Below are 57,671 nucleotides of genomic sequence, written 5' to 3'. Positions count from 1 at the left end.
GTACATATCTCGATTTTCCATGAAGCGTGTAAAAATATTGGTGGTATGCCGCTGAGTATCGCACGGCAGTTTCTAACCAAATTGGCAAAAATCATTCAGGAAGATGGCGAGATTGGTTTGTTGGATGCCTTGCTGCTTGAACGTATTAAGTTTGAATTGAACTTGCTGCCTTTACATACACCTGCAGCGTTACACGAAGTTAAACCGCAAATTGTACGTTTAATCGATGCTTTATTGCATGTGCAGCAAATTAATAGTGTTAATCAGTTAGATGTACGTGAACGTATTTTAGAACGTGTTTTAACTGCAGATGAATTGATTGATTATGAAGAAATTTCAGATGAACCGATTGATTTATCAGAAATTTTAAATGATATGGCAGGTTTGCTGCTGCGTGATCGACTGATGGTGTTAGGCATTGCTGAAATTTGTTTGTGGAATGACCGTATTATCACCCAAGATGAATTGGATGTTTTGGAGTTGCTCTATTGGCGTTTAGGTTTTAAAACCGAAGAAATTGTCGAGCAAATGCAAAAACAAAACAGTTTGATGATTGTGTGACACTGATTGACTAGGTGTGTTTAAAGCAGATTTTGAAAAAATACGAATAGGTCAGATTGGGTGAAAGAAAGCACAGCATTGTGCAGCCTTTCTAGGTAGAATAGGTGCTATCTTGCATGTTGTTCTGTGATAAATACGTGCAGCGAAAAATTAGATAGGTGATGATAAACATGATGGGGCATCAGCGTGACATTTTAGCCAGTTTGGGAATCGATATTTGGGTTTCCAGAATGGCTGTGTCTCAAACTTTGCCACAATCATCGGTTTGGCGCGACCAAGCTGCACCTGAAATACACAGCGAAATTATTGTTCCTGCTGCAGTACCTCAACAATTAAAACAACAACAGTCGATTATTCACGAAAAGCCTAAGCAAGAACCATCTCCGCAACATACGACAGTTGAAGCGGCCGCGCCAGAAGTTGTTCCTGAAGCGCGTGTCATGCTGCAAATTGAAGCATTTAGTATTGAAGCTTTGCAGTTGCCACATTGTGTCATTTTGGTAGAAAGCACTACCTTGAGTCAGGAACAGCAACAATTGTGGCGTAATATTCAACATGCGCTACAGGCCGAATATCACGTATTGCAATGGCCTTTTGCTTTAGAAGTATTACAAGACGGCATCGGGGTAGAAAATTATGTGCAAGGTTTTGTTGATGTCTTGAGCACAGATAAAAACATGCTGATTTTAGGTCAATTACCACATTTTAAATCTGAACAATGTTTGCATTTAGCCAGCTTGCAAGAGATGTTAGATCAACCGCTGTTGAAAAAAAGTCTGTGGGATGCGATACAAATCACATCGTTACAGCCTAAAGCCTAAGTCAATTCAGATATTTAAAACTCTACATATACAAGCAATTGTAGACACGAAACAGGGATAATCATGCGTAAAAAAGTGGTAGTGTTTAGTCAAATTGATGCAGAAATTTTAAGTAAGCTAGAGCAAGATTATCAGGTGGTGCAGGTCAGCCCGAAGTTGGGTGACGTGAATCAACAGTTGCTTGAGCATGTGCAAGATGCGGATGGCATGATTGGTGCAGGGCGCTTGCTTAATCAAAGCAACTTGCATACTGCGACTAAACTCAAAGTGATTTCGAGTGTAAGTGTCGGTTACGACAACTATGATGTAGATTATTTAACTCAACAAAAGATTAGTCTTTGCCATACACCGCATGTCTTGACTGAAACCACAGCGGATTTAGCCTTTACCTTGCTAATGAGTGCCGCACGGCAAGTCCCGTATTTAGATCGATGGACCAAACAAGGGCAGTGGAAACGTACCGTAGGTGCAGCGCAGTTTGGACGGGATATTTATGGTAAAACTATCGGTATTGTAGGTTTGGGGCATATTGGTGCTGCTATCGCACGTCGAGCATTTCATGGTTTTAATATGAAGGTGGTGTACCACAATCGTCGTGAAAAAATGGAAGTGGCGCAGGCATTCAATGCGGAATATTTAAGTCTGGATGAATTGCTGCAACAGTCTGATTTTGTGGTACTGGCAGTCGATTTAAATGCAGACTCTAAAGCCTTAATTGGTCAGCGTGAACTTGATTTAATGCAGTCACATGCAATTTTGGTCAATATTTCGCGTGGTTCAGTCATTGATGAGCAGGCACTTATTCAGACCTTACAAGCAGGCAAAATTTTTGCCGCGGCTTTGGATGTCTATGACAAAGAACCACTGCAAGAATCGCCATTATTTGAGTTAGATAATGTCGTGACTTTGCCACATATTGGTTCGGCAACCGCAGCAACTCGAAAAAAAATGGCAAATTTGGCCTATAAAAATTTGGTTGATGCGTTGGAAAGGCGTTGTCCGCAATATGTGGTCAATCCTGCATGCTATACGCTTTAAAGTTAAAGATGATTTGGTAAAAATTGATAACACATCATTGCAAATGCGTTCATTTTTCAATGTTATAGTGAATCATTATGCAAGATATGTATTTGAGATCATCCATTGAAACGTCTATTACTGATTTGCGGTTTGAGTTTTGCCAGTATTGCGACAACCCAAAGTGCCAATTTAACCACCACACCACAATTTAATGTGCCTGAAATAGGTAGTGGTGTGGGATTAATTGATCAGCAAAAAGAACGCAGTATTGGTGAAAAAGTCTATCGGGAAGTGCAGCGTAAAATGCCTGTCACGCAAAACCCGTGGTTGGAAGATCAATTAATCAATACATTTTCGCATCTACTCAGCCAAACTCAGTTGGGGCAACCCATTGGGCTACTCATTATCAATGATCCACAAATTAATGCTTTTGCTGTGCCAGGCGGTTTATTTGCGCTAAACACAGGTCTCATTAATTCTGCCCGCAATATGGATGAAGTTGCGGGTGTGATGGCGCATGAAATTGCCCATGTGTCGCAACGTCATTACAGCCGATCCCAAGAGGCATTTAAAGGACAGGGTTTGTTGGCACTGGCTGGGGTTGTGGTTGGTGCATTGGTTGCCTCACAAGCCGATGGTGATGCAGGCGCAGCGGTGATGATGGGTTCTCAAGCCGCTTTAATGGATCAGCAATTGACTTATAGCCGTAATCAGGAACGTGAAGCAGACCGTATTGGCATGCAATATATGTATAGCGCAGGCTATAACCCACAAAGCATGGCAGACTTTTTTGAGGTGATGCACCGTACTACGAGTCGAGTGAGCTTCTTACCTGACTTTTGGTTTACCCATCCCTTAACCACAGAGCGGATGAGTGAGGCGCGTTTACGTGCCAATCAATTGCCACCAGTGCCAACCTCGCTGCGTGATGAAGACTTTGAGATTTTAAAGTTATATAGTTTGGTGGTTTCGCAGCAGGCGACAGAACAGCAGCTTAAAGCATTTGCAACCCGTAACCATTTTGCGGCGAATTTGGCTTTGGCTTATTTTTATAGCCAGCAAGGCGATTTTGTTTTGGCGCAACAAAGTATAGATCAGGCCAAAAGTCACAATCGTTTACATAATTTATTGACACTTATTCAAACTGACATTTATTTAGGGCAAAATAAAATTGATTTAGCGCTCAAAACAATTGGTTCACCTGCGCGAATTATGCCTGAAAATCGTGCGCTGAATTATAAATGGGCCGAGGTTTTGATTCGTCAAAATCAAACTACGCAAGCAGAAAGTATTTTGAAGGATTTCTTGCAAAAAAATCCACGTGATTTATCGGCATGGAATTTAATGCAGCAAGCGGCAAATGTAGACCGAAGCTCTGCATTACGCACGGTAAATGTGTTACGGTATCGTGCAGAAGTACAGTATTGGTCAGGTTGGGAAGAAGAGGCAATTAAATCATTACTGCACGCGCAGCGTTTAGCCAAAGACAATCAGGCGATGTCGGCAAATATAAAAAACCGTGTGACTGAAATGCAAAGAGAACGACAGTTAAAAATATAAGTCGGGCGTACATACGGTGGCATAACAATAAAGAAAAGGAGTTTAAGAATGATTGAGGGACAATGTTTATGTGGTGCGGTGTATTACCGTTACCATGCCGAAATTGAAAAAACAATATTATGTTTTTGCCAGCATTGCCGTCGTGCGCAAGGCGGTATTATGGGATGGAATAGTCCAGTGGCACGCGAACATTTTGAAGTGGTGCGTGGCTTAAAATATCTAAAAGAATATTTTCATAGTCCCAATAAAGCACGGGTATTTTGTCAGGAGTGTGGCAGCCCGATTTATTCTTATCGGCTAGATTTACCCGATATTATTCGCTTACGCTTAGGGACAGTGACTCAAGGCAAAGTTCCCGAACCATGTGAGCAAGCATTTGCGCAATACAAACCCAACTTTTTGGCAATTGAGTCGTGTGAATAGTTATTCACCGAATATACAATGCTAAAATAGAACTTGAGTTGAAACGACCCTGACTTGAAAATGAAAAAATATATTTATTTATGCCTTACTTTGGGGATGACCTTGCAAAATGTCTATGCTGCGAGTGCAGAGCAGTATGTGTTGGCTGTTGAAGAAATTAATGCGCAATATAAACAAGATACCCGACAGTTTTTACGAGGCTTAAACCCACAACAGCAGGGTTTTAATCCGCAGCAACAGCAGCAGTTTTGCGGCATTGTTAGTCGTTATGTTGATCGTTTATATCAGGCAGCAGATGAAAACCGTGCCTATTTGGATCGTCGTTATCAGAATATTAATAAACAGGACGTGATTCAGCAGGTCAGCACATCTAAAGAAATGCAATTACTGAAAAAATATCAAGTGAACTGCGATTTAAAGTAAAAAGTTAAAGCAGAAGTGTCTAAGGGTGAATAGATAATCTATCTCATCCTAGGTTTAGCATTTTACTTAATAGCATTAGATAGAAAGATTAAAGCGGGCTTAATCTGACATTTAAATCAGTGTTCGGAGAAGCACAAATTTGGGGTGAGCTAATTAGCTTAATTTGGCTTTAATTTTGGCAGATACTTGAGCAGGATCGGCGCGCCCGGCTATGAGCGGACGCAGAGAGTTCATCACCTTACCCATATCTTTCATGCTAGTAGCTTGTTGCGCTTCAATGGTTTGCGCAATCATGGAATCAAGTTCTTCCTCAGTCATAGCTTCTGGTAGAAACTGAGATAACACCTCAATTTCGGCTTGTTCCTTACTAGCTAAATCTTCTCGGCCAGCGCCTTCAAAGGCTTTAACCGATTCTTTACGTTGTTTAATTTGCTTTTCAATGACCGCAAGAACCTGAGCATCGTCAAGCTCTTTGCGCTCATCGACTTCGATTTGCTTAATTGCCGCCTGTAGACTACGAATTACCGTTAACTTATGCATTTCTTTGGCGCGCATTGTCGCTTTCAAAACGTCAGTAATTTGGTTTTTCAAAGTCGTCATCATTTAATCCAGACAGGCAATCACAAATTAATTAGTAAAGGCGAGTAGTACGTACTGATTCACGCGCCAATTTCTTTTGGTAGCGTTTAACAGCAGCAGCTTTTTTGCGCTTACGTTCTTGAGTTGGTTTTTCGTAGAATTCACGCTTACGTACGTCAGCTAAAACACCTGCTTTTTCGCAAGAACGTTTGAAACGACGGATAGCTACGTCTACTGGTTCGCCTTCTTTCAATTTAACTTGTGGCATGAAGAATCCTCATTAAGTTATGGATAAGATCTGGGCGAAATTGCCCACGATCACAAGTGAAGGTCAGTATTTTACTCATTTACATCTCATATCACAAGTCTATAATAGGTTTCGCAATAGAATTGATACAGGTTATAGGCAATTTAATGATCGTTTTAGGCTTAGAAACATCTTGTGATGAAACAGGACTTGCACTGTATGACAGCGAGTTAGGTTTGCGCGGGCAAGTACTGTATAGCCAAATTAAATTGCATGCAGAGTATGGTGGTGTGGTACCCGAACTGGCTTCACGTGACCATGTGCGCAAACTTATTCCTTTAATCAATCAATTGCTTGAGCAGAGCCAAGTCAAAAAATCTGAAATTGATGCAGTGGCTTATACCCGTGGGCCGGGGCTAATGGGCGCACTCATGACAGGCGCATTATTTGGACGAACTTTAGCTTTTGCCTTAAATAAACCTGCAATTGGGGTGCATCACATGGAAGGGCACATGCTTGCACCATTATTGTCTGCGACACCGCCAGAATTTCCGTTTGTCGCTTTATTGGTTTCGGGTGGACATACACAGCTCATGGCAGCTTATGGCATTGGCCAATATGAATTGTTAGGCGAGTCGATTGATGATGCTGCAGGCGAGGCTTTTGACAAAGTTGCCAAAATGATGGGTTTACCGTATCCGGGTGGGCCAAATATCGCCAAACTAGCTGAACAAGGCGATGCCAAAGCTTTTGAATTTCCACGTCCAATGTTGCACCAAGGCTTAGAATTTTCATTTAGCGGTTTAAAAACTGCGGTTTCAGTACAAATGAAAAAGTTAGGTGATGAAAACCGTGATGCCGATATTGCGGCAAGTTTCCAAGAAGCGATTGTTGATACTTTGGTGAAAAAATCGGTAAAAGCTTTAAAACAAACAGGTTTAAAACGCTTGGTGATCGCGGGTGGGGTGAGTGCAAATACTCGGTTACGTGAGCGTTTAGAAGCAGATTTAGCTAAAATTCGTGCAACGGTTTATTATGCAGAACCTGCATTGTGCACCGACAATGGTGCAATGATTGCTTTTGCGGGCTATCAGCGTTTAAAAGCAGGGCAGCAAGATGGTTTATCGGTTACGACTACACCACGTTGGCCAATGACGGAGCTTACCAATCCAACTGCGGGTTAAGTTGTTCGTAGCATAAAATCAATCAGAGGCAATAATCTGCCTCTGACTTTATATGCTAAATTTTTACATTAATATTAGAAACGAATACTTAAGACTTAGCGAACTGCGTCCATTAAACCTTTGGTAAGATCTTTCATCATGCCTTGCATCACAGCATTCCCTGCATTTGTACAGTTTTCTAATTTTTTACCTTCTAGTGATTTACCTTGATTGGCCATTTCTTCGCACTTCTGCAAAACTTTTTTAGCTTCATCTAAGTTCTCGGCATAATACTCTTGCGTTTTCACTTGTGTACATGCTGTAAGCGTTGTAATTAAACTTACTGTAATTAACAAATTTTTAAATTTAAACATTATTTTTTAACCGTTGTTTGTTTTAAAGAGATTGCATCTTAAGCGAATAATGGGTTCATAAAATAATACAATGGACTAAAGTTGATCTTATTAAGTAAAATTAAATAATTGCAATATAAATATTTTTAATTTTTTTGAAGTTTTATAGTCATATTCTATCCCAAACTTTATTTCACGTATTGGTTTCAAATAGAACTGCTTTATTTTTTTTGTGCACTCATCCTACAATTTATAGAAATCCATAAAGTAGCTGACAGCAGTATTTAAATCTGTGAATCCTGTCCAATTGTTGTGTTTTCAACTTTAAACTATGATTTTTGGTAGATATTTAATATAAAACTAATTGAGATAAACATGCGATTTAAAAATACATTTTGCATTATTTGTGTGATGGGGATGATGGTATTGACCGCTTGCGAGGGCGCTGAGTCAATACAGCAAAATATAAATAGTACAGAAAATCAGCCGAGTTCAGTGACAGCCCAACAGGTCGAAGTACCGACTCGTTTGACTACTGTAGCAACTCATCCTTCGGCTATCACACCTGAAGCGACAGTACCGCAAGAAGTATATGTAGGAGAGCCGACTGTGGCAGAAATGCAGGCGCATGGCGAAGAATTTTATAAAGACACATTGGCACGGATTGCTGCAGAACAAGGTCAGTAGTCGCTCAGTCATTTAGCGCGTTTAAATAGAGTGGGTTGCTGACTATCTTCTATATGCAAACAACCCATTAAAATATTTAAAGTGCTTTAAGTTGCTGCGAGCCAATCCAGTGTTTAGAAAATTGATAGGCAGCACGCCCTGAACGCTGTCCACGTGCCTGACACCATCTTAATGCTTCTGCACGTACTTCGGCAGTCATTGGCATTTCGGCTTTGTGTAAATAATGCTCCACAATTTCTAAATATAGATTTTGATCCATTGGATAAAACGACAGCCATAGACCAAAGCGATCAGACAGTGAAATTTTCTCTTCAATTGCTTCTTGAGGATGCAACTCAGTATATTGCGGTACATCTACACGAGTGACAGGTGTATTTTCATGCATAAATTCAGGTAATAGATGACGTCTGTTACTGGTTGCATAAATAATAAAATTACTGGAACCTGATTGTAATGAACCATCTAAAACACTTTTTAAACTACGATAATTTTCATCTTCTGCGTTAAAAGCTAGATCATCACAGTAGACAATAAATTTTTCAGGACGATGCTGAATGATTTTTTGAATTTCTGGCAATTCAGACAAATCATCGCGTTCAATTTCAATTAAACGTAATCCTTGATTGGCATACTCGGTCAATAGGGCACGTACAATAGATGATTTTCCCGTACCGCGTGAGCCTGTAAGTAACACATCATTGGCAGGTAAGCCATTTAAAAACTGCAAGGTGTTTTGAATGACTTTTTCTTTTTGCTTTTCGATGCCTTTTAAATCATCTAAATCAATTTTTCTTGGTTGTTGAATCGCTATCAATTGTCGATCTTGCCATTTGAATGCGATGGCGGAAAAGTCGGTTTCTTGTTTTAAAGCAGGTAAACTTTGCTGTAGTTGTTGGAGTACATGAGAAAGTGATAATAAGATGTTGTCGGGTAAATCTAGGTTTGCCATGATAATTCAGCTTAAAAAATGCAGATCAGATTGCTACACTTTAAGACTAGCGCAATTGACCTAGATTTGACAATCAAAGTGTGAATCGAGTCATTGACGCGTATTACAATTTTTTAGATATTGTTGTGTATAGTAGGCATAGGCAAGCGTAGTGCTGCGAATAAACCAACGGATTGAGGAATGCTATGTTATTTAAAGATTTCACCGAAGATGTTAATCCGCATCAAGCCTATCGCATAAAAAAACTCAAGCGCCAAATTCAAAATGCCGAATCGTATGAAGAATGGAAAAGTATTGCCATTCGTATAGATGAAGAAACTGGTGCGCAAGAATGGAAATATGACAACAGTTCGCCATATTTTGATGCGGAAATTATCTCGCATCGTTTAAATTTATTACGCCGTTATCGCACCACCGAACGCAGTCACGATTTAATTTATATTTTGCGTGAAGGTTTAACTTTTGACATCGCCAATATTGCCCATCCGATGTTGTTTACTGCAACCTATGTGGGTACTAAAAAAATTATTGAAGATTATGTGGATGAAGTCAGTAAAAGTTTGGCTTTTGTCGCTTCAGATGAATGTCAGGCTTTAACCAAAGTAGAAAAAATAGAGTTTTTTCAGCAATGCCAAACTGCATACGGACAACCTGCCTTGATGTTCTCTGGTGGGGCAACGCTAGGTTTGTTTCATACTGGTGTTTGTAAGGCCTTACTTGAACAGGATTTAATGCCTAAAGTGCTGTCGGGTTCGAGCGCGGGTGCAATAATGACTGCAATGCTAGGCATCGCAAAACCTGAAGAAGTACAGCATATTTTGGGTGGTGAGTCATTTTTCCACGAAGCATTTCAGTTTAGACAAATGCGCGAAATTCTTAAAGGCAATGGTGGAATTGCCGATGTGCATTATTTAAAAAAATTCCTGATCAAAAACTTGGGCGATACCACGTTTGAAGAAGCTTTTCAAAAATCAGGTTTGCATATTAATGTGGCGGTTGCGCCTTATGATGCATCGCAAGACTCACGCATTATGAACAGCTTCACTGCGCCAGATTTGTTGGTTTGGAGTGCGGTGTTGGCCTCGTGTGCTGTGCCAATTTTATTTCCACCAGTACGTTTAACCAACAAGCGTTATGATGGCGAACACACTCCATATATGGGTAAAACCCGTTGGGTGGATGGCAGTGTGCGTAGCGATTTCCCACAGGAAAAAATGGCACGTTTGTATAATATTAACTACACCATCGCCAGTCAGGTCAATCCACATGTAGTGCCTTTTATGCAGGATGATATTAAGCGTTATCGTAAAGATATGCTGAGTTGGCCAGAACGGATTATTCGTCGTCAGGGCAAAGTCATTAGTCGTGGGGTAATGGATTTTGTACGTGAGCGCGCAGGAGCTGTACCGCCAGTGCGTCGTTTGCTAGATCATGGCTATGGCATTGTCGATCAACGCTATTATGGTGATGTGAATATTGTAGGAAGCTATAACCTGCGTCATTACAGCTATATGTTGCAAAACCCGAAACCACATTTATTTAAAATTTTACAGCGTGAAGGCGAGCGTGCGACTTGGCCGAAAATTTCATCGATTGAAACGCATGCACGTGTCGGTAAAACTTTGCAACATTGCTTAGAATTATTAAATGCACCTCAAATAGAGGTATCCACCGAAGTCGCAGCAGAAATGCGCACTGGCGCAAGTGTTGTTTAATGTTTTAAATTTGGATGTTCAACAGCTAGATACTGCGCAGTTCGAGTTGCGCAGTAAAGCGCAAAGTTTGCAACATGGTCGGCATATTTATCGTTTTGAACATCAAGGGCAGTTTTATTGGCTGAAAGCCCAACAACAGGGAGTTTATGCGACAGTAGAGCAGGGCTTTGCACAAGAATGGAACTTTTATAAACAGTACGCGCAATCATCACATTTATCTTTTTTATTGCCATGTGAATTGATGGATGCTGCACCCATTCATATTCAGCCGCAGGGTAATTCACATGACATTTCATCGCATTATTCACAGGTCTATTCACGTGCTTTAATTCTGTCTGAGGCGCAAGCTATTTTTGCGATGGGTAATCTACCTGAATATACAGAAGCGATTAAACACATATTTTTGCGTGTCTTTGAAGCAGTGGATGCATTGCATCAATTGGGTTGGATTCATGCCGACTTAAAAGCTGAACATATTGTGCAGTTAGATGGGCAAATCAAACTGTTAGATTTTGAGCAAGCACAGCAAGTTGCAGATATTCAATGTCAGGGGATGACCGCCACACCACGTTATATGGCGCCAGAATTATTTCACGGACAGCCTAAAACTGCACAAAGTGATATTTATGCGTTAGGCATTATTTTTTATGAGTGGTTAACGCAACAACGCTTACAGGCAAAGAGTTACCACGATTGGGCATATTTGCACTGTCAAAGATTGCATATTCAACTTCCCATACATCTACAAGCATTTTTACCACTGCTGAATCACATGTTGGCAAAGTCTTATTCGCAGCGTGCAACGAGTATTGCAGAGTTGAAATTATGGCTTAGTGGCTGAATATGCTTAAGAAAAAATCAAAAAATAGTTTTTTGTTTTTTATTTAAACAGTCATTGTGCTTTTTTATAAAAAAGGCTTGTCATCAGGAAGTGATCTCTATAATATACACAGCCATCGGGGACGTGGCGAAATTGGTAGACGCACTGGATTTAGGTTCCAGCGCCGCGAGGTGTGAGAGTTCGAGTCTCTCCGTCCCCACCACTTAAATATCAAGTCAGCTTGATTTTAAGTTACAGAGGATTGGTGTAATGGTAGCATGACGGTCTCCAAAACCGTTCGTCAAGGTTCGAATCCTTGATCCTCTGCCAAATTAAAATCCAACAACTCAGTTGGTACCCGATGTTGGGGACGTGGCGAAATTGGTAGACGCACTGGATTTAGGTTCCAGCGCCGCGAGGTGTGAGAGTTCGAGTCTCTCCGTCCCCACCATACATTAAAGAGCAAGGCAATGACCTTGCTTTTTTATTGCCTGTTATTTTAGCTTTAAATCATTGCATCTCTTTGACAAGGCTTAGATGTATTTTAAGATTTAAAGTTCAGTATAAAAAAAAGCCCATAAACAGGTTATGGGCAAGATCATCTTTAAGTGTTGATGAAATACGATTTGAATTTTTATTTTTGCATCCTATCAAGTTCAACCGTTATCGCATACTTATCTATATTGTATAAGTACTTATGCTTTTAAATGGTCTTCAAATTCCTCGCCTAATTTCATTGCTAAAGCATTACCAGAAAGCTCGCAAGTGACCAAACCATATTCTTTTTGAAAGCTAAATGTGAAACCGTGACCATCCGCCAAATTTTTGACTGAATAACCTAATTTTTCTAACCAAATACGAAACGCAATTAAATTTTTTGCTTTAACAACTTTTTTCACGAGAGAACTCCTATCCATTTATTTAATTATTAATAGGGATATTTCTTGAATTTTTAAAGGGCAGAAATGTATTTCTTTGACATTTTTTTCACTGATTTTTAGAAATCTAAAGTCCTTTTAAGCAATTAGAATATTTTAAAAGAATTATTTATTTGTAAATTATTGATATTTATTATTTTAACTGAGGTGGCGTAATTAATTTTAAGGTCTTAGATATATTGCCAAAAGATGACTTAGAAATATTTTGTTAATGATTTTTAGTTTTAGGCTGTATTTATTTTCAGCATTAACACATAAAGATTATCCATTTTTTATGCCAAGCTTTAATTTAATGCAATGGATATTAGTATGGAGCATGTCGGTACCTAATAGACATTAGCTTATACTATGGTTGAGTTTGAAGATTTGGGAAATAGACATGACCGCACAAACAATTCAACAGCAGGTGGAGTGCATGGTGAAGCAGATGCAAAATCAAGGACTAGAGCCTGTTGCTGTGATGCTCGGGCATGAAGATTGGTTACTGTTTTCCTCACAATCCAAAGTGGATTATACGCCTTTTGGCAGCGCACGCCGTTATCAGCCTGCATTGTCCAATTTGCTGTTGGTGCGGGTCGATGAAATGAATGCTGTACGTGTGGTGACGCAAACTCAATTAGATGAGTTTGCTGCCAGTAATCAGATTTTATAATCCGAGAGAAATATCAGATGCTTTATGATCAAAGCATCAATTTAAAAGTTGTCTTTGAGTTCACGTAATTTCTGAAATTCTTCGACACTTTCGGCTCTTAAAAATGGATTGGTTTCTAGTTCTAGTTCGATGCTGCTTGGCAAAGTGGGTTTATTAAGCATGCGTAAACTTTCAATTTGTTGATAACGCTCTTGAATGGCAGCATTGTCGGGTTCTACATGCAGTGCAAATTGTGCATTCGCCAATGTATATTCATGGGTGCAATATACTCGGGTACGCGGAGGCAGCGCTGCCAAGCGGTTTAAAGATTGATACATTTGCAAATATGTACCTTCAAAAACACGCCCACAGCCCATCGCAAATAAAGTGTCGCCACAGAACAATACATCCAACGCATCTATAAAATACACAATATGCCCCAAGGTATGTCCCGGAACGGCAATAACATCGACCTGTAAATCATGAAAATTGATATGGTCTTGGTTTTGTAAAGGATGCGTGATAAACGGAATTTTGCTCAATTCTTCACGTGGCCCATAAACAGGTAAATTACGTTCTGCAATGAGTTCAGGCACACCGCCAATATGGTCTTGATGCCAATGCGTCAACCAAATTTGCGCGATCTCTAAACCATGATTTTGGCAAAAATCTTCAACAGGTTTGGCATCGGTTGGGTCGATCACCACCACTTGTTTGTTAGCACAATGTTCAAGCAACCAAATATAGTTTTGTGATGGTTTTTGCGCATCAATAAGATGGACTTGGTAGTGCATGCTCAATTCCTGAAACTTAATCGCTTGTGGCTATTACAGCATGCTTTTGCGGGCGTGTAAAAGTGTATCCCCAAGTGTCTGAGTATCGCTTTGCTATGTGACCACTTGATGATGAACAAGAGATGTAAAGATAAAATAGAAATAAAAATCAAATCCATAAAAAATGCCGTGATCAACACGGCATTTTAAAACAGAGATTCGGTTTGATCTTAGCGGATTTTTGCCAAGAAACGACCTAAACGTGTCATTGCTTCACGTAATTCATTTTCTGCAGGCAAGAACACGACACGGAAATGATCAGGCGTTGGCCAGTTAAAACCTGTACCTTGAACCAATAAAACTTTTTCTGCTTTGAGTAAATCGAGCATTAACTTTTCGTCATCTTCAATTGGATAGACGTTTGGATCAAGTTTCGGGAAGCAATACATTGCACCCTCAGGTTTGACACAAGACACGCCAGGAATGTCGTTCAGCATTTCCCATGCAATGTTACGTTGTTCGTATAAACGACCACCCGGACGAATCAAGTCATTGATAGACTGATAACCACCCAATGCTGTTTGAATCGCGTACTGCGCCTGATGGTTGGCACACAAGCGCATAGACGCCAACATGTCTAAACCTTCAATGTAGTCTGCAGCGCGTGATTTATCGCCTGTAATCGCCATCCAGCCTGAACGGAAGCCCGCAATGCGATACGATTTAGACAAGCCATTAAATGAGATACAGAGTTGATCACCCGCTAAAGCTGCAACCGCAACATGCTCAATGCCGTCATAAATAATTTTGTCGTAAATCTCATCGGCAAATAAAATTAAGTCATATTTTTTTGCCAATGCTACAATTTGTTCCAACACATGACGTGGATAAACCGCACCCGTTGGGTTATTCGGGTTAATAATGACAATACCGCGCGTATTTGGCGTGATTTTGCTTTCCATATCGGCAATGTCTGGATACCAAAAGTTTTCTTCATCACATTTGTAGTGAATAGCAGTACCGCCCGATAAATTCACTGCCGCAGTCCAAAGCGGGTAGTCAGGCATTGGTACCAGCATTTCATCGCCATCGTCCAACAAGCCTTGCATCGCCATAACAATCAGTTCAGACACGCCGTTGCCTATATACACATCATTGACATGCATATCGAAAATGCCTTTTTGCTGATAGTACTGACAAATCGCTTTACGCGCAGGGAAAATCCCTTTGGAGTCGGTATAACCAATCGCATTAGGCAAATTCAATGCGACATCATTAATAATTTCCTGTGGCGCTTCAAAACCGAATGGGGCAGGGTTGCCAATATTCAGTTTAATAATTTTATGACCGGCCTCTTCCATTTCATTGGCCGCTCGTAACACAGGTCCGCGAATGTCGTAGCATACATGCTCAAGTTTTGATGATTTCTTTATTTCGCGCGGAGTCGTGTTACCTAGTACGGACATAGTTCCATCCAATGATTAGAAGATAAATAAATTATAGATTACTGAAATATCACAATCTATGCTGAAATTTAGCTAGATATTTTGCAAGGTCTAGCGTAAAAATGGAAGTACTGAAGCATGACACTGAATGTCAAAGATTTAAAGGAGTTAGTGATGGGAAAACTCAATAAAACAGACCGAGAATGGCAAAGAGAGTTATCACCAGAGGAATTTCGGATTACACGTCAAAAAGGCACGGAGCCTGCTTTTACGGGGAGATATTGGAATACTAAACAAGAGGGGATTTATACCTGTCGTTGTTGCGGTACAGCGCTATTCTCATCTGAAACAAAATATGACAGCGGTAGCGGTTGGCCAAGTTTCTATCGTCCAATCCAGCCTGGGGTGATTGAAGAACATCAGGATGGTTCGCATGGCATGCAGCGTACTGAGATTGTTTGTCATCATTGTGACGCACATTTAGGGCATGTTTTTGATGATGGTCCACAGCCAACAGGATTGCGCTATTGTGTCAATTCGGCTTCTTTAGAACTCAAAACAAAAGAAAAAAATGATGAGGGAAATTATCCATGACCAACATTTATCAGTTTGAAGCTGAGTTGTTAGATGGACAAAATAAAGCCTTTAGCGATTATGAAGGGAAGGTTTTGTTGATTGTAAATACAGCCAGCAAGTGTGGTTTTACGCCTCAATTTGCGGGTTTGGAAAAGTTATACCAACAATATAAAGACCAAGGTCTGGAAGTTTTGGGCTTTCCGTGCAATCAGTTTGGTGGGCAAGATCCAGGTTCCAATGAGCAAATTGGGAGCTTCTGCCAAAAAAACTATGGTGTCAGTTTTCCAATGTTTAGCAAAATTGATGTGAAAGGGCCTGAAGCACATGCGATTTTCCGTTACCTGACCAATAACAGTAAAGGTATTTTGGGCAACGGAATTAAATGGAATTTCACCAAGTTTTTAATTGGCAAAGATGGCAAGGTGTTGAACCGTTTTGCTCCGACCACAAAACCTGAAGATTTGCAGGCGGAAATTGAAAAGGCTTTACGATAAAGGCTTGCGCTTGTGCAAGTAAGATAATTAAGGCGATCAGATGATCGCCTTAAATTTAGTTGAAATCATTAACTTATAAAATCGCTTTAAGACGTTGAATTACTTGTTCACATTGTGCCAAATCTGCAACCAAAGCCAAGCGAACATGGTTTTCACCTGGGTTACCTTGTGCGGTTTCACGAGATAAATATCGCCCTGGTAGCACTTTAATATGGGTTTTTTCCATCAACATTTTGGCAAAGTTTTCATCATGATCGACTTTGAGCCAGTAATAAAAACCTGCATCTGGTTTTTTTAATGGCAGTAAATGCCCAAGTTCCATTTGAAATAATTCAAACTTGGCGCGATATTGTTGACGATTATCTTCAACGTGCTGTTCATCATCCCAAGCTGCAATAGATGCCAATTGATGTTGAACAGGCATTGCCGCACCATGATAGGTACGATATTGCAAATAAGGTTTTAATAAGTTGGCATCGCCCGCAACAAAGCCTGAACGCATGCCGGGTAAGTTTGAGCGTTTAGACAAAGAATGGAATACGATGCAGTTTTTGTAGTCATCGCGTCCAAGTTCGGCACAGACTTCCAGTAAACCTGTAGGAGCTTGGTCAAACCATAATTCCGAATAACATTCATCAGATGCAATGACAAAATTATATTGATCTGACAAAGCTATTAGCTTTTTAAATTGTTCTTTTGAAAGGACAGCACCCGTTGGATTTCCTGGTGTGCAGACAAATAATAAAGCGGTTTTTTCCCAGACTTCTGCAGGTACGGCATCAAAATCACCCAAGTAATTATTGTCTTCGGTGCAATTGATGAAATAAGGTTGGGCACCTGCCAATAAAGTTGCCCCTTCATAAATTTGATAAAACGGATTGGGCATCACTACATAGGGTGCATCTTCACGTCGAATCAATGCTTGTACGAAGGAAAAAATCGCTTCACGTGTACCTGAAACGGGGAGAACTTGAGTGTCTGGGTTAACTTGTTTTAAATGAAAGCGTTGTGTCAGCCAATGGGCAATGCTGTGACGTAATTCAGGCAGACCTTTGCTGTTCGGATAAGTCGATAAATGCTGAAAATTATCAATAATGGCTTGTTTGACAAATTCAGGTGCAGGATGTTTAGGTTCGCCAATAGACAGTGGAATTAACGGTAAATTTGTAGGTTGTACGTCCTGAAATAGTTTGTTTAACTTTTCAAAAGGGTAAGGAAGTAATAAGGACAAACTTGAGTTCATGGATGTTCCGTAAATTGAAGTTAATGTTGACCACAGACCTGATTAGAGGCCTCATCTAAAGCAGCTTTGAGCTGGATGGCAAAGGTATCTGCTTCAGACTTTGTCATTGGGTTGCCATCTTTTTTGGTGACGAAGAAAATATCTTCGGCACGTTCGCCCAGGGTGGCAATTTTGGCGGAGTGAATATCTAAGCCTTGCATCATAAACAAGCCGCCAATTTTGGCGAGTAACCCGGGATGATCTAGTGTGGCAATTTCGACCATGTTTTGATTCAGCGCTGCATTGAAAGTCACTTCTACTGTATTTTCAATGTCAAAATGACGTAATTGACGCGGAATGCGGCGTTGCATCAGACCCGGATATTTATCTGACTGGCTCAAGGCATTCACTAAAGCCTCAATCACCATTTCTTCACGTTCAGGGTCTGTTAAGAGTGTGCCAAAACGGTCTAAGACCACGTAAGTATCCAAACTAAAGGCTTTGGTCGCAGTAATAATTCGTGCATCCTGAACGTCAAGGTTCATGCGGTCTAAAATAGCGACAGTTGTGGCAAATAGGTTGGGTTGGTCTTGCGTGTAAATAAAGATTTGTACTGCGTCTTGTGCTGATTTTCGGTGCGCGCGCATGAGCACTAATGGTGCAGGATTATCGCCATGCTCCAAAATCGCGCGGGTATGCCATGCAATTTCATCGGCAGATTCTTTAATAAAGTATTCATCGCCCAGTTCTTGCCAGACTTTTTCAACAGCACTGAGTTCAAAATCTTTAACCAGTAACTCGCTTGCCGCAAATTTGGTGTCTTCAATCAGCATTTGATAATCGACGGGACGCCCAAGTCCTGAGCGAATGACATCACGCGCTTGCGTATAAAGTTGGCGCATTAAGGATGCACGCCATGAGTTCCAGAGTGTTGGATTAGTCGCATTAATATCAGCAACCGTTAAGGTATAGAGATAATCTAAATGCTCCATATCTCCCATTTTTTCGGCAAATTCCTTGACCACATCGGGGTCAGAAATATCTTTTTTCTGTGCTGTGACTGACATCAACAAGTGATTTTTGACTAACCATGCCACAAGGTTACATTCACGTTCAGTAAATCCGTGTTTACGGCAAAACTCAATCGCATCTACCGCACCAAGTTCACTGTGATCACCACGACGACCTTTAGCAATATCATGGAAAATCGCAGCCAAATAAATAATGTCACGACGGGCTAAACGCTGAAATACCGAACTGACCACAGGAAAATCTTTCGCGAATTCAGGTTCTTTGAAGCGGCTTAAATTGCGGAGTAATAGTAAAATGTGCGCATCGACTGTATAAATATGGAATAAGTCGTATTGCATTAAACCTGTAATTTGACCAAAAGCGGGGATGTAATTGCCCAATACACCTAAGCGTTTCATAGTCACCAAGGTATTATACAAGCGGTGCGGTGAGCGCAAAATTGCCATAAACAGCGCTTGATGCGTTGGATCATCACGGAAACTTTGGTCAATACGCTTGGCTGCAAGTGTCAGCAGGCGCAGTGTTCGTGCGCGAATTCCTTCAATTTCAGGACGATTGGCCAATAAATAGAAAATTTCTAAAATTGCGCTTGGTTTTTCTGAGAAAATTTTGTGGTGCTGCACGGCAAGTTTGCCATCGACCAGTTTAAAATTTTCATTAATTTCTTCAATGTTACGTTCATAATTAGGCAAACGCGGGGTAATGACCGACTCATTAAAATAGGCCAGCAACATTTCATTTAAAGTGGAAACTTGCTGTGCAGAGCGATAATAACGCTTCATAAATTGTTCAATCGGGTAATTTTGCGGTTTACCTTCTTCTCGAACATAGCCAAAAGTTGCTGCAATATCTCGTTGATAATCAAACAATAAACGGTTTTCATCACGTTTGGTTAAACGATGGAGATGATGACGGATTTCCCATAAAAAGCTTTCGGCTTCTTCAAGTACACCCAATTCAAATTCTGAAATAAAACCTAAATGCACCAAGTCGTAAATACGATTGACGCGAAAATGGCGTTTGGCAATCCAGCCAATTTGGTTGATGTCACGAATACCGCCCGGAGCATTTTTAATATCAGGTTCTAAATTACTTTCGGTGTCATTGTGCTGCGCGTAACGCTTGCTTTGCTCCTCCATTTTGGCATCAAAAAAGGTTTTATCTGTCCAAGTTTGCGAAACAATACGACGCGGCCATTTGGCAAGCTGCTGATTTCCTGTAATTAAACGCGCTTCAATCAAGGCAGTTGCAACAGTTAAATCACTGGTTGCCTGAATCACACAGTCTTGAATAGTCCGCACGCTGGTGGCAGGTTTGAAGTTGCCAACATCCCATAAAGACGAAATAAAGGTCGAAATAAGTTGTTCTTGTTCTGATGTGATTGCATCTTCCGACAACACCATAATATCGACATCGGAATAGGGCAGCATTTCTTTACGCCCATAGCCGCCCACTGCAAATAGGCTCAAATCGGTTTTGTCTAATTCAGCATGTTGCCATAAGAAAGTGAGCGCTTCATCAATCAGGTTAGAACGCGCCAAAATCACTTCACGAATGGATTGTCCATTTTCAAAACATTGTTGTAGCTGATTTTCGACATCGGTGCGCCATTGGTTAATGGCCTGAATGTCATGGTTGCTTTTTACATAATTCAGCAAGGGTAATGTAATGATCATGGACAATTCCGTTATGCAATGACGAGCTTAATTTTGATTTTCGTTTAAATGTACGCGAACAGTGTCCGCAGTCTGCTGAGCTAGCTCACGCGCTTGCTCTGTGGTTTCTGCTCGTGCAGTGGCAACGCCCATACGACGACGCTCAAAACCTTCAGGTTTGCCAAATAAACGTAAATCTGTATCGGGATGTGCTAATGCAAGATTCAGGCCAGAAAATGAAAGATTCGTTGCATCGACACCTGTATAAATCACCGCACTGGCTGCAACGCTATGGCGTGTGGTATTGACAGGTAAGCCTAAAATCGCGCGGGCATGTAATTCAAATTCACTTTGGAATTGTGAAGCCAATGTCACCAAACCTGTGTCGTGTGGACGTGGAGAGACTTCACTGAACCAGACTTTATCGCCTTTCACAAACAGCTCTACACCAAAAATACCGCAACCACCTAAGGCAGTAGTCACTTTGTGTGCAATTCGTTTGGCTTCAGTCAAGGCAGCATCACTCATGGCTTGAGGTTGCCAGCTTTCTACATAGTCGCCTGCATCTTGACGGTGACCAATTGGGTCGCAATATGAAGTTTCGATCGCACCAGTTTCTGGGTTTTTAGCACGTACGGTTAATAAGGTAATTTCAAAATCGAAGTCAATTTGTGATTCAACAATCACAGTGCCTTGATTGACGCGCCCGCCAGTCTGGGCATATTCCCAAGCTGCATCAACTTCATCAAAGCAGGTGACACGCGATTGTCCCTTGCCTGAAGATGACATCACAGGCTTCACAAAGTTTGGATAACCAATGTCATCACATGCAGCGCGGAAAGATTCGAGAGAATTGGCAAAGCGATAAGCGGATGTCGGCAAACCTAATTCTTCTGCAGCCAAACGACGAATGCCTTCACGGTTCATGGTCAAATTTACCGCTTTGGCAGATGGAATCACTGTTGCAATATTTTGCGCTTCAATTTCAAGTAAAACTGATGTCGCAATGGCCTCAATTTCAGGCACAATTAAATTGGGTTGAATTTTTTCAATCAGTTGTTTTAATTCTGTGGCATCTGCCATGTTTAAAGTATAAGCATAATGTGCGACTTGCATGGCTGGCGCATGGTCGTAGCGATCGGCGGCATGTACTTCTACGCCTAAGCGTTGCAGTGAAATTACCACCTCTTTACCGAGTTCCCCTGAACCCAATAGCAAAACTTTAAAAGCAGAAGATTGAAGGGGAGTACCAATGGTCACGCTCATGTGAATCGTCCTTGCTAAAGTGGGCTTTTAGCATAGCAGAACTGTTCCATGAGTTAAGCCCTGTTTGCAACAAAATCATGATTTTGTCATCTACTTATATTGCATTCAGTGCTTTATAGTAATTAGGGCTGAATCCTGAAATAGCTCATTTGGACGATTCAACCTCTAAATTTCAGCAACATTAGAACGAAAATGGCACATAAGTATAAATTAAACCATAGGTGATGGCTGCAGTAAGCGTGGCAGGGACGATTTTCTTAAACTTAAAATACAAACCTGTGAGTACTAAAAAGCCAATTAACATCGCAAAACTTTTATTGGGTGTTTCAAGCAAAGGTGGCAAGGTTGCAACCACAAGCATAGAGCTAATTGCAGCAATACCAATACTGCCTAAAGCGATTTTAAGCCATAAAGCACCACGTTGTTGCGAGCCTTGTTGAAACTTCTGAATCACAAAGAATGGCCCAAAACGTGAGGCGAAGTTTGCGATACCGACTATAATACCGACCAAAATAATTTCTAAACTCATGATTTTGCTCCTGTATGTTCAGGGTCGGGTTGTTTTAAAACATAGTGTTTAAATAATCCCGCCAAAATACCTGAAGAAATCCCAATAAAAATTGCAGCAGATAAGTCAATAAAATAACAAGCTACGGCAGATACTAGAATGGTGATTCCCACGACAAAGGTGTGTTTCTTTTCAAATGCTGCCAATAAGAAGCTAAGGAATAAAGCGGGCAGTAAAAAGTCGAGCGCCGCTTGCAAAAACTGTGGCATTTTAGTGACTTGATCGGCAAATAATCCGCCTAACAAAGAGCCTAATGCCCAAGACAACCAACTAAATAAACTCAGTCCAAGCATCCATGATTCAGACCATTCCTGACGGCGCTGTGACAGTTTAATCATGCCTGAGGCAAAAACTTCATCGGTCAGACCCCATGACCAAATTGCAGTTTTTTTTAGGTTTAAACGATCTTGAATCAGGTTTTGTAAGGCCGGGCCGTAAAGTAAATGTCGAATATCCAAGGCGATTACCGTTAATGCGGTCATCCAGATTGAAGTTCCACTGCCCAATAAGGCAACGACTAAAAATTGACTCGCCCCTGCATACATCGAGCAAGATAAAAATAAGGCTTCCCATGCGCTAAAGCCGAATTGAGTTGCAGAAACACCAAAAGCAAAAGAAACAGGCAGATAGGTGAAAATAATCGCCTGACTATCTTTTGCACCTTGCCAAAAACTTGCTGCGGGCGCAGTTTGAATATTGTGTACGGACACGACACACCTTGTGGGAGAAAGTTGAACGATGGGTCAAATGAAGATTGTGTATTATACTTGAATTCATTAGCATGATGCCGAATTGTTTGTATGGGCGAACCGATATGTTGAAATTGAAAACACCTGTAATCCTGCTTGCTTCAATGTTATGCAGTAGCCTGTTATTGCAAGCGTGTAGCAATGACAACAACCCGCAAAAAACAGTAGAAATTAAGCCTGCGCCAAAACTCACCAATGATGCGACTGTGTATGCGCAAGCCGCGTGGGAATTAATGGATGAAGTTGAGCCGTACGTGTATCGTAAACAGCGTAACTTAATTGAAGATAAAGTCCGCAAACCTGCCCGTAAATTAAGTACCGACTGGCGTATTAATGTCAAAATGACCGACTCTGTAACGGAAGGGAAATATGCGCTGTGTCGTAAGGCCTTGACCAGTTTGGAAATTTGGGCACGTGCGACGATTGACAGTTCAAGCAGTCTTGCACAAAAACAAGCCGATTATGAACGTGATAAAAAACAATGTGCCGATGCTTTGGCGCATCCTGAATTGGGTAATACCGACCCGAAACAAAAGGGCAATGTGGTGCAGTCTTAGTTGAGATTATTTTGCATTGATGTGATGCAGAATCGCCTATAAAAAAACCTCGATGCTTACATCGAGGTTTTTTTATTGAATCAATGCTCGGCTGTAAGCATTGTTCTAAAACTAAACATAAAAACAATTAAACATTAAAACGGAAGTGTAAAACATCACCGTCTTGTACGATATAAGTTTTACCTTCCAAGCGCCATTTACCTGCTTCTTTTGCACCTGCTTCGCCGTTGTATTGTACGAAATCCTCATAAGCAATACATTCTGCGCGGATAAAGCCTTTTTCAAAGTCAGTGTGAATTACGCCTGCTGCTTGTGGTGCAGTTGCACCTACTTTCACTGTCCACGCGCGGACTTCTTGTACGCCTGCAGTAAAGTAAGTTTGCAGACCTAACAGCGCATAACCTGCACGAATCACTACGTTCAGCCCTGGTTCTTCCATACCAAGAGCTTCTAGGAATTCTGCACGGTCTTCATCTTCAAGTAATGAAATTTCGGCTTCAATTTGGTTGCATAAAGGCACCACAATCGCATTTTCTTCTGCAGCAAGTTTTTTGACTGCATCTAAGTGCGGGTTGTTTTCAAAGCCATCTTCTGCCACGTTCGCAATATACATGGTTGGTTTTAAGGTTAATAAACCAAAACCACGAACCAATTTGCGTTCATCGTCATCTAAATTGGCTGCACGTGCAGGCTTGCCATCATCCAGTAAAGGTTGGATTTTTTCTAAAACGGCTTTGGTCGCTACGGCTTCTTTATCGCCACCTTTGGCAGATTTTGCTAAGCGTGTAATGGCTTTGCTCACCGTTTCTAAATCGGCCAACGCAAGTTCGGTATTGATGGTTGCAATGTCATCTAATGGGTCAATTTTACCATTTACGTGAATGACGTTTTCATCTTCAAAGCAACGAACTACATGCGCAATCGCATCAGTTTCACGAATGTTGGCAAGGAATTGGTTACCTAAACCTTCACCTTTAGATGCACCTGCAACCAAACCTGCAATATCCACAAATTCCATCGTGGTTGGTAATACACGTTGCGGATTTACGATTTCCGCCAATTTGTCCAAACGTGAATCTGGCACAGGTACAATGCCTGTATTTGGCTCAATGGTACAGAACGGGAAGTTTTCCGCTGCAATTGCAGCTTTGGTTAAAGCATTAAAAAGCGTAGATTTACCAACGTTTGGCAGGCCCACAATACCACAATTAAAACCCATGAATAACTCACAACGTGTTATTTAAAAATTAGGCACGATTTTACATGAAAGGGCAGATAAAGTCAGGTCATCGGACAGATGTTTCTCCAATCTAGCGTGCTTGATGCTGTACGTTGAATTTCTTTTCGGAATTGATTTTGAATTGCTGACTGTTTCGCCTGAATTTTGAATAAAAAGTACATTGTAATTATAAGAGGCTATGACTAAAGTATGACAAGCACAGTATTGATACTGCTTTGGATATCAAAATTTTAAATATGGAGATTTTATGCGCATCTTATACCAGTTTCCTTTGTCTCATTTTTGTGAGAAAGCTCGCTGGTTATTGGATCATAAAGAGTTAGATTATGATGCGCAAAACTTAATTCCAGGCGTGCATCGCGCTTTTGCCCAATTAAAAACAGGGCAAAATAAATTACCTATTTTACGTGATCAAGACCGCTGGATAGCAGATTCGACTCAAATTGCTTTATATCTAGATGATATTTACCCCGAACATGCCTTGTTACGCAGTGATGCCGAACAATATAAACATGCGTTGGTCATAAATACTTTGGCTGATGAATTGGGGCAGCATGTGCGTCGATGGGGGTTGGCGCATGCATTATCTGAAAGTGAAGAACCTTTGGAAATTTTAATTGGCGAAAAAGGCTATTTGCGTCAATTTTCTAAATATTCCAAGCCAATTATTAAAGCCTTGGTGTCTAAGGGCTATCAGCTCGATCAAGATAAAGTTGCAGAATCCAAACAGCGGATGGATGAATTAATTGTCATTTTAAATCAGCATTTGATTGATAATTACGGGCGTTATTTTGTGGGTGAGCGTTTAGGTTTGGCCGATATTTCAGTGTGTTCGATGCTTGCACCTATTTTGGAAATTTCTGGAACGCCGTGGGAAAAAGAACATGATGAAGTGATTTCTGAAGAATTTAAAGATTATAAAAAATATTTGCTGGATTTACCTTTAGGGCAATATGTTTCTCGTATTTATCAAACTGAGCGTAATGCACGTGTAGATTGGCGCGGTATTTAAATGTTATCGCCTCAGATAAAATACGCGCAATCTGCGCGTATTTTTTTGGATACTGATGTATAAAATCTAGAACTAAGAGTTAGAACAAAGAATTTAAGTTATTCAAATCAAAATTCTGTACCAAATTTGGTAGGGTAGCTAAATCAAATTGAGTGTCTGATGTGCCACCAGTTAAATTGCCAAATGCATCGCCTAATGCAGGGACTAAGCTATCAATATTGATCTCTGAACTGGTTGTAGATGACGCACCTTGCAGTAAGTCGCTGATGTTAAAATCTGAACCAGAAATTAAGTTGTCAAAACCATCACTCAAGCCATCTAAGCTGAAACCACCAGTTGTATCTCCAGTCAGATTATTTAATAAACCACCTAGATCAAAGTCACTTGCAAGCTGACCTTCAGGATTAAGCAACGCAAGAATTGGTTCTAGAGCAGCGATATCTAGACCACCTAAATCACCACCGATGTTACCGCCAATTAAGCCGCTTGCCAGTTGCGCAATTTGTGCAATATCAAGATCGCCATTGCCTTGCATTAAACCGCCTACTAATTCAGCAATGACCGCGATATCCATACCGCCTAAACCGCCACCGATATTGCTGCCAATCAAGCCGCTTGCCAGTTGAGCAATTTGCGCAATATCAAGATCGCCATTGCCTTGGATTAAACCGCCTACAAGTTCAGCAATCACTGCGATATCTAGACCGCCTAAACCTCCACCGATGTTGCCACCAATCAAGCCACTAACCAGTTGAGCAATTTGAGCAATATCAAGATTACCCGTATTACCACCGATTAACCCACTCACTAATTGGGTGAGTTTCGTAATATCTAAATCACCTGCATTGCTGTCAATCATGCCGCTGAGTAAATTGGTGATGGAAGCAATATCGAAGCTACCGCCATTGGATTGTGTCAGTTTGCTAATTAAACTGGTGATATCTAAGTTGGTATTCGAGCTTGAAAATTGGCTGATTAGATTGGTTAGGCTAGAACTATCTAAGCTGCTGCCAGAGAGTAAACTTTTTAATAAAGAATCTAGGGTAGGTGTGGTCGAGGTCGAACTAGTCAGGCTGCCAAGCAAACCAGAAAAGGTATTGCTTAAAGAGCCACCACTTAAGAGTCCATCGAATAAAGAGCTGGTCTGAGTTTCAACGGTAAATACAGAGCTAATTTTATTTTCAGCAAGCTTAGAGATTTAAAAGCCATGACGACTCCTTGTATTTTTATTGGTTTTGTTGTGCTGCATTGTGCTTATTGTCGAGCGCATCTGTTTTAATACATTTCTATACACTTGTAAAAGATAGACGGTCGGGATTGTGAAAATGTATGAGTAGATTCGTTGTTTTGTTGAGTTTTTTAAATTTAAAAATTTGAAAATCAATAAATTAGAAAGCTGTTCCGTTTGTCTGTTAAGTTGTTCAAAACGATAAGCGGTGATCTGTTGAATCATAAACATTTTGCTTTAATAATGGAAAATAATTTTCGATAAAGATGCTTAGTCTGCAAAATAATTTAAGTATAATGGCAGCATGAGTTTAAATTTTATCAGATTAGATTGAGTGCTTGAAAATGGAATTAGATCGCTACGATAAGCATATTTTAGAAATTTTAAGCAATGAAGATGTCAATTTGAATGAACTTTCCGAGCGGGTTAATCTGTCGGTAAGTTCGGTGCATCGCCGTATTAAAAGTCTGATCGATCATAAAATTATTTCAGGTTTAAAGCGTGAAATTAATTATCAAAAACTGGGCTTTAGTTTGCATGTGTTGTTGCAGGTGTCTTTGAGCAAACACGATACCGATATTTTTGCCAAATTTTTGGATGAATTGGAAAGCATTCCTGAAGTGATACGTGCATTTTTGGTGACAGGACAGACTGCAGATTTTATTGTAGAGGTTGTGGCACGAGATATGGAAAATTACAGCGAAATTTTATTAAAACGGATTGGTAAAATTGAGCATGTGGCAGGTTTGCATTCTAGCTTTGTGATTAAAGAATATGATGTTTTAAACTGTCATGGTTTATTAAATAAAGTTTAATTTATTAGAATCTTAGAATTATTTTGACTGGATCTATAAAAAAACGCACGAGAACGTGCGTTTTTAGGAATTGCAGTTAGACCGATTATGCGTCTAATTGTGCTAAAACTTCATCAGAGAATTCAACGTTGGTATATACGTTTTGAACATCATCTAAATCTTCAAGCATATCAATCATTTTCATAATTTTTTTCGCTTGATCGATGTCTGTAATTTCTGCTTTGGTCGATGGACTCATAACCACTTCAGCATTGTCAGATTTCAAACCTGCTGCTGTTAGCGCATCTTGAACTATACCAAAAGCTTCTGGCGTAGTAATAACCAAAATGCCATCTTCAGACACTTCAATATCTTCTGCGCCAGCTTCTAAAGCCACTTCCATCACTTGATCTTCTAAAGATGAATCTTCAAATGAAATTTCACCACGTTTGGTGAATAGGAATGCTACAGAACCATTGGTGCCTAAGTTACCGTCAGTTTTAGAGAAACAGTGACGTACATCTGGCACGGTGCGGTTTAAGTTGTCTGTCATGGTTTCTACAATAACCGCAACACCACCTACACCATAACCTTCATAGGTTACTTCTTTAAGATCGTCGTTATCTTCACCGCCTGCACCACGCTGGATGGCACGGTTAATGACGTCACGTGTCATGTTAACTGAAAGTGCTTTTTCCACAACAGCACGTAAACGAGGGTTACTTGCCGCATCTGGACCGCCGAGCTTTGCAGCAGTTGTTAATTCACGAATAAATTTGGTAAACAACTTACCACGACTAGCATCTTGTTTGGCTTTACGATGCTTAATGTTGGCCCACTTGGAATGACCCGCCATGCGAACTATGCTCCTTACAGATTGGCAGTATGCCTATCAAAATTGCGCCCATTCTAACATAAGCCCTTTTTTTAGATAAAGGGCAGAGTTTTAGGTTTTTTAAGTGTTGCTTTGAGTTGTTTTTGGCTCAGGAATGACAATATCTAAGCCCACTTGTTCTTTATATAATTGTTGGATAAGTGCCATATCGTGATCTAAATCTGTCGGATAGATTTTGCCAAAAATCCCACCTTGTTTGGTTTGTGAGTTGGCATACATTAAAACGATAGGCACATTGGCTGCTTTGGCAATATGCCAAAAACCTGTACGAATTGGCTTGCGGGCTTCACCTGTTTTTGCGCGAGTTGCTTCGGGTGCGATGACCAAATTGAAATGTTCATTTTGATCAAAAAGTTCGACCATTTGCGACACAATATCTTTGTTAGATTTACGGTCTACTGGAATACCGCCGACTTTTTCTAAAATAGGTTTAAGTGGCCCTTTAAAAAGCTCTTTTTTGATTAAAGTATGAATTTTAATATCATAAATTTGGAACAGAGCAAGCGAGAGGATTGCATCCATCATTGAGGTGTGTTCAAAACCGACGATCACTTGTTTATTTTCGAGGATGTTGGGTTCTACCTGATATTGCCATCCTGCAAGTTTGAATGCGGACTCGCCTATAAATTTTTTCAACATAGATTTAACAGCTGATGAATCTGGAAATGCATAATTTCTGCTTGTTTTATATAAGAGTCAACAGAAAATTGTTTGAAATATAGCAATCTCAAGTGATGCAGTTGATATAGCGTTATATCTTTTATTGGTTTTAACTCTAAATACTTTGTTTTTAATATTAAAAATATATGAATTGAGAGAAATTAAGTCTTAAATTGAGCAAAAATGCACTATTCAAATGATTTGTAAATCATTAGACTTTGGTCGTAATTAGCTATGATTCTATTCATCATTTCACTATTCCACGCATCATGGAAGGATACTAAAGTGGCTTATTTGACGACTTTTCTTGTGGCATTGACTGTGTTGTTATTGGTCTTGGTATGGTCAATGTTTGAGTTGTTTTTAGAAGTGCGTAAAGAGAAGCGTTTAAAGTTGCATCGGGCAATGTTTCGGAAAGTGAAGGTGTAGTTTTTATATTTCAATAATAATCAAATTCGTCTGCTGACTATCTATACAGCAATTTCTGAAAATGGCTTGTGTTTTTAAAAAATCTTCGCTAGTATTCTTTGCGCTTGAACTTGTTGAAATATAACAAATTCAATTATAGGGCCTATAGCTCAGTCGGTTAGAGCAGCGGACTCATAATCCGTTGGTCGACAGTTCAAGTCTGTCTGGGCCCACCATATAAAACAACCACTTACGTGTACTAATCGTAAGTGGTTTTTTGTTTTTTAAAATTAGTAAGCAAATAGTAAGCAAAATAAATCAACTTAAACCTGTCTTCTGATCTAGCATCTATCAATCAGCATGGGTAATTAATGACAATGTTTTGCAGTTGAGTAAGCTTAGTGTAACTTTAACTTTACTAATTTTGATTGGTAACGTGTGAATTCAAAGTTCCTCACTATTCTTTGTATAGAGGTTTTCAATAGATGTTAGCTTTAATTGATACTTATGGAACTCATTTTTGAAATCATCAAAGTGGTTTTTTAGTAAAGTATATCGTTGAGGATTGTTGTCATGGGCAATTTTAAGTATATGATATTGATTAATTTGTTTTAGATGAAAGTCTATATCAGCTCCCATTTCGATCAAACGTGAATTGGGTTCTAACTGAAAATGCAATTGTAATAGCTTGATTAAGTAGTATCCCGAGCAACCAATTAAATTTATAATTAATAAGCTGTATTCCATTAAAGCTAGGTAACTATATTCAAGATTCTGAATATGAAGCTTGAATTTACTTTGATAAGTCTTAAATAGCAAAAAACTATACAGATCTAAAACACAGTCAAATTCCTTCGCAAAATTAGCATCAAAGTTGATTACAACATCTTTAATATTTTTTGTTTGTATAGTTTTTTGAGTGAAACTATTTAGATTTTTATAAAAATTATATAAATCTTCTTCAGTAACGTAAGTTTTACTCAATATTTCCCAAATGGGATGGATAAAATAAATTATAGTGTTAGGAAGTTTATTTTCTACAATTTTTAATTTTGTTACTGGAGATACTTGTCCAGTGGAAAATTTTGTCCAAATTTTACTACCATTTTCATTAAAAAATTTATCTAGTTTATTTTTACTTGCTGAGCGTGAGTCTAACTCCGTTTGATGTGGACGAACATTATTTTGAATATTTTCTTTAAGAACACGTTCTGCAACCTGTTCATACCAAATAATAGTTTTCAATTTTGTAACAAATCCAGTTTTTGGACGCCCTGACATAAAATGTTCCACTGATAATCAAAAAGTATAATTTTTTTGGGGGTAAGAAAATATAGTAATTATAAGAACCTACTCAAACAAGTACTAATCAACTAAAAATTACTTAATTCAATTGCTATAGGACGCTTCATGATGAAGCAAGAAAGTTTATTAATTACAACAGCAGAGGCTGCAAAACTGCTAGGCATGCAACCACAAACACTTCGTCGTTGGGCTGTATATGAAAATGGTCCCATTACGCCCAAAAGGCATGGTCGTTTACTTCGTTGGAATCGTAATGAAATTTTACGTTTCGCTGGTGAAATTAAGTAGCTAAATCATTTCTTCCCCACCTCACATTTTAATTTAAAAACTGCTTCTAAATTAGAAGCAGTTCGAGGAGGGATTTTGTCGAATTTTTAGGTTTTTTAAAATGCAAAAAATGAAAACTCAGGCGGATACTCATGATTATGATGAGTACATGATTGATAAAAGTGTTGAAAAGTCTTTGTACTTAGATGTACAGCCATTTTTTATTCAGAAAAGTAATAGTGATATTGAAGGTCTGTATTATCCTACAGTTACTGACTTTAAATCACAATATATAAAAACTGCTTATGATACGAATTGTGTGCTAGTAAAATATAATATCGCTACGTCTCATCTATTTTATGAATTTAAAGAAAACTCATATTTAGATCATCAACATCCAAGTTTTGATTATGAAGGATTTTTGGCGGTAGATTTATATAGTAAGAATGGTCAACATTGTGGTGTTTTAGCTCTAGGTAGAGAAAAAGGAAATTATAAATCAACGCAGTTGATGCAATATATTATTGGTCAAAATGGTATTGCAGTATTCAATAAAAATTCAGCGAATGCAAAAGTAAATTACTGTACGAATCGAATTGATGTTGCTTTAAAAATTGCTCAATGCGGTGAGCGTGTTGCGTGTGCGGATGATATTTCTTTATGTGTAGAATTCTATTTAAATACAACAAATAATACACCTGTTGTGCTTGATAAACTCAGTAAAAACATTAATGCCTATAGCCTATTTGATGCCCACTTCATATCGCATGCAGAAAATAAACTAGCAATACAATTCTATTTGAATCAACTGTATGCAGAATTTATTAAGCAAAATGGTGTAGTGATAGAATATCCGCAACTTGAAAAGCTAGCAAATCGAGAAAAATCAAAGTTAACAACAAATGCAATTAATATTATCAATATGGAAAACATTCAAGTTCAGCCAATTCATTGGCTATGGGAGGGATGGTTGCCTCTGGGAAAAATGACAATTTTAGCTGGTGCTGGTGGTTGTGGGAAAACAAATCTCTCGCTCGCGCTGATTTCTACTATTACAAGAGGTGGGAATTTTCCAGATGGGGTACTGTGTGAAAACTCTGGAAAAGTCTTAATCTACTCAACCGAAGATGATTCTTCAGATACATTAAAGCCTCGATTAATAGCAAATGGAGCTAATGTTAGCAAAGTATCGTTTATTGCAGGACGTACTAATAAAGAAGGTAAATTAGAATCCTTTGACCCTGCCAAAGATTTTCCGAAAATTGAGCAGTACATAATAGAAAATCCTGACCTTAAACTTCTAATGATAGATCCAATCATTTCTGCGGTAAGTGGTGATATGAACAAGGCCAATGATGTGAGACGATCGTTACAGCCATTAGTTGATTTAGCCAGTCAATATGGTTTTGCCATACTAGGGATTACTCATTTTGCAAAAGGTAGCGCAAACAATAGTCCTGCTGACAGAATTCTAGGCTCCCAAGCGTTCAGTGCATTGGCACGAATGGCTTGGTGTGCTTCTCGAAGAGAGGCTGAAGGAGATTATATTCTTGTACGTGCAAAAAGTAATATTTCGGTACTTGAGGGTGGTATTCGTTATCAACTTGAGTCTGTGACTATTGCAGATAAAATTGAAACTACGAAAACTAATTGGTTAGGTAAAATTGACGGCTTTGCTAAGGAGTTGCTGAATAGTGCTGAACTTAATGTTGGGGATAATAATTCTGCGGTAGAAGTTGCTAGAGAGTTTTTGATTGAATTGTTAAGCGATGTTGAGAGATTGCCAGCAAAAGATGTTCACTTGCAGGCTAAAGAAGCTGGTCTGAGTCTATCATCTATACGGCGTGCACAAGAAAGGTTAAATATTAAACCTTTTAGGCCTTGTGGTGAAAAAGTATGGTTTTGGTCATTGCCCAAGATTCATAGATTAGATGAGCCCAGTAATTTTTAATCCCAAATTCATCTATTGAACAATATGATCAAGTTGGACAATATAGTGGTAAGTAATTGAAATATATTAACATTCATATTGCTCAAAACAAATAAGTTTGAGCAATATGATGAATAACTTGAAATTACTTATAAATCATTTGGTTATAGTCAACTTGTTCATGTTGCTCAACTTTCACTAATAAGTGGCTTGATAGTTCACTTTGTATCTAAATTCACTCCAAAGCTCATCATAAATTTCATGAAAGTTGATGAGTCCATATTTATTAAAATCATACTTTTCAAAATAACGATTATCAACGTAATAAGCTAAAGCTTCATATGTGTTTAGGTCTGTAGCAACATTGAGCTGTCTGCAAAATGATGAGTTATATTGTAAATTTAATTCAGTTTTTTCAATAATTTTTGACGCAATCATTTTGGAAATTTGGCGTACATTCAAATTTTGAATGTTTGGGTGTATGGCGATAGGGATATGGCTCGGTGAACTGCTCATAATAGACTCCAAGATAAATTTACTTAAGTGGTCTGCTATGAAAGAATGCAAAGGTAAAACGTCGAAATTTTACAATCTTTCATTTCAGTTATTTGAAATGGAAAGCATGGGTACAGGATTGTCGAGATCTTGTACTCATGCACATACAATATTATTCATATAAATTTCCTCTTTTAATTTCTTTTGATGATGTCTTTTTGTCGAAATAGACAATAAAATACTGTCATGTATATATATGAAAACTTGTCTATATAGTCAAGTATTTATTGTCGATTTATGGTGTTTTATGTTGATTGAGATGGATTCTGAGCTGTTTTGTGCACGGCTTAAAGAAATAAGAACACAACGAAAAATGACGCAGCAGGATATTTCTGAAAAAACAGGTATTCCTTCAACATCTATTTCACATATCGAAGCTGGCTCTCGAAAGCCATCTTTAGAGAATTTTTATAAGCTCGTGGTTGTCTTAAATGTGTCTGCTGACTATCTATTAGGACGTACAGAACACTTTTCAGATTTGGGTACTGACCCAATTTCAAAATCAATCCAAGGTTTACCAGAGTCTGAAAGAGAGATGATTCAGAAATTCATCTTGTCTTTGCAAAAGACATAATTTCAAAAAATAATTGCTCAACTTTTTGAGTAGATCAGATATATAAATTGATTTGGAAAAACTATGAACCTTAATGAGTTAAAACAGTTAGAAGATCAACTTTGGTCAGCGGCAGATAGTCTGCGTGCAAATACAGACTTAAAACCCAATGAGTATTCAACGCCTGTACTTGGTCTGATTTTCTTAAAATTTGCTGATAATAAATACGGCGCTACTGAAGAAGCGATTTTAAAAGAGTTTAATGAACTTAAAGGGACACGCCGTGAAAAGACTCTGGCTGAAATTGCGATTAAACATTGTGGTTTCTATTTGCCGGATAATGCCCGTTATAACTACTTACTCGAACTTCCAGAAAGTGAAGATTTAGCATCAAAAATTAAAGAAGCGATGCAGGCAATTGAAGATCATCAAGGTCAAGAAGATTTTAAAGATGTTTTGCCTAAAAATGACTATCAGGCATTTAATCGTTTACCTCAAAGTAAACAGGCGTTAAAAGGTTTAGTCCGTAGTTTTTCAAACATTCCATCTGATGCTTCAGGTGATGTATTCGGTAAGATTTACGAGTACTTCCTCGGTAAGTTTGCCTTGTCTGAAGGTCAAAAAGGCGGTGAATTCTTTACACCAACTTCAGTTGTTCGATTGATGGTTGAAATGATCGAACCGTATAACGGCTCTGTATATGATCCTGCCTGTGGTTCAGGTGGTATGTTCGTTCAGTCTTTACAGTTTGTAGAGCGCCGTAAAGAGCTGAGCAAAAAATTAGGTGAGGCTGAGACAAACTATAGCTTATTTGTTTATGGTCAAGAAAAGACGCTAGATACTGGCAAACTTGCCAAAATGAACTTGTTCGTAAATGGTCTTAAAGGCGATATTCGCCAAGCAAACTCTTATGCAGAAGATCCATTTAAGGGCTTTGAAAAGTTTGACTACATCATGGCGAATCCACCATTTAACGTGGATGATGTGGCACTAGCGACTGTTGAAAAAGATCCTCGTTTTAATACCTATGGTTTACCTCGTAACAAAACCAAAACTAAAAAAGCCGATGATAATGCCAAGGTTGAAACAGTGCCTAATGCCAACTACCTTTGGATTAATTTATTTGCCACTTCACTGAAGAATGCAGAGCAAGCGAAGCTATCTAATAGTGGTCGTGCAGCGTTAGTTATGCCTAACTCAGCTTCAGATGCACGTAATTCTGAGGCTGATGTACGTCAGACATTGATTGAGAATAATTTGATTTATGGCATGCTAACTTTGCCTTCAAATATGTTCTATACCGTAACGTTACCTGCAACTTTATGGTTCTTCGATAAAAATAAAACAGATGACAAGATTTTGTTTATTGATGCCCGCAACATTTTTAGACAGATTGACCGTGCCCATCGTGATTTTACTGACGAGCAGATTCTGAATATTGCTATGATTAGTAAGCTACATAAGGGGCGTAATCATGAATATATTAGTTTGGTGGATGATTACTTTAGACAAGGTATGGCGAAGCTTGAAGCTACTGTTCCCCATGTTGAGCCGAGCTTTAAGAAGCTTAAAGAAACATTAAAAGATGATGTAGCTATTGTTCAAAGTGTTGATACATTAAATGAACATTGGCATGAGCTTAAACCTTTACAAGAAAGCTTTGATACTTACGTGAAAACTTTCCCTCAAGTGGTCACAAAAGATTTAGTGAATAAGCTGAATGAAGCTCAAAAGACCTTACGAGCAAGCTTTACGCCGTTCTTTAAAGCGATTGCTGATGAAGCCAAGGTTTTAGACAAAGCCATTCGTGAAAAAGAAAAAGCACACAACGAGTTAGTCAAACAAACTCGTGCTGAAGTCGCTGAAGCCAAAGCAAATGATAAAAAAGATCTGCTTAAAGTGAAGGATGCAAAACTTAAGGTTTTAAATGTTTTATCAGCTGATATTAAGGAAGTTAAATCACTGCTTGCTGATATTAAAGCCGACCGTAGTGAAGCGGAGTATTTCTTTAATCATATTTCATGGTTACAAGAGCGTTTCCCAAATGCAGTATATGAAGATGTAACGGGTCTTTGTAAGTTAGCAACGCCTGATGAAGTAAAAGAGCAAGATTATTCTTTAAATGCTGGGCGTTATGTTGGAGTTGTAATTGAAGAGGATGGTCGTACTGAAGAAGAATTTAGAGATTATTTGAGTACATCTTTAGAGTTATTTAATAATTTGACCAAAGAAGCGAAAGGTTTAGAGGATATTATCAACGCTAATATGAAGGGGATCTGTAATGACTAATTTATGGCGTGATGATATTTTTGATAATTTAGTCAGATTAAAGCGGGGACATGATCTACCTAACCAAAATATCGTCAGTGGTAAATTTCCTGTTGTTGCGAGTTCAGGGATAAAAGATTTTCATAATGATTTTAAAGCCTCCCCTCCCATAGTAGTTACAGGTCGTTCTGGTACATTAGGAGAAGTACAGTATATTACTGAAAAATCATGGCCGTTAAATACAACGTTATACTCTATTAGTTTTAGAGATAATTTGCCGAAATATGTGTATTACTATTTAAAGGAAATGCATCTCGAAAATTTTAATGCGGGCGCTGGTGTACCCACATTAAATCAGAATCATCTTCAAAAATTGAAGATAAAAATTCCTCAGCTTGATATTCAGAAAAAAATCGCCGCTATTCTTTCAGCTTACGATGACCTCATCGAAAACAATAAAAAACGTATCCAAATTTTAGAAAACATGGCTGAAGAGCTATATAAAGAATGGTTTGTACGTTTTCGTTTTCCAAATTGGGAAAATACTGAGTTTGAAAAAGGTGTTCCTAGAGATTGGATAGTGCAAACTGTTAATGATTCTTTTGCTATTTTAGGTGGTGGTACTCCATCTAAAGAAGTCGATGAATATTGGGTTGATGGAGAAATAAATTGGTACACGCCTTCCGATTTAACTCGACAAGATACTTTGTTTATTGAAAATTCGGAATTGAAGTGTAATGAAACAGGATTGAGTAAAAGCTCAGCAAAATTATTCCCTGCTTATTCAATCATGATGACAAGTCGAGCAACAATTGGTGTGTTATCAATCAATACGACTGAAGCATGCACGAATCAAGGATTTATAACGTGTATTCCAAACAAAGAGTTTCCATTAACTTATTTGTATTTTTGGCTAAAATTTGCCAAGCCATATTTGGAAATTTTAGCATCAGGAGCAACTTTTGCCGAATTAAGTCGTGGCAACTTTAAGAAAGTTAAATTATTTAAGCCGAATGAGCTGCTTGTTGAAAGTTTTGAAAATCAATGCCGTCTTCTCTTTGATGAAGTTTTAAATCTTCAAAAACAGAATAGATTGTTAAGTGAACAGAAAGATAGTCTTCTGCCTAGGTTAATTGCAGGAAAATTATCAGTGGAAAACTTAGATATTCAGTTTCCACCATCAATACAAGAACAGTAAATTATAAAAAAATAGAAGTATTTAGAGGGATAGAGGGGATAAATTGTGGCAAAAGTAACACGTAACTTTATAAGTGAAGATGACATTGAACAAGCAACCATTAAGATTTTAAGCACCGAATTTGATTATCAGCATCTCAATTGCTATACCACAGATTCAAGTGACTTAAATGATGGTTCAGGTCGTACAGACAAAAAAGATGTCATCTTAAAAGATCGTGTGATTGCTAAATGCGTGCAATTGAATCCCCAAGTCCCTTTAGATGTGATTGAAACTGCTCTCTCTAAATTGATGGATCGCCGTGGCTCAATGTCAGCGATTAAAGCCAATATGGAACTCTATACAGCGATTCGTGATGGTGCATCCATTACTTACGAAGACGCCAACGGTGAGAAACATGAAAACGAATTTCTAAAGCTTATTGATTTTGAGCATCCTGAAAACAATGAGTTTTTGGTGGTATCTCAGTTATGGATTCAATCGACAGGTCGTACACCACATTGTGCGTATCGCCGTCCTGATCTTATTCTTTATGTGAATGGTTTACCACTTGTATTTATTGAGCTGAAAAACTCCAATGTAAAACTTAAAAATGCCTTTGATGACAATTTAAAAAATTATAAAAATGATATTCCACAATTGTTCTTAACCAACGCATTTTGTGTGCTATCCAATGCCACAGATACCAAGCTCGGAAGTTTTACGGCTGAGTGGGAACATTTCTTTAACTGGTTGCGGGTAGATCAAGAAAAAGAGAAGGTCAATAAAGAAGAAATTGAGGAACAAGGCACAAGTATTGAATACTTGTTACGAGGTCTTTGCCGCCCTGAGCGACTATTAGATTATATTGAAAACTTTATTTTATTCCAAAATGAAAAATATAAAATTATCGCTCAGAACCATCAGTTTTTAGGGGTGAATCATGCCTTCAAAAACTTCCTAAAGCGTGATGAGCTAAAAGGTCGTTTAGGGGTGTTTTGGCATACACAAGGCTCTGGTAAAAGTTTCTCGATGATTTTCTATGTCAGAAAGATTTATCGTAAAGTCACAGGTAATTTTAGCTTTGTGGTGATTACGGATCGTGAAGACTTGGATTCACAGATTTATAAAAACTTTATACAGACCAAAGCTGTTTTAGAAGATGAAGCAGCACAACCGAAAAACAGTACGCATCTTCGAACCTTACTCAGCCAAAATACTAAAATTGTATTTACCCTAATTCAAAAGTTCAGATACGAGAAAGGTCAAGAGTATCCACAGCTATTCAATCCTGCTGAGCGGGAAGTGATTGTCATTGTCGATGAAGCTCATCGTACACAATATGAATCCCTTGCTGAAAATATGCGTAAAGGTTTAGACGGCGCACATTTCCTAGCTTTTACGGGTACACCGATCCTTAAACAGAAAAAAACCAAGCAATGGTTTGGTGAATATGTTTCGGAATATACCTTCCAACAAGCTATTGAAGATAAAGCAACATTACCGCTTTTCTATGAAAAGCGCGTACCTGAGGTGTTATTGCAAAATGACGATCTCAACGAAGAGCTTGCTGAAATTTTAGAAGATGAAGATTTAAACGAAGCACAAAAAGAAAAGCTTGAGCGGAAATATTCAACGGAACTTGAAGTCATTAAACGAGATGACCGTTTAGATCGTATTGCTCAAGATATTGTCTACCATTTCCCACGCCGTGGTTATTTAGGTAAAGGCATGATGGTCGCCGTAGATCAATTTACGGCTGTACGCATGTATGACAAGGTTTCAAAACTTTGGAAAGAAGAGCTGAAGCATTTACAAACACGTATTCATAATTCTAAAAATGATGTTGAAAAATACCGTTTAAAGCAACGCCAAAAGTATATGAGCACGGTGCAAATGGCGGTGGTCATTAGTGATCCGAGTGCAGAAAAAGAACGCTTTGATAAACAAGGTCTAGATATTCAGACACATATTGACCGCCTGAATAAAGTTGATACGAATGGGGCTGATATTGAGGATAACTTTAAAGACCCAGCGCATCCGCTACAACTTGTTTTCGTCTGTGCAATGTGGTTGACAGGTTTTGATGCGCCCACGGTATCTACGCTGTACTTAGACAAGCCAATGAAAGGTCATACCTTGATGCAAACCATTGCTCGTGCCAACCGAGTAACGTCATATCGTATTCAGAATACCGACGGCGAGCTTGTAGAGAAAAGAAATGGTGAAGTTATTGATTACTACAACGTATTTAGGAATCTAAAAACAGCTTTAAAAGATTACGGCCAAGGCACTGGTGAAGATGGAGAAATAGATGCGCCCGTCCAGGATAAAACCGTACTTTTCGATATGCTGGATGAAGCGATTACGAAGACCCTAGAATATTGTGAGTCTAAGGATATTGATCTAAACAAAATCTTAGAAACTCGTAATGAGAATGGCGGTACGTTTAAAGAGAATACTTTATTTGGTGAATATGCCGATCGGTTACTAGAAAAAGATGAATATCGAAAAACATTCAATGTTCACTTTAATACCGTTGCTGCCTTATATGAGGCATGTAAGCCTAATATCTTAGCTAAGCCTCGCCCGATAGTATCTGTAATTCAATTTTTACATGGATTTATTGAAGCCACCATTGAACAGCAAGATCTTGAAACAACAGGTGTAGCAATTGTGGATCTCTTAGATCGAAGTGTGATTATAGATGCAGATACAGCGAAGTCGGTTAAGGATTTCAAGCAAAGCTATAGTTTGATCCATGGTCAAAAATGGGATTTAAGCACAGTTGATTTTGACAAACTGAAAGAACAGTTTAAAGAAACCAAGCACAAGAACATTGCTATTGCGGATATGCGAGCTTTTCTTGAAAAGAAAATCATTCAAATGCTGAAGCAAAATGGTGGACGTATTAATTTTGCCGAGCGCTATCAGCAAATGATTGATCGTTATAACTCTGGTGCTACGGCGACTGAACAACTGTTTGAAGAAATTCAAAAGTTCACAAAAGGGTTGCAGGAAGAAGACCAACGTCATATCAGAGAAGGTTTAACTGAAGATGAGTTAGAAATCTATGACCTACTCTTAAAAGACAAACTCACAAAAGATGAGCAACAGCAGGTCAAGTTAGCAGCGAAAGACTTGATCACATCACTTATCAATACAACACCAAAAGTGTTGGTTCAAGACTGGTGGAAAGATGGGCAGACCCAAGCATTAGTGAAAGATGAAATTGAAAAAGTATTGGATAAAGACCTGCCTGTAAGTTATGACGTGACACAATTTCAGGAAAAAGTTTCAACAGTTTTTGAGCTGGTTAAAACTTTAGCTATGAATGATGATAAGTGGGTGAGTTAATTATATTGATTACGAATATGAAGTTGACCTAAAAATCATATAATTTGGGCTGGTTCTGAATCATTTTATATGCAAATTAATTTTTAAGTTTATTGATTTAATTTTAAGATTTTAAATATGGATGCTAGTGGATTATTTACAGTATTAGGGATTTTTGTGGCGATAATTACATTGATGTCTGAAGAAAAAAGACAAGATTTTTTTATTAGAGCCTCTATTTTTTTTTGGTTATATTTTTTGTTTTTAATTTTAATGGCGTTAGTTTTAATCTACTCAAGCATTATAATTACTGTTTTCGGATTTAAACCGTTTACATATTTATGGGGTTTTGATGAGAAAACTACTGTATTAACATTTGTTATTTTAATGATAGTAGGTTTTAGTTATAAAATTTTTGGAAAAAGATTGCCTAAAAGCCAATATAGAAAATGGAGTGAATTGTCGTCTCGTTTATTGAGAGAAAGAAAATATCATATCTTAAGCTATTTGATTGAAAAATATTTAGACCAATTTATCAAGATTATTAATAAGGTAACAATATACGAAAATTTTTATAACTATATTCAAGAAAAATCAATGCCAAGTATTGATGAGATGCTTAAATTTCCTCCAATTAAAATTGGAAAGTGTCGTAAAATAAAATTTTACTTATTAAAAAAGGTCTTATCGGTTCTACCTAGAGAAATTGGCTATAAACCTATAGTTTATAAATCGATCGAGAAAATAGTTAAATCATCAGGATTCATGATTTATTTAGTAGAAATACATCCTCAAATTCCACTTAAATTAACTTCTAGCCCAATTTTGTTGCGCATCGATGAGTTTACAGATAACTTTTTTAAGAATCTTATCGCTAAAGAAAATAGTCAACTATATCGAGAACTCAAGGATAATCAACATTTCATGTATTCAACTGGTTATCGTATAGAGCCAGAAAATGTTATATTGGATTATTATTTCTCTAATCCTAAAAATGCTGTAAAAGCTAATATTTGGAAACCTATAGGAGATTATATATGTGCTTTTATAAAAGACTAAAAAGGGAAAGATAATTTTTATAATAATTATTGTGAATCTTTCAGTTACACAGATGAGCCATGGGAATGTCCAATCTTTGTAGGGTTGCAATTTTTTGATGTAATGGTTAAAAGTGCTATATACAACAAAATAGATGATCACATGTGGTTGATGTATTATGAATATTTTCTTGACGAGATTTTGCTAAATATTGACAGAAGTCAAAATTCAGAAGTTTGGCAAGAGTTCCCATTAAAATTTGATTACCTAGTCTACAATATAGTGTCTAATTGTTCTGATTGGGTTATTGCTTCAAATTATTTATATGATAGCGATAAGAGTATATTAGCAGTAGAAGAGGCAAGTTATTGTTTAGGTTGTTTAACAAGAAAAATCCTTCAATCTAATAATATAGATACACGCCAAAAAACTTATTATTTAGAAATAGTCTTAAAAACTATGGAAAATTTAGATAAAAATAAAAATGAACGCTTAGCACAGCAAATTTTTCAAACTATGGTTAGGAAATATAGACATGACAAACCAGATGAAAATTTAAAATGGTTAGAGGATATGTATTTTCAGGTTGATCATTTTCTAAGATTACCTGGATCAACTTTTAGTAGAGAGATCAATAAATTGAAAAAGTAAACTTTAATTAGTTGATTGTGTGATGTGAGAATGTTTTATAAGGATAGTAAAAAATGATAGTTTTTTTACTAAATGCCCCCTTAAGTTTAAGCTAAAGGGGGGAGACTTATTTTAACAAATTCCAATTAATGTTTTAACTTGATTAGCTTTAGAATACTCAGCTATTTCAGGCAAAAACACACGACGTCCTTCATCTGCTTTTACATAGCTTTGTTCCAATTGAGCCCCATGCTTGAGCATAAGATCGACAGCATAAGCATTATCTTTTTCAACAGCTAGCATGAAGGGTGTATAGCCTTTTATTGGATACTGAGCTGTATTTTGATTTGGATCGGCACCATATTGTAAAAGTAACTCGAAAATCTCGTAGGCATCGCAAACCTTCTTGTCCCCAAGAAAGATTCGCTTCACCTCCTCAAATAATACCTTTCTAGGCTCATGGCTTGGTAGGCTCTGGAGTTGCTTATAACTTTCAATATCGCTACCACCGTTAGAATGACGTCTAATCGAATCTGCAAGATATTTATCATTTGCTTGCTCAACTTTATGACCATTCAATAAGCCGATCACACCTAAATTCTGGTAAAGCATGGAAATACCATAGAGACCTGTAACATTAGGATTAGCCCCATTCTCTAATAACAATTTTGCAAGTTTTGGCAGATTTTCCTCAATAGCGTGGTTTAAAGGGCAAGTCTGCTTTTTCGCTGTACGCTCATTTAAAAGTTCTTTATCAAAACCACATTCGAATACATATTGGATGAATGCGTATGTTTCATCGGATTTAGCTGTAATATGGTTTAATGCCAACAGCACAATACTTTCGTTATTTGAAGTTAAAGCATTTATGTTGGCGCCAGCTTCAATAAGCTTTCTAGCTGTAGAAAAATCGCCGATAAGGACAAAGTAGTGGAGTTGAGGCCATTTACGTCTTCGTTCAATATCAATGTAAATGCTTGCATTCACTTTTTTAAAGTCAGGGCTAATATCCATAGCAACTGCAAGGCTACCGATCTTTGGAATTAATTTTTTAATCTCAGTACCTTTGTCACTAAAAGTCTCGGCAGTGAAAAAATTAAAGAAACCAACTAGGGTGGCCTCTTTTTCCCATTCTTCAAAAACAAAGTCAGTTTTAAAACGGTCAGGGCGTTCGATTGGATTAAATATTCCAACTTTAAGCTCAAAATGGATAGCTAAATTTGAAATCTTTCCAATGAGTTTGTTTTGGCTCTCCACAAGTGAGGCAATGCAAAGCATCTCATTCAGTAGTACTTCTAAATAGCGCATATCACGATATAACAAACCTTCTAAGCACAGTTCATATTCGGTAAGGGCCTCCTTAAATTGATATTGATATACCAAATTAATAGCTTTAGCCCATTGTATATATGGGAGGAGGTGACCTACTTCTTGATGTTCAGTAAGGTACTTATTGATTTGGTCTACAAGTTGAAAAGTTGTTTCACCTGTTGAGCTATATACCATTGATGCTAAACGAGTGTCAGTTTGATCAATACGTTTGACTTGCGTTCTATCAAAAAATACCTGTGTTAATTTCTGATATGAAAGCGGAATCTCCATCAGAAAAGCAAAATGTGTTTGTGCATTGGCAATAGCTATGGCTCTAAATGTCAATTCTTGTGTATCGTGTTGCGAAATACGGTGTGACTTCAATTTTTGATTATGCTGTTCTGCCAAAAACTGAATAAAGTTTCCATGTTGCAATGAGAACCCGTATTTAATTTTTAAGACTTGTAGTAAGCGTGCAAAACACAATAGTTCATAATGTACTTGCGATGCTTCATTATTTGTTAAAAATAAGCGCTTTAATGTCGATGGTGTAGGTAAGGCATCTAGGCGACCAAATTTACTAATGTAATTTTTATCATCAGGACTTAAAACGTCACTTTCCAAAAAGTTAGCAAAGTTTTGGTCAGTATCTTTAAGATAAGCTAAGCTTTCTTTAATAAAGTTTTCGCCTTTCCAGTGCTTAGTGATCCCCATTTGTGTAATACAAAAGCTTATGAGTTGATGAAGAGATGGGACTAAGTAATTCGACCATAGTGAATTTCGGATAGAATCAACATTCATCAAGGCAGTTAATCGAGCATGTAATAGCATTGCATTATAACGCTCTAACACATTGCGTTTAAGCAATGTTATAAATTGCAAATTTGTACGATCTGAAAACTCTTTTGGGCACAACTGCTCCAAAAATAAGTCTACATCATAGTGTGAAGTGAATAGTTTGTTTGATGAACCATCTAAGTGTTTAGAGTCTGTCTCCGAGAGTTGGCTCTTGGTATCCATGTGACTAAATAAATCACGAACAATTTCTATAGTTGTTGGAAAGGTATTCTTTGGCATTGTAAAGCTCTGCGTATATCTGTCTTAAAGTTTAAATAGGCTTTTCGGTCACTAGGTGTACCTGGTATCGTAATCTTCTGTATTTGGTTTACAAGCAAAAAATCATGCTTTTTACCAGGTCTAAAAGATGCGACACCATCCTTAATAAGTTGCCGAATAAATTTGTTCAGCTCTTTGTCATTACTGTACTTTTTCATCGCTAATCTTGGATTAAGGGGATTGCTCCCCTTAATGATTATTTGGCATTACCACGACCACCACCTGATGGGCGACCTGTTGTACTTGGCCAATTGCCACCAGGGCCAGGATGAGATGAAGGTGGGCGATTGTATTGAATGTACATGAGGAGTATTCTTCGTGTGCATAGCGAAATTGCTATGAATCGAAGAATATAAAAATGCAAGATTTTCTTCTTCTGAGAGAATGGAGTTTAATTTTTAAAAAGAGACGAAGCTATTGTGCTCCTTAAAAAACCACTTTTAGGTGGTTTTTTAATTTCTAGGTCTTTTGTTTAGACTAGGTATTATTTACCCTTCAGGTTTTGTGTGACCACTCTCTAAAGAAGTAATGAATCTCTCAATCATTCTACGTTCTACTTCAGGTAATTTTTGTAGAGTATTCATAATGGGATCTACACCGGAAGCACTCATTTTTTCACTGCGTCCAAGTATGTAATCTGCTGATACATTGAGCTCGACAATGAGTTTATAAAAATTTTCAAGAGATGGCTTACGCGAGCCCGACTCAAAATGTGCAATTGAAGTTACGGGTATTCCAGTTTTTTCAGCTAATTCTTGCTGTGTTAGTTTTCGTGTCTTTCTAACTTCTTTCAATCGAATTTTAAAATTATTCGACTCTAATTCAAATGCCATAAATACCGCCAAATAGACAATAAAAACTTGACGTTATAGTCATGTTTTTATATAAATATACACATAGTTTAGAGGCTAACTTGTTAAATCAGAAGCGACTAAATCATTACTTGATAAAAAATTAGATATAGAAGGTCAAACAGTCATGATGAACTATTCTTCGAGTCGTACTTCGACATCGATGCATCCAAGTATTCGTCATCTGAATATTCGAAATATTGCTAAAATAGTCGCCTCGAAAATTATTTGTAATACACAATTACAGCTGCAATATAATCCTGATTTTTGTAGGCAACTAGGCGTATCTAGCGATCTCAATACGCATATTGCCGTTGCATACTTTATCGATGATCGCTACTTTGAACATTACGGTTTTCAGTCAAAAGAATTAATTAACTTTTCAGATATTTATGCTCAACTGCTACATGACTTTTATGAGTTTTCAGGCTATCAACCAGATCAACTATGATCTGGTTGCAACGACGTACACACGATCAATAAAACGAGCATGCAATAGCGGAACACAGCTAATGCTTTAGCATTTTTTTGAGATACTAGTTCTAGCTTAAAGGAATTATTTAAACTGCTGTTGATACCGTCAGATTGAAGATTAAATGACAGTCGTTCCATCAGCTTTTCCTCACAGATTTCAGAAGATATTGCAATCTGCCAACAGCTTGCTGGAAATAAACCATAAATCCCTTTTAAAAAACGATTTGCTAGTCTTACATCATTCGATTTAAAGATTAATCCAGCGTGTGAAATATTCGCTTTCGTCTCAAAAATATGTATCGCATCTAAGATATTTGCATCATCACGTCTCAATTCATTGAGCTGTTTAAAAAAATATTCCAATAAACTTTTGTCCTCTGCAGTTTCAAGGTGCGGAAGTATGCGCTCTGATTTATCTGCATCCATGATGAAACGTGGACGATTCTTACGATTTTTGAGCTGTTTGAGCCTGATTATATTCCGTTGCCATAGCATGAGTTGTTCTATCGGAAAATCGTATTGTTGCGCAAGCAGTTGCGGTGTATATGATTGATCTAATTTTTTGAGAATTTTTGCGATTAGAGGGAATGGATAAGCTGACTTACTCGTTCCATAAATAAAATCGTTGTCCTCTGCTTGAACTAAATCAGCTTGAATCTTAGCTGTGTTGATGTATTCATAAGGCGTTGTTATAGATTTTATTTTTATTGTTCGTGCTATTTGTTCATCGTAATAACTCAGCGCTATTTGATGTTTTTGTGGTGGTTTTAAGCGAGGACAAATCTTATGAATAACAGCTCGATCAATAAGTGGGTCAAATTTTCTTAACTGGTAACCGGCCATCAGGTAAGCTAGATGCAAATAGCTCCTAAAGGTTTCAGTTGGGTCTATGTGGCCCAATAAATGGGCAAGTAGATACCAAGAGTTTTGAGGTGTGTTAGAGCGTAAGAGCTGACTACGAATCAAGTTGTAATGCTCATGTGAATAGTCAGTGAAGGTTGTTACAAATTTGTAGTCCATGGTCAAAATCATGGCTAAATTGTTCGTCGCACTATGTCGCAGCGAGTGAAAGCTATAGCAATGATTTGGCAAAATAGCATCAAGTAACTTTTGAAAAGGCGTGGTGACCAAGTAGGGTTTGATACGTCCCGCACTATTCCAAAGAGTAAATAGGTAGTCATTGGATGAATAAGCGCTACGACGTGCCTTGCAGTATTGCTGAAATTTAAGATGTTCTTCTTCGCTTAGTAAAATTTGAACGTTGAGATTACGCTCAGCACTATCCGTTTTAAGAAAATGCTGTTGATGCTTCGCACGATATGGACGTATCCAAATTGAACTCGCTTTGACACCTTCCACATCCTTGATTCGCATACCGAGGATTTCATTAATGCGCATGCCCGTACGAAAAGCTATCGTATATACGATACTCAGCATTTCTAAATCATGTGCGGTGTAGCTGGAATGTTTATATTGACTAAGCTGACTGAGTAGATATTGAAAAGTTTTTCCTGAGATAATTTCAGCTTTGGGTGAATGAACACGTAGTCCCGCACCGCTCAAAGGGAACGATTCAGCATTAAATAGCATCTGTTGGAATTGATGGAATCGTTTTAGGAGATCGAATTTTTGTGATCTAGATTTGCCTACCCCAGTTAACATACGGCTATAAATCGTTTCTAAATGATTATTGAGATTAGGTTCTTCTATAAAATCATTACTGTGTAGCAACCATATTTCAGCAAGTTTTGTGTAGTAGCTATATATTGAGCTATGACGAATTTTTTGCTGTTGAGCGACATAGCGTAAATACTTATTATGATCGAGCTGATAAAGCCTACAGATCGATTCGATATCATCTACGGCAGGATGAAACAAGCTATATAACCAAAGTCCGAGCCGCTTCGCATTTTCTGGAAGATGGTCCTGCTGGTTCAGTAAGAAGTTTCGTAGCTCCACTGTGATCTGATCACTATTTCTAAAAAATTTTAAAATTTGTTTATGCAATCCAATCAATGAATCTAGAGAATGATCTTTGCAGGATTGTTCTTCTTTTTCTGCTGAATTTATTATTTTAGGCAGAGGTTCTTCAGCTTTTTGTGAATCGAAAATAGCTAAATGAGGCGTGAGATAACGTTTAAACGCACTTAGACTTAAGCCACAAGTCTCAATCTCTTCTGATAAGCAAAGACTTAGCGCAGGACTTAAATCAACCATTTCTAGTTGCATCCATGACTGACTAGCCATCTCTAAGAATTGTTTGAATTGCTTTGGGCTTAACGGAAGTGCTAGTGCTTTAAAAATACAATTGATATACGTGTAACAATCAGATTGGATATCAATTTTTTGTGTTTTAAGTCTCGCAATCCATAGCAGTGTTAACCGGTCGGGCACAAAATTTCTAGATTTTCTTAAGGGACATTTAGGGTCATATAAATCACCATACTGAGGTGAGAGTGGTTCTAGAAAGATCAGGGGGATCTGTATTTTTGGAATCTGATCAATCGAACTTTGCTGTTTTAAGTGTTCGAGCAGAGCTTCAAGGCTAGAAAGGCTTGATATCCCACCATACAGAATTGCGCAGATCAGTATATTTCCAATGCTTTCATCGGCAGTAAAGTCATCCGTCGTATACCAGTATCTTAAAAGTTTTTCTTTGATCAGTGAGATGGATTTAGATTGTTCTAGCCAAGTCTCATTGAAAAGCAATGGCGTGCGTTGAATAGAGACGAGATGTTGAGTAGGTAGTGGTAAGTCTGCATCATTTGTGTGATTGTATTGAATAATACGTTTACGGAATTGCTGATAAAACGTCTTTTTTAGAGCAAAACTATATTGATGTTGATCCAAGTGTTGGCTAACTTGCTCAAAGAGCGTGACTATACTTCCTGACCGCTGTGCTTGCTGTAATTGCTCGAACGACAGAAACTCATCGATGATCGCTTGAATTTGTATACGCTCTTTAATTCGCTTTTGGTCTCTGTTGTTAGCACGGCGTTCATGTGCATACTTTGTTTGTTTAGGCATGTTCGTACATTCCATCAATATTGTAAAAGTTCTGCATTTCATTGAGATGAGTTGCGATGGTTCTATATTGTTGAAGAGACAGGCTTGAGAATTTTTGCCCCATTTCTTGTTGATTTTGTTCATGTCCAAACGTGGCTAAAATTAAATTTTCATCTGCTTTTTCGGTGAGATATGCACGAGCTGTATGCCTAAGCCAATTTGCGTGGTTGAGCTGCATCACATGAGTAAATGAGCTTATAAGATGGGGGCTAAGCTCTTGCCATTCGCCATGTTGATAAACACTCAACAGAGGCTTTTTACTGCTTAAAATCTCTTGAATGTGTGATTGATGCTCTGGATGCAGTTGTTGGAATTCTCTTAAATAGCCAATAAATTGACGGACTTCTTGAACTGCAAAATCACATAACGGGATTAAGCGACCATCATTTATTCTTGAGTGAATTTCTTTATCCGAGACCCAAAGCCATTGCTGTTTTAAATCGAAGTTTCGTAAGAACCCAGGGAATCCATTCACAGGTCGAGCCGCTGTAAAAAGCAATAAAATATGCCAAAGCCAAATGTTGTAGTGATTGAACATCTCCAGCATTTGGCTACTGTGTCGGGCTTGAATGATCTGATGTTGTAAGTAGGCAAATATAGCCGTTACTGTTGCAGGCTTGGGAGCTTTACAACTACCAAATCTAAGCTCGGGATCGGAAGTAAGATGAATTTTTTTTGCTAAATCACGAGACAACTGTTCTACCGTGCTTTGGTAATTCTGTTGCAGGCGGTATACCGGATACGAGCAATATGAAATAGACACCGATCGATTGGCATCTATGCCAGTCAGAATGTCAGCGAGTTGCTCGTTATTGGTATGTCTATAAATACAATGATGTAGTAACACACTTATTTTTTTGGTTGATAACGATGGAATAAAGAGTTCTTCACGGCATTTCTTTAATGCTTGATTGACTTGCTCTTGGCTCACAATAGGAGACTGTTTTAGACCGTCTACTAATTCTTTAATGAGTGGTAAATCGAAATAGGTCACTTGATTGAGTAATTGATTTTTATATTCAAAGTCAGCATTCTCAAATAGCGTGAACTTGGAACGTATAAAATATTGATCGTTTTCTAAAATGATCTTCTGTCGTTTATTCAGTGCATAGCGCTGTTTGGACTGTAGATATAACCATTGCTCAATAGGAACACCACTCAGGAAACTGAGTAAGATAAAAAGATACGCTTTATTTTTTTCTGGATGAGCCAAATACACTTGATGGCAATGCTCTACCAATAAACTTAAGCTATTGAAGTCTGGATAATGCTTACTACAGCTAAAATTATGTTGCTGTCTAATGATGTGTTGTTGTGTCAGTTTACTTACTTGATGTTGCAAATAACTCGATTGGCTTGCTAACGGCGATACCTGCGCTGTATTGAGTGAGTATTGCTGATTTGGCTGTTCATCCTGTAGTTCCTCATAAAATAGAGTTGGATGCTGTTTCTGGGGCATGTCGTATGGACAGTATAAAATTGCACTGTGCTCATCAAGATAATGTGGATCATCGATGTGCTTAGGTGGTGCTGAGTAATTTTTCTTGGGTTTAAGTGCTAAGACATACTCATAGAATCGTCGTATATCAAGCAGCAATAGATATTGAAAACGATTGAGCTTAGAGTCGTTTTCTAATTCTCGTAAATTCTTTACGAATTGCGCTAATGGAATTTCATGGCTAGGTAGTTGGTTCCATAACCATAAATATTCCTGTTGATACTTGCTCAGCTGTTGTCCTTGTCGTGATACGGCATAAGCTTCGTTCGCTAATCGAAATCTATCAAGAACTTTAATAATCGTGTTTTGATGGTCTTTTTCGCCCTTATTAGGGATAGATTTAAGAATACAGGCTGCATGTAAATTATTCACAGCCCATCGTTGTATGACAGCATATTCATGCTGATCTACTGAATAGAGATAGGCACAGATTGGATGTTTAGAAACACTTGAGGGTCGAGGCAGTTTTGTTGGGAGTTCAAACCGAGAGTCTGCATCGAAGCTGATGGTGGTATTGAATAAGGATTTTAGCTCAGGGATTAAGACAGCATGTATTAAGTGCTGTGCGATAGTATTTTGATAGCCCTGATCAAACCATTCATGATCTAGCATTCGTTCAATGATGTTTTCAATTTTCATGGGTTAAATTCCAAAATTGTGATGCACATGGTTGTGCGCTCGTGAGTGCTTTACATTTATTTTTGAGTGCTTGAATTCGTAGATCGTGAGCGCCGTTGATTTGTTTTTGGCGATAAAGCAGTTGATTACGGCTACAGTCGATCAGCTTAGCGAGCAGGTCTAGAGAAAGACTGCATCTCGGCTTGTCATAAAGCTTTTGATTCACATCGTAAATTGCTTGTTTCGATAGCGACTGATTTAAGTTTTGAAGTAGCCTATCGGGGTTAAGAACCTGTGGATTGATCTTAAGCTCAGTCATTAGCTTAAAGAGTGAGTTGCTGAGTTGATATTGAACCTGAACGAGGTCTATATCAGCTTCTTGAATGGGACGGGCTTTAACTCGAATGTTTTGTTGTTGTGCCATATAAACAAGCAGAAAGTTATCTGTTGCGAATAACTCAGCTTGAGTAAGCTTAGTAGTAGACACTAGGTTTAGGTCATGCTGAAAGTGTGTTGGCAGTTGTGATGCATTTAAAATCTGGGCATAGCATTGGTAAATTTTGAACAGAGGCGGGTAAGGGCGGATTATGCCCCCCTCGCAATAAAACGCTCTTTGACTGGCTAGTGGAGTATTTACTTTTTTTGTAGGCTTCATTTATTCGCCCTCCTGATGTTTTTAATTTAAATCAAGAAGGACAAAAAATTTTAATTCTTATAAAAAGGTCAAGAAATTGGTTATAAATGTGGATGGTTTTTGATGAATTTGAAAAATTCAAAGTGGGTGAAAAATAGGGCGTATTTGGAATTTTTATTTTAAGTTATTGATTTTATTTGATGCGTATGTGACTGGTTTCATCGTGTTTTGTATTTTCCTCTTGTTTTATGGGTATTTTATCGGGTGAAAATAAAGCTTTTAAAGTTCTTCTTTCAAACAAATTCACTTGAATTATTCTGAGTAAACGTTGAACTGTCCAACCTGTTTTTCCTAAATGTCGAGCGAAACTCACCAATAAATAGGCGATCATCGCAATCCAGATTTGTGTCTGAATTGCGTTCCTGCTGCGGCCTAGAAACGCTTTTAATTTGAGATTCTGCTTAATCGCCTTAAAGAACAGCTCAACTTTCCAACGATCTTTATAAATCGCCGCAATGGTGGAGGCGGCTAAATGAAAGTTATTGCTGAGAAAGCTAAAGTGCTTGCCACTTTGCTGATCTCTATATTCAATTCTTCTTAACACTGGGGCTTTTCTTTTTAGGGCATGTGCGCTATTCAGCTGAATGGTTTCATCTTTTAGAATACCTTTGGATTCAAGCACTGGATGTTGCTGGATCACCTGATACACAGATTTAGGCCTAAAACGTGTGACAAATCCAATGTTTTGAGCAGTCAGATTTGCATACCATTGGTAATCGACATAGCCTTTATCAAAAACTACAATGCTGCCAGCAGGAAACTGGAATTTGCGGCCTTGTACCATGTCATTTTCTTTGCCATTTTCAACTGCAACAAACTCAGGAATATCATTGCTGTGATTCAATCCTATACTGAGTTTCATGCTGGCTTTTGAGTCGTGAACTTTGGCCCATTCACATAAGGAAAGCGACAGGTCAATATGACTGGCATCCAAGGAATACAAGGGATTCTTAAAGCGAAATTTATGAGCTACTTTTGAGTGTTCATAGTATTTAAGCAACTTGTAAAATAGCTGTTGATACAAGGTAGCAGGCTGCTGCTCATTGATTCGTGCCAGCGTGCTTCGGGGAATAGACTTTGCTCCGAGATGACTTAGCTTTTCCTGTTGGCACTCCAAATTGGATTGAATATCTCTCAGACTTTGCCTACAAGAGAATTGAGACATCAATATGGCAATAAACTGATCCCACCGGGAAGCCGCTCTAAATTTCTGTCCAACATGGTGTACTTTAGCAAGTTGTTCAAAATCCTGTCGCACAACAGGTTTAATTAGCTCATGAAATACGGTATTCTGATGTGACAAAACCTGAATCCTGGTCGTTAAAGTGTTTGTTTGCACTCATATTTTAACTGTTAGGACTCAGGTTTTTTTATTTAAAGCAAACTATGGGACAGCAGTGGAGGTTAAGCAGCCATTAGAGGTGGCCTTCCTTTGTTTGCTTGGTGTGGTCTTTCATAGTTGTAATGCCACAGCCAACTCGTTGCATAATCTTGTACTTCTTCCAGTGTGTCAAATAGATGCTTGCTTAGCCAGCTATAACGTATAGTCCGATTATAACGTTCAATATACGCATTCTGCTGTGGCTTACCTGGTTGAATATATTCAATACGAATACCTTGTTCAGTTGCCCAGCGTACAAATTCATGACTGATAAACTCCGGGCCATTGTCACACCGAATAACTAACGGCTTTTCTCGCCACTCCAGCAACTGATTCAACGTACGAATAACTCGGATTGTAGGTAATGAGAATCCTGCTTCAATCGCTAAGCCTTCTCGACGGTAGTCATCAATCACATTTAATAATCGGAACTTTCGACCATCGATCAGCTGATCATGCATAAAATCTAATGACCAGACCTGATTTTCTCGGATTGGTTCTTTCAATGGTTCAGGCGCGTGCCGTTTTAGTCTTCTTCTCGGTTTAATACGCAGATTCAGTGCCAATTCACAGTAAATGCGGTAAACCCGCTTGTGATTCCAGCAGCAACTCTCAACATGCCGTAAATACGAGAAGCACAAACCAAAGCCCCAATCGGAATTTTCCTCAGTGAGTTCAATGAGCTGTTCAGCAATGAGTGCATTGTCATCGCAAAGTTTAGCCTGATAACGGTAGCAGGTTTCACTAATGCCAAATGCAGAGCAAGCTAAACGGATACTAACCGCATGCAGGGCAACGGCTTGTTGAGCCATCTGACGTCGGCAAGATGGCTTCACCACTTTTTTGACATTGCTTCCTGAACAATCTCTGCCTTTAATCGCTCTTCAGCATACATTTTTTTTAGTCTGGTATTTTCTGCTTCCAGCTCTTTCAGTCGAGCCATTAATGATGTATCCATACCGCCATATTTGGCACGCCATTTATAAAACGTGGCATTACTCATGCCATGTTCACGACAAAGGGTGGCTACAGGTGTGCCAGACTCCGCCTGTTTTAAAATGGACATGATCTGGCTGTCAGTAAATTTAGATGTTTTCATGCAGAATCTCCTGCTCGTATCTTAAGAGAAAATTCTACTTTTAGATCCTTTTATTTTTAGGGGGGATTACCCCCGATGTTCAATTTACTTTTCTCGGGTACACGTTTAGGCCCCGTAAGGCTGTGGACAAGTATAAAAGAGTTTATGTAAATTTCTCTCCTGCAGTCAGTCGTGATGCACTTAAAGCAATGCGACAGACTATTCGGAAATGGCATCTACATCTGATGTGTAATCGCGAATTAAGTGATTTATCTGCAATATTTAATCCAATTCTTCAAGGTTGGCAGCAATACTATGGTCGATTCCATGGTTCAGCAATGTCAGCGATCTGGCAACACATGAATGCTTATCTTATACGCTGGATGAGGCGTAAGTATAAAAACTTGGTCCGTCATAAAAGACGGGCTAGATATGCCTTAGGGCGACTTGCGCGTGATTTTCCAAATGCCTTTGTGCACTGGAAAATGGGATGTTTACCATCGGTTGGATAATGGGAGCCGGATGAGCTGAGAGGTTCATGTCCGGTTCTGCGAGGGGCTAAGGGTGAAATTCCCTTGGTCTACTCACCCCTATATTCAAACAAATTCAGGCTGGGTCTATACCGCCTTTATTATTGATGTGTTCTCACGAGCAATTGTTGGATGGAAAGTATCTACACGGATGAATACAGATATGGTACTCGATGCACTTGAGCAAGCATTGCACGATCGAGGCATGCCAAAGAATGTGATTCATCATTCCGATAGAGGTGTTCAATATCTTTCTATTCGCTATACCAATCATTTAGAAGCTGCAAATTTACGAGCATTAGTCGGTACGACTGGTGATTCATACGATAATGCTTTGGCTGAAACGGTGAATGGCTTATACAAAACAGAGGTGATTGAATATTTAAAAGCAGATTGGCAAGGTTTAGCAGATGTACAACTTGCGACACTAAACTGGGTAGATTGGTTCAATAAAGAGCGTGTACACAGTGCACTGGGTTATGTATCGCCTTTTGAGTTTGAAGCAATGTACTATGATAAGATTAACCCGTTAGGTCAGGTGGCCTAACTTAAATAAAAAAGTCTCCGACAAACCCGGTACGGTTCACTTTGTGCAACAAAGCCTTTTCGAATTATAAAAGAAGATTGCTAACGCGTTTAAATTATTGTGCCGAACGAATTATACACATTTAATATTTATGTTTGCAAAAAATTGCAAACCAAGTATCATTTTTACATCCTAAATGTGCATCTATATCTAATTTTAAACATTTTATTTAAGAAGAGCCTATTATGATTAATATAAAAGTTGTTTCAAAAGACAGTCATAATGTTTTATCCGAAACGACAACTCAAGACACGTTGTCTTTAGTTGAGCCATCGGTTGTTATTTTAAATGTTTCAAAAGAGAGTATCGCGAGTATTAAAGCAGACGGTTTGGATGCTGTAGTACAATTAAATGATGGTCAAACGATAACTATAAAAGATTTTTTTGCTGCAGATAATACTTTGGTATTGGAGGGTGGCGATAAATTATTGTGGGTGCAATTTACTGACGACACAGGTGCATTTTTAAATGAGGTTGTATATAATCCACTGTCTGAAATAAAACCATTACTTTATAAAGATGGAGTGCCGGCTTGGGCTTGGATTCCTCCATTAGCTGCTTTAGGTGCGCTTAACTTTGATAAATCTATTAAAAGCTCGAATGATAAACACGATACTACGCTAGAAAGTGCAGAAAAAGCAGTTAAAGATGCTGTAGATGCATATCAAAAAGCAAAAGATAAATTAGATGCCGCACTTAAAGATGGTTTAATCACACCTACAGAAAAAGCAGAAATTGAAAATGCGATTGCAGAAGCAGAAAAAGCCAAACAAGAAGCAAATGACAAGTTAAATGCTTTGGCAGATGGTGAGCAAAAAAACGATTTGGAACAGCAGTTAAATGCACTACCTGAGTTAAAAGTACCCCCTATAAATGACAAAAATGAAAATGGAATCGCTGACGACATTGATGCTGCGATCGACGATGCAGAGCAAGCGGTTAAAGATGCCCAAGAGAAATATGATGCTTTAGAAAAAGAGATCGAAGGCAAAGGCGGGATCATTAATCCTGAAGACAAAGCTGCTTTAGATCAGTCTAAAGAAGAGCTCGATGCTGCGATCAAAGAAGCAGAAGATTTAGTCAATGCGCTACCTGATCAACCAGCGTCAGTGCAAGAGAAGAAAGATCAACTTACAGACGATCTCAACAATCTTAAAACCCCTGGCATCACTGTACCTGAAGTAAATGACCAAGATGGTAATGGTATTGATGACAGCGTTGAAGCTGCGATCGACGATGCAGAGCAAGCGGTTAAAGATGCCCAAGAGAAATATGATGCTCTAGAAAAAGAGATCGAAGGCAAAGGCGGGATCATCAATCCTGAAGACAAAGCTGCTTTAGATCAGTCTAAAGAAGAGCTCGATGCTGCGATCAAAGAAGCAGAAGACTTAGTCAATGCGTTACCTGATCAACCAGCGTCAGTGCAAGACAAAAAAGATCAACTTACAGACGATCTCAACAATCTTAAAACCCCTGGCATCACTGTACCTGAAGTAAATGACCAAGATGGTAATGGTATTGATGACAGCGTTGAAGCTGCGATCGACGATGCAGAACAAGCGGTTAAAGATGCCCAAGAGAAATATGATGCTCTAGAAAAAGAGATCGAAGGCAAAGGCGGGATCATCAATCCTGAAGACAAAGCTGCTTTAGATCAGTCTAAAGAAGAGCTCGATGCTGCGATCAAAGAAGCAGAAGACTTAGTCAATGCGCTACCTGATCAACCAGCGTCAGTGCAAGACAAAAAAGATCAACTTACAGACGATCTCAATAATCTTAAAACCCCTGGCATCACTGTACCTGAAGTAAATGACCAAGACAGCAACGGCACACCGGATGATCAAGATGCTGCTAACGCCGCAGATGCCATCGCGAAAGTTAAAGAAGCAGAACTAGCTTACAAAGACCTGGCCGCTGAAATTACAAAAGCCGAAGCCGATGGTGG

Annotated in this window: 52 protein-coding genes, 4 tRNA genes and 2 pseudogenes (1 of these 58 running past the window's edge); 33 read left to right on the top strand and 25 right to left on the bottom strand. The window is 38.5% G+C overall.

Annotation, left to right across the window (positions count from 1 at the left end):
• The 6 genes from FTT71_RS00730 to FTT71_RS00705 all read left to right on the top strand — a co-directional run.
• Positions 1-561: the end of a M48 family metallopeptidase gene (locus FTT71_RS00730; RefSeq protein ID WP_180160654.1), read on the top strand. Its footprint begins 1,329 nt before the window's first position; only the last 561 of its 1,890 coding nucleotides appear in the window; its start codon lies off the left edge, out of view; it ends in the stop codon at positions 559-561.
• A 170-nt stretch (positions 562-731) separates the two neighbouring features.
• On the top strand, positions 732-1,382 hold the full coding sequence (locus FTT71_RS00725; protein WP_180160653.1) for a hypothetical protein: 651 nt from the start codon (positions 732-734) through the stop codon (positions 1,380-1,382).
• A 63-nt stretch (positions 1,383-1,445) separates the two neighbouring features.
• Positions 1,446-2,420: a D-glycerate dehydrogenase gene (locus FTT71_RS00720; RefSeq protein WP_180160652.1), complete on the top strand. Its 975-nt coding sequence runs from the start codon at positions 1,446-1,448 to the stop codon at positions 2,418-2,420.
• A 105-nt stretch (positions 2,421-2,525) separates the two neighbouring features.
• Complete coding sequence (locus FTT71_RS00715; protein WP_179989747.1) at positions 2,526-3,962, top strand: M48 family metalloprotease; 1,437 nt, start codon at positions 2,526-2,528, stop codon at positions 3,960-3,962.
• 48 nt (positions 3,963-4,010) lie between these two features.
• Positions 4,011-4,385, top strand: a complete 375-nt coding sequence (locus tag FTT71_RS00710; protein WP_096902524.1) for a GFA family protein — start codon at positions 4,011-4,013, stop codon at positions 4,383-4,385.
• 60 nt (positions 4,386-4,445) lie between these two features.
• Complete coding sequence (locus FTT71_RS00705) at positions 4,446-4,808, top strand: hypothetical protein (protein WP_004971462.1); 363 nt, start codon at positions 4,446-4,448, stop codon at positions 4,806-4,808.
• 153 nt (positions 4,809-4,961) lie between these two features.
• On the opposite strand, the gene FTT71_RS00700 is transcribed toward FTT71_RS00705, so the two are convergent.
• Positions 4,962-5,408: a GatB/YqeY domain-containing protein gene (locus FTT71_RS00700; protein WP_154321276.1), complete on the bottom strand. Its 447-nt coding sequence runs from the start codon at positions 5,406-5,408 to the stop codon at positions 4,962-4,964.
• A gap of 31 nt (positions 5,409-5,439) precedes the next feature.
• Positions 5,440-5,655: a 30S ribosomal protein S21 gene (gene rpsU / locus FTT71_RS00695; protein ID WP_001136722.1), complete on the bottom strand. Its 216-nt coding sequence runs from the start codon at positions 5,653-5,655 to the stop codon at positions 5,440-5,442.
• A gap of 146 nt (positions 5,656-5,801) precedes the next feature.
• Between rpsU and tsaD the strand changes: the two genes are divergently transcribed.
• Positions 5,802-6,818, top strand: a complete 1,017-nt coding sequence (tsaD, locus tag FTT71_RS00690) for a tRNA (adenosine(37)-N6)-threonylcarbamoyltransferase complex transferase subunit TsaD (RefSeq protein WP_004971458.1) — start codon at positions 5,802-5,804, stop codon at positions 6,816-6,818.
• A 95-nt stretch (positions 6,819-6,913) separates the two neighbouring features.
• Here the strand turns inward: tsaD and FTT71_RS00685 are convergent, their stop codons facing one another.
• Positions 6,914-7,171 (bottom strand): EexN family lipoprotein, encoded by a 258-nt coding sequence (locus tag FTT71_RS00685; protein ID WP_004971457.1) that lies wholly within the window; start codon positions 7,169-7,171, stop codon positions 6,914-6,916.
• Between the two features lie 354 nt (positions 7,172-7,525).
• Here FTT71_RS00685 and FTT71_RS00680 point away from each other — a divergent pair, with 354 nt between their 5' ends.
• On the top strand, positions 7,526-7,837 hold the full coding sequence (locus FTT71_RS00680; protein WP_104851815.1) for a hypothetical protein: 312 nt from the start codon (positions 7,526-7,528) through the stop codon (positions 7,835-7,837).
• Between the two features lie 76 nt (positions 7,838-7,913).
• Here the strand turns inward: FTT71_RS00680 and FTT71_RS00675 are convergent, their stop codons facing one another.
• Positions 7,914-8,786, bottom strand: a complete 873-nt coding sequence (locus FTT71_RS00675) for an ATP-binding protein (RefSeq protein ID WP_096902520.1) — start codon at positions 8,784-8,786, stop codon at positions 7,914-7,916.
• 185 nt (positions 8,787-8,971) lie between these two features.
• Here FTT71_RS00675 and FTT71_RS00670 point away from each other — a divergent pair, with 185 nt between their 5' ends.
• The 5 genes from FTT71_RS00670 (at position 8,972) to FTT71_RS00650 (ending at position 11,772) form a co-directional block, all read left to right on the top strand.
• On the top strand, positions 8,972-10,501 hold the full coding sequence (locus tag FTT71_RS00670) for a DUF3336 domain-containing protein (RefSeq protein ID WP_096902519.1): 1,530 nt from the start codon (positions 8,972-8,974) through the stop codon (positions 10,499-10,501).
• Positions 10,491-11,342, top strand: a complete 852-nt coding sequence (locus FTT71_RS00665) for a protein kinase (RefSeq protein ID WP_180059792.1) — start codon at positions 10,491-10,493, stop codon at positions 11,340-11,342. The genes FTT71_RS00670 and FTT71_RS00665 overlap by 11 nt, the downstream gene beginning before the upstream one ends.
• A gap of 117 nt (positions 11,343-11,459) precedes the next feature.
• A tRNA-Leu gene (locus FTT71_RS00660) sits at positions 11,460-11,544 on the top strand.
• A gap of 33 nt (positions 11,545-11,577) precedes the next feature.
• Positions 11,578-11,651 (top strand) — tRNA-Trp (locus FTT71_RS00655).
• A 36-nt stretch (positions 11,652-11,687) separates the two neighbouring features.
• A tRNA-Leu gene (locus tag FTT71_RS00650) sits at positions 11,688-11,772 on the top strand.
• 244 nt (positions 11,773-12,016) lie between these two features.
• Here the strand turns inward: FTT71_RS00650 and FTT71_RS00645 are convergent.
• Positions 12,017-12,220: a hypothetical protein gene (locus FTT71_RS00645; RefSeq protein ID WP_004971452.1), complete on the bottom strand. Its 204-nt coding sequence runs from the start codon at positions 12,218-12,220 to the stop codon at positions 12,017-12,019.
• Between the two features lie 418 nt (positions 12,221-12,638).
• Here FTT71_RS00645 and FTT71_RS00640 point away from each other — a divergent pair, with 418 nt between their 5' ends.
• Complete coding sequence (locus tag FTT71_RS00640) at positions 12,639-12,911, top strand: hypothetical protein (protein WP_096902295.1); 273 nt, start codon at positions 12,639-12,641, stop codon at positions 12,909-12,911.
• A gap of 41 nt (positions 12,912-12,952) precedes the next feature.
• Here FTT71_RS00640 and gloB read toward each other — a convergent pair whose 3' ends face one another.
• Together gloB and FTT71_RS00630 are read right to left on the bottom strand one after the other, a co-directional pair.
• Entirely contained in the window at positions 12,953-13,684 is a 732-nt protein-coding gene (gene gloB, locus FTT71_RS00635) for a hydroxyacylglutathione hydrolase (protein ID WP_180160651.1), read from the bottom strand.
• Positions 13,685-13,893: 209 nt separating this feature from the next.
• Positions 13,894-15,129: a pyridoxal phosphate-dependent aminotransferase gene (locus FTT71_RS00630; protein ID WP_004971448.1), complete on the bottom strand. Its 1,236-nt coding sequence runs from the start codon at positions 15,127-15,129 to the stop codon at positions 13,894-13,896.
• A gap of 153 nt (positions 15,130-15,282) precedes the next feature.
• Between FTT71_RS00630 and msrB the strand changes: the two genes are divergently transcribed.
• Both msrB and FTT71_RS00620 read left to right on the top strand, forming a co-directional pair.
• The gene (gene msrB, locus FTT71_RS00625) at positions 15,283-15,702 is read left to right on the top strand and encodes a peptide-methionine (R)-S-oxide reductase MsrB (protein WP_180160688.1); all 420 of its coding nucleotides are present in this window, start codon (positions 15,283-15,285) and stop codon (positions 15,700-15,702) included.
• Entirely contained in the window at positions 15,699-16,178 is a 480-nt protein-coding gene (locus FTT71_RS00620; protein WP_096902294.1) for a glutathione peroxidase, read from the top strand. The genes msrB and FTT71_RS00620 overlap by 4 nt, the downstream gene beginning before the upstream one ends.
• A gap of 73 nt (positions 16,179-16,251) precedes the next feature.
• Here the strand turns inward: FTT71_RS00620 and dapC are convergent, their stop codons facing one another.
• The 5 genes from dapC to FTT71_RS00595 all read right to left on the bottom strand — a co-directional run bounded on the left by dapC (position 16,252) and on the right by FTT71_RS00595 (position 22,616).
• Positions 16,252-17,421, bottom strand: a complete 1,170-nt coding sequence (dapC, locus tag FTT71_RS00615; protein ID WP_180160650.1) for a succinyldiaminopimelate transaminase — start codon at positions 17,419-17,421, stop codon at positions 16,252-16,254.
• Positions 17,422-17,441: 20 nt separating this feature from the next.
• A complete protein-coding gene (gene glnD, locus FTT71_RS00610) occupies positions 17,442-20,108 on the bottom strand; it encodes a [protein-PII] uridylyltransferase (RefSeq protein ID WP_004971443.1) in 2,667 nt (888 codons plus the stop codon).
• A 27-nt stretch (positions 20,109-20,135) separates the two neighbouring features.
• Positions 20,136-21,353 carry a formate-dependent phosphoribosylglycinamide formyltransferase gene (gene purT / locus FTT71_RS00605; RefSeq protein ID WP_180160649.1) on the bottom strand — a complete coding sequence of 406 codons (1,218 nt, stop codon included), beginning with the start codon at positions 21,351-21,353 and terminating at the stop codon, positions 20,136-20,138.
• 181 nt (positions 21,354-21,534) lie between these two features.
• Entirely contained in the window at positions 21,535-21,882 is a 348-nt protein-coding gene (gene ygaH / locus FTT71_RS00600; protein WP_179989735.1) for an L-valine transporter subunit YgaH, read from the bottom strand.
• Positions 21,879-22,616: an AzlC family ABC transporter permease gene (locus FTT71_RS00595; RefSeq protein ID WP_171062558.1), complete on the bottom strand. Its 738-nt coding sequence runs from the start codon at positions 22,614-22,616 to the stop codon at positions 21,879-21,881. The genes ygaH and FTT71_RS00595 overlap by 4 nt, the downstream gene beginning before the upstream one ends.
• 119 nt (positions 22,617-22,735) lie before the next feature.
• Between FTT71_RS00595 and FTT71_RS00590 the strand changes: the two genes are divergently transcribed.
• Positions 22,736-23,227 (top strand): hypothetical protein, encoded by a 492-nt coding sequence (locus FTT71_RS00590; protein WP_180160648.1) that lies wholly within the window; start codon positions 22,736-22,738, stop codon positions 23,225-23,227.
• 127 nt (positions 23,228-23,354) lie between these two features.
• On the opposite strand, the gene ychF is transcribed toward FTT71_RS00590, so the two are convergent.
• Positions 23,355-24,446 (bottom strand): redox-regulated ATPase YchF, encoded by a 1,092-nt coding sequence (gene ychF, locus FTT71_RS00585; RefSeq protein ID WP_004971435.1) that lies wholly within the window; start codon positions 24,444-24,446, stop codon positions 23,355-23,357.
• 268 nt (positions 24,447-24,714) lie between these two features.
• Between ychF and FTT71_RS00580 the strand changes: the two genes are divergently transcribed.
• A complete protein-coding gene (locus tag FTT71_RS00580; protein ID WP_180044092.1) occupies positions 24,715-25,479 on the top strand; it encodes a glutathione S-transferase family protein in 765 nt (254 codons plus the stop codon).
• 79 nt (positions 25,480-25,558) lie between these two features.
• Here FTT71_RS00580 and FTT71_RS00575 read toward each other — a convergent pair whose 3' ends face one another.
• Entirely contained in the window at positions 25,559-26,563 is a 1,005-nt protein-coding gene (locus tag FTT71_RS00575) for a hypothetical protein (RefSeq protein WP_218955387.1), read from the bottom strand.
• A 488-nt stretch (positions 26,564-27,051) separates the two neighbouring features.
• Between FTT71_RS00575 and FTT71_RS00570 the strand changes: the two genes are divergently transcribed.
• Entirely contained in the window at positions 27,052-27,522 is a 471-nt protein-coding gene (locus FTT71_RS00570) for an Lrp/AsnC family transcriptional regulator (protein ID WP_004971430.1), read from the top strand.
• A gap of 85 nt (positions 27,523-27,607) precedes the next feature.
• Here FTT71_RS00570 and FTT71_RS00565 read toward each other — a convergent pair whose 3' ends face one another.
• Together FTT71_RS00565 and FTT71_RS00560 are read right to left on the bottom strand one after the other, a co-directional pair.
• Positions 27,608-28,357, bottom strand: a complete 750-nt coding sequence (locus FTT71_RS00565; RefSeq protein ID WP_070155957.1) for a YebC/PmpR family DNA-binding transcriptional regulator — start codon at positions 28,355-28,357, stop codon at positions 27,608-27,610.
• A 99-nt stretch (positions 28,358-28,456) separates the two neighbouring features.
• Complete coding sequence (locus tag FTT71_RS00560; protein WP_131261328.1) at positions 28,457-29,035, bottom strand: 1-acyl-sn-glycerol-3-phosphate acyltransferase; 579 nt, start codon at positions 29,033-29,035, stop codon at positions 28,457-28,459.
• A gap of 306 nt (positions 29,036-29,341) precedes the next feature.
• Here FTT71_RS00560 and FTT71_RS00555 point away from each other — a divergent pair, with 306 nt between their 5' ends.
• Positions 29,342-29,485: a hypothetical protein gene (locus FTT71_RS00555; RefSeq protein ID WP_154320842.1), complete on the top strand. Its 144-nt coding sequence runs from the start codon at positions 29,342-29,344 to the stop codon at positions 29,483-29,485.
• Between the two features lie 138 nt (positions 29,486-29,623).
• Positions 29,624-29,700 (top strand) — tRNA-Ile (locus tag FTT71_RS00550).
• Positions 29,701-29,908: 208 nt separating this feature from the next.
• On the opposite strand, the gene FTT71_RS00545 is transcribed toward FTT71_RS00550, so the two are convergent.
• Positions 29,909-30,745, bottom strand: a complete 837-nt coding sequence (locus FTT71_RS00545; protein ID WP_180160647.1) for a hypothetical protein — start codon at positions 30,743-30,745, stop codon at positions 29,909-29,911.
• 132 nt (positions 30,746-30,877) lie between these two features.
• On the opposite strand from FTT71_RS00545, the gene FTT71_RS00540 reads away from it, so the two are divergent.
• Both FTT71_RS00540 and FTT71_RS00535 read left to right on the top strand, forming a co-directional pair.
• On the top strand, positions 30,878-31,057 hold the full coding sequence (locus FTT71_RS00540; RefSeq protein WP_180100992.1) for a helix-turn-helix domain-containing protein: 180 nt from the start codon (positions 30,878-30,880) through the stop codon (positions 31,055-31,057).
• 100 nt (positions 31,058-31,157) lie between these two features.
• Positions 31,158-32,987, top strand: coding sequence for an AAA family ATPase (locus FTT71_RS00535; RefSeq protein WP_180160646.1), 1,830 nt, complete (start codon positions 31,158-31,160; stop codon positions 32,985-32,987).
• Between the two features lie 177 nt (positions 32,988-33,164).
• Here the strand turns inward: FTT71_RS00535 and FTT71_RS00530 are convergent, their stop codons facing one another.
• The gene (locus tag FTT71_RS00530) at positions 33,165-33,482 is read right to left on the bottom strand and encodes a hypothetical protein (protein WP_180160645.1); all 318 of its coding nucleotides are present in this window, start codon (positions 33,480-33,482) and stop codon (positions 33,165-33,167) included.
• Between the two features lie 286 nt (positions 33,483-33,768).
• On the opposite strand from FTT71_RS00530, the gene FTT71_RS00525 reads away from it, so the two are divergent.
• From FTT71_RS00525 to FTT71_RS13265, 6 genes are all read left to right on the top strand, one after another.
• On the top strand, positions 33,769-34,095 hold the full coding sequence (locus FTT71_RS00525) for a helix-turn-helix domain-containing protein (protein ID WP_180160644.1): 327 nt from the start codon (positions 33,769-33,771) through the stop codon (positions 34,093-34,095).
• 63 nt (positions 34,096-34,158) lie between these two features.
• On the top strand, positions 34,159-36,363 hold the full coding sequence (locus FTT71_RS00520; RefSeq protein ID WP_180160643.1) for a class I SAM-dependent DNA methyltransferase: 2,205 nt from the start codon (positions 34,159-34,161) through the stop codon (positions 36,361-36,363).
• Positions 36,356-37,540, top strand: a complete 1,185-nt coding sequence (locus tag FTT71_RS00515; protein ID WP_180160642.1) for a restriction endonuclease subunit S — start codon at positions 36,356-36,358, stop codon at positions 37,538-37,540. The genes FTT71_RS00520 and FTT71_RS00515 overlap by 8 nt, the downstream gene beginning before the upstream one ends.
• A gap of 45 nt (positions 37,541-37,585) precedes the next feature.
• The gene (locus tag FTT71_RS13410; protein ID WP_180160641.1) at positions 37,586-40,876 is read left to right on the top strand and encodes a type I restriction endonuclease subunit R; all 3,291 of its coding nucleotides are present in this window, start codon (positions 37,586-37,588) and stop codon (positions 40,874-40,876) included.
• A 117-nt stretch (positions 40,877-40,993) separates the two neighbouring features.
• Positions 40,994-41,914: a hypothetical protein gene (locus FTT71_RS13270; RefSeq protein ID WP_257229820.1), complete on the top strand. Its 921-nt coding sequence runs from the start codon at positions 40,994-40,996 to the stop codon at positions 41,912-41,914.
• 141 nt (positions 41,915-42,055) lie between these two features.
• Positions 42,056-42,544: a hypothetical protein gene (locus tag FTT71_RS13265; protein ID WP_257229819.1), complete on the top strand. Its 489-nt coding sequence runs from the start codon at positions 42,056-42,058 to the stop codon at positions 42,542-42,544.
• A 111-nt stretch (positions 42,545-42,655) separates the two neighbouring features.
• Here FTT71_RS13265 and FTT71_RS00500 read toward each other — a convergent pair whose 3' ends face one another.
• Both FTT71_RS00500 and FTT71_RS00495 read right to left on the bottom strand, forming a co-directional pair.
• Entirely contained in the window at positions 42,656-44,911 is a 2,256-nt protein-coding gene (locus tag FTT71_RS00500; RefSeq protein WP_180160640.1) for an ankyrin repeat domain-containing protein, read from the bottom strand.
• Between the two features lie 527 nt (positions 44,912-45,438).
• Positions 45,439-45,783: a helix-turn-helix domain-containing protein gene (locus FTT71_RS00495; protein ID WP_005090874.1), complete on the bottom strand. Its 345-nt coding sequence runs from the start codon at positions 45,781-45,783 to the stop codon at positions 45,439-45,441.
• 145 nt (positions 45,784-45,928) lie between these two features.
• On the opposite strand from FTT71_RS00495, the gene FTT71_RS00490 reads away from it, so the two are divergent.
• Positions 45,929-46,252, top strand: a complete 324-nt coding sequence (locus FTT71_RS00490; protein ID WP_180160639.1) for a hypothetical protein — start codon at positions 45,929-45,931, stop codon at positions 46,250-46,252.
• Here the strand turns inward: FTT71_RS00490 and FTT71_RS00485 are convergent.
• From FTT71_RS00485 to FTT71_RS00465, 5 genes are all read right to left on the bottom strand, one after another.
• The gene (locus tag FTT71_RS00485; protein ID WP_180160638.1) at positions 46,243-49,302 is read right to left on the bottom strand and encodes a tyrosine-type recombinase/integrase; all 3,060 of its coding nucleotides are present in this window, start codon (positions 49,300-49,302) and stop codon (positions 46,243-46,245) included. The genes FTT71_RS00490 and FTT71_RS00485 overlap by 10 nt on opposite strands.
• The gene (locus tag FTT71_RS00480) at positions 49,295-51,478 is read right to left on the bottom strand and encodes a hypothetical protein (RefSeq protein ID WP_005090867.1); all 2,184 of its coding nucleotides are present in this window, start codon (positions 51,476-51,478) and stop codon (positions 49,295-49,297) included. The genes FTT71_RS00485 and FTT71_RS00480 overlap by 8 nt, the downstream gene beginning before the upstream one ends.
• A complete protein-coding gene (locus tag FTT71_RS00475; protein ID WP_005090865.1) occupies positions 51,468-52,112 on the bottom strand; it encodes a hypothetical protein in 645 nt (214 codons plus the stop codon). Before FTT71_RS00475 ends, FTT71_RS00480 begins: the two co-directional genes overlap by 11 nt.
• 172 nt (positions 52,113-52,284) lie before the next feature.
• Positions 52,285-53,454, bottom strand: coding sequence for an IS4-like element ISAbe18 family transposase (locus FTT71_RS00470; RefSeq protein WP_180160637.1), 1,170 nt, complete (start codon positions 53,452-53,454; stop codon positions 52,285-52,287).
• A gap of 101 nt (positions 53,455-53,555) precedes the next feature.
• Positions 53,556-54,631, bottom strand: a protein-coding gene (locus tag FTT71_RS00465) for an IS3 family transposase (protein ID WP_180160636.1) whose coding sequence is annotated in 2 segments (ribosomal slippage) — positions 53,556-54,379 and positions 54,379-54,631 — 1,077 coding nt in all. Because the reading frame shifts where the segments join, the coding sequence is not laid out codon by codon here.
• 71 nt (positions 54,632-54,702) lie between these two features.
• Between FTT71_RS00465 and FTT71_RS00460 the strand changes: the two are divergent.
• From FTT71_RS00460 to FTT71_RS00450, 3 genes and pseudogenes are all read left to right on the top strand, one after another.
• Positions 54,703-55,122 (top strand): annotated as a pseudogene (locus tag FTT71_RS00460) (group II intron maturase-specific domain-containing protein); the annotation flags it as partial.
• A gap of 79 nt (positions 55,123-55,201) precedes the next feature.
• Positions 55,202-55,687, top strand: a pseudogene (locus FTT71_RS00455) (IS3 family transposase); the annotation flags it as partial.
• A gap of 224 nt (positions 55,688-55,911) precedes the next feature.
• A partial coding sequence (locus FTT71_RS00450; RefSeq protein WP_180160635.1) for a BapA prefix-like domain-containing protein occupies positions 55,912-57,671 on the top strand: 1,760 nt, incomplete at its 3' end.

Source organism: Acinetobacter sp. YH01004, assembly GCF_013420455.1.
Classification (GTDB): domain Bacteria; phylum Pseudomonadota; class Gammaproteobacteria; order Pseudomonadales; family Moraxellaceae; genus Acinetobacter; species Acinetobacter towneri.
Note: the sequence above shows the minus strand (reverse complement) of the source record. Positions and strands in the feature narration are given on the sequence as shown.

Excerpts from the sequence above, each read along its gene's own strand:
- FTT71_RS00570 (WP_004971430.1), top strand. The coding sequence starts at position 27,052 with ATGGAATTAGATCGCTACGATAAGCATATTTTAGAAATTTTAAGCAAT.
- FTT71_RS00705 (WP_004971462.1), top strand. The coding sequence starts at position 4,446 with ATGAAAAAATATATTTATTTATGCCTTACTTTGGGGATGACCTTGCAA.
- FTT71_RS00515 (WP_180160642.1), top strand. The coding sequence starts at position 36,356 with ATGACTAATTTATGGCGTGATGATATTTTTGATAATTTAGTCAGATTA.
- rpsU (WP_001136722.1), bottom strand. The coding sequence starts at position 5,655 with ATGCCACAAGTTAAATTGAAAGAAGGCGAACCAGTAGACGTAGCTATC.
- msrB (WP_180160688.1), top strand. The coding sequence starts at position 15,283 with ATGGGAAAACTCAATAAAACAGACCGAGAATGGCAAAGAGAGTTATCA.
- FTT71_RS13265 (WP_257229819.1), top strand. The coding sequence starts at position 42,056 with ATGTGGTTGATGTATTATGAATATTTTCTTGACGAGATTTTGCTAAAT.
- FTT71_RS00685 (WP_004971457.1), bottom strand. The coding sequence starts at position 7,171 with ATGTTTAAATTTAAAAATTTGTTAATTACAGTAAGTTTAATTACAACG.
- FTT71_RS00540 (WP_180100992.1), top strand. The coding sequence starts at position 30,878 with ATGAAGCAAGAAAGTTTATTAATTACAACAGCAGAGGCTGCAAAACTG.
- FTT71_RS00530 (WP_180160645.1), bottom strand. The coding sequence starts at position 33,482 with ATGAGCAGTTCACCGAGCCATATCCCTATCGCCATACACCCAAACATT.
- ygaH (WP_179989735.1), bottom strand. The coding sequence starts at position 21,882 with ATGAGTTTAGAAATTATTTTGGTCGGTATTATAGTCGGTATCGCAAAC.
- glnD (WP_004971443.1), bottom strand. The coding sequence starts at position 20,108 with ATGATCATTACATTACCCTTGCTGAATTATGTAAAAAGCAACCATGAC.
- FTT71_RS00495 (WP_005090874.1), bottom strand. The coding sequence starts at position 45,783 with ATGGCATTTGAATTAGAGTCGAATAATTTTAAAATTCGATTGAAAGAA.
- FTT71_RS00475 (WP_005090865.1), bottom strand. The coding sequence starts at position 52,112 with ATGAAGCCTACAAAAAAAGTAAATACTCCACTAGCCAGTCAAAGAGCG.
- FTT71_RS00485 (WP_180160638.1), bottom strand. The coding sequence starts at position 49,302 with ATGCCTAAACAAACAAAGTATGCACATGAACGCCGTGCTAACAACAGA.
- FTT71_RS00675 (WP_096902520.1), bottom strand. The coding sequence starts at position 8,786 with ATGGCAAACCTAGATTTACCCGACAACATCTTATTATCACTTTCTCAT.
- ychF (WP_004971435.1), bottom strand. The coding sequence starts at position 24,446 with ATGGGTTTTAATTGTGGTATTGTGGGCCTGCCAAACGTTGGTAAATCT.
- FTT71_RS00670 (WP_096902519.1), top strand. The coding sequence starts at position 8,972 with ATGTTATTTAAAGATTTCACCGAAGATGTTAATCCGCATCAAGCCTAT.
- FTT71_RS00720 (WP_180160652.1), top strand. The coding sequence starts at position 1,446 with ATGCGTAAAAAAGTGGTAGTGTTTAGTCAAATTGATGCAGAAATTTTA.
- dapC (WP_180160650.1), bottom strand. The coding sequence starts at position 17,421 with ATGAACTCAAGTTTGTCCTTATTACTTCCTTACCCTTTTGAAAAGTTA.
- FTT71_RS00725 (WP_180160653.1), top strand. The coding sequence starts at position 732 with ATGATGGGGCATCAGCGTGACATTTTAGCCAGTTTGGGAATCGATATT.
- FTT71_RS00525 (WP_180160644.1), top strand. The coding sequence starts at position 33,769 with ATGTTGATTGAGATGGATTCTGAGCTGTTTTGTGCACGGCTTAAAGAA.
- tsaD (WP_004971458.1), top strand. The coding sequence starts at position 5,802 with ATGATCGTTTTAGGCTTAGAAACATCTTGTGATGAAACAGGACTTGCA.
- FTT71_RS00590 (WP_180160648.1), top strand. The coding sequence starts at position 22,736 with ATGTTGAAATTGAAAACACCTGTAATCCTGCTTGCTTCAATGTTATGC.
- FTT71_RS00640 (WP_096902295.1), top strand. The coding sequence starts at position 12,639 with ATGACCGCACAAACAATTCAACAGCAGGTGGAGTGCATGGTGAAGCAG.
- FTT71_RS00710 (WP_096902524.1), top strand. The coding sequence starts at position 4,011 with ATGATTGAGGGACAATGTTTATGTGGTGCGGTGTATTACCGTTACCAT.
- FTT71_RS00480 (WP_005090867.1), bottom strand. The coding sequence starts at position 51,478 with ATGAAAATTGAAAACATCATTGAACGAATGCTAGATCATGAATGGTTT.
- FTT71_RS00580 (WP_180044092.1), top strand. The coding sequence starts at position 24,715 with ATGCGCATCTTATACCAGTTTCCTTTGTCTCATTTTTGTGAGAAAGCT.
- FTT71_RS00520 (WP_180160643.1), top strand. The coding sequence starts at position 34,159 with ATGAACCTTAATGAGTTAAAACAGTTAGAAGATCAACTTTGGTCAGCG.
- FTT71_RS00535 (WP_180160646.1), top strand. The coding sequence starts at position 31,158 with ATGCAAAAAATGAAAACTCAGGCGGATACTCATGATTATGATGAGTAC.
- FTT71_RS00565 (WP_070155957.1), bottom strand. The coding sequence starts at position 28,357 with ATGGCGGGTCATTCCAAGTGGGCCAACATTAAGCATCGTAAAGCCAAA.
- FTT71_RS00500 (WP_180160640.1), bottom strand. The coding sequence starts at position 44,911 with ATGCCAAAGAATACCTTTCCAACAACTATAGAAATTGTTCGTGATTTA.
- FTT71_RS00700 (WP_154321276.1), bottom strand. The coding sequence starts at position 5,408 with ATGACGACTTTGAAAAACCAAATTACTGACGTTTTGAAAGCGACAATG.
- FTT71_RS00620 (WP_096902294.1), top strand. The coding sequence starts at position 15,699 with ATGACCAACATTTATCAGTTTGAAGCTGAGTTGTTAGATGGACAAAAT.
- FTT71_RS13270 (WP_257229820.1), top strand. The coding sequence starts at position 40,994 with ATGGATGCTAGTGGATTATTTACAGTATTAGGGATTTTTGTGGCGATA.
- FTT71_RS00630 (WP_004971448.1), bottom strand. The coding sequence starts at position 15,129 with ATGTCCGTACTAGGTAACACGACTCCGCGCGAAATAAAGAAATCATCA.
- FTT71_RS00680 (WP_104851815.1), top strand. The coding sequence starts at position 7,526 with ATGCGATTTAAAAATACATTTTGCATTATTTGTGTGATGGGGATGATG.
- FTT71_RS00490 (WP_180160639.1), top strand. The coding sequence starts at position 45,929 with ATGATGAACTATTCTTCGAGTCGTACTTCGACATCGATGCATCCAAGT.
- FTT71_RS00545 (WP_180160647.1), bottom strand. The coding sequence starts at position 30,745 with ATGTCAGGGCGTCCAAAAACTGGATTTGTTACAAAATTGAAAACTATT.
- gloB (WP_180160651.1), bottom strand. The coding sequence starts at position 13,684 with ATGCACTACCAAGTCCATCTTATTGATGCGCAAAAACCATCACAAAAC.
- FTT71_RS00560 (WP_131261328.1), bottom strand. The coding sequence starts at position 29,035 with ATGTTGAAAAAATTTATAGGCGAGTCCGCATTCAAACTTGCAGGATGG.
- purT (WP_180160649.1), bottom strand. The coding sequence starts at position 21,353 with ATGAGCGTGACCATTGGTACTCCCCTTCAATCTTCTGCTTTTAAAGTT.